The organism is Acinetobacter sp. YH12027 (genome assembly GCF_013420085.1).
Lineage (GTDB): Bacteria > Pseudomonadota > Gammaproteobacteria > Pseudomonadales > Moraxellaceae > Acinetobacter > Acinetobacter amyesii.
Genome location: NZ_VOYW01000019.1, coordinates 1 through 57,671, shown reverse-complemented (window position 1 = coordinate 57,671; position 57,671 = coordinate 1). Strand labels below are relative to the sequence as shown.

The 57,671-nt window shown below is 40.1% G+C and carries 55 protein-coding genes (1 of these 55 running past the window's edge); 34 read left to right on the top strand and 21 right to left on the bottom strand.

The features are described 5' to 3' along the window. The 4 genes from FTT94_RS08865 to FTT94_RS08850 form a co-directional block, all read left to right on the top strand. Positions 1-1,240, top strand: the 3' portion of a protein-coding gene (locus FTT94_RS08865; RefSeq protein WP_180027311.1) for a GspE/PulE family protein. The gene continues 518 nt to the left of window position 1, outside the view; 1,240 of the gene's 1,758 nt are visible here — the last part of the coding sequence; the start codon falls outside the window, past its left edge; it ends in the stop codon at positions 1,238-1,240. A gap of 105 nt (positions 1,241-1,345) precedes the next feature. After that, a complete protein-coding gene (locus FTT94_RS08860; RefSeq protein WP_180170624.1) occupies positions 1,346-1,708 on the top strand; it encodes a NirD/YgiW/YdeI family stress tolerance protein in 363 nt (120 codons plus the stop codon). 131 nt (positions 1,709-1,839) lie between these two features. After that, positions 1,840-2,508, top strand: coding sequence for a response regulator transcription factor (locus FTT94_RS08855; RefSeq protein ID WP_180009491.1), 669 nt, complete (start codon positions 1,840-1,842; stop codon positions 2,506-2,508). A gap of 4 nt (positions 2,509-2,512) precedes the next feature. Next, positions 2,513-3,832, top strand: coding sequence for a HAMP domain-containing sensor histidine kinase (locus tag FTT94_RS08850; protein ID WP_180170623.1), 1,320 nt, complete (start codon positions 2,513-2,515; stop codon positions 3,830-3,832). A gap of 197 nt (positions 3,833-4,029) precedes the next feature. Here the strand turns inward: FTT94_RS08850 and hemP are convergent, their stop codons facing one another. After that, the gene (gene hemP, locus FTT94_RS08845; RefSeq protein WP_078189103.1) at positions 4,030-4,200 is read right to left on the bottom strand and encodes a hemin uptake protein HemP; all 171 of its coding nucleotides are present in this window, start codon (positions 4,198-4,200) and stop codon (positions 4,030-4,032) included. Positions 4,201-4,347: 147 nt separating this feature from the next. Here hemP and FTT94_RS08840 point away from each other — a divergent pair, with 147 nt between their 5' ends. Then, positions 4,348-5,247 (top strand): NUDIX domain-containing protein, encoded by a 900-nt coding sequence (locus FTT94_RS08840; protein ID WP_180009489.1) that lies wholly within the window; start codon positions 4,348-4,350, stop codon positions 5,245-5,247. Positions 5,248-5,388: 141 nt separating this feature from the next. Here FTT94_RS08840 and FTT94_RS08835 read toward each other — a convergent pair whose 3' ends face one another. Together FTT94_RS08835 and mrcB are read right to left on the bottom strand one after the other, a co-directional pair. Further along, positions 5,389-5,910 carry a tetratricopeptide repeat protein gene (locus tag FTT94_RS08835; protein ID WP_257224301.1) on the bottom strand — a complete coding sequence of 174 codons (522 nt, stop codon included), beginning with the start codon at positions 5,908-5,910 and terminating at the stop codon, positions 5,389-5,391. A gap of 37 nt (positions 5,911-5,947) precedes the next feature. Further along, on the bottom strand, positions 5,948-8,341 hold the full coding sequence (gene mrcB, locus FTT94_RS08830) for a penicillin-binding protein 1B (protein ID WP_180170622.1): 2,394 nt from the start codon (positions 8,339-8,341) through the stop codon (positions 5,948-5,950). A gap of 152 nt (positions 8,342-8,493) precedes the next feature. Here mrcB and FTT94_RS08825 point away from each other — a divergent pair, with 152 nt between their 5' ends. Then, a complete protein-coding gene (locus FTT94_RS08825; protein WP_078189100.1) occupies positions 8,494-9,432 on the top strand; it encodes an NAD(+) kinase in 939 nt (312 codons plus the stop codon). A gap of 2 nt (positions 9,433-9,434) precedes the next feature. Beyond that, positions 9,435-9,701: a YeaC family protein gene (locus FTT94_RS08820; protein WP_078189099.1), complete on the top strand. Its 267-nt coding sequence runs from the start codon at positions 9,435-9,437 to the stop codon at positions 9,699-9,701. Between the two features lie 91 nt (positions 9,702-9,792). On the opposite strand, the gene FTT94_RS08815 is transcribed toward FTT94_RS08820, so the two are convergent. Continuing rightward, positions 9,793-10,791, bottom strand: a complete 999-nt coding sequence (locus tag FTT94_RS08815; RefSeq protein ID WP_180118049.1) for a glycosyl transferase family protein — start codon at positions 10,789-10,791, stop codon at positions 9,793-9,795. Positions 10,792-11,199: 408 nt separating this feature from the next. Here FTT94_RS08815 and FTT94_RS08810 point away from each other — a divergent pair, with 408 nt between their 5' ends. Further along, the gene (locus FTT94_RS08810) at positions 11,200-12,546 is read left to right on the top strand and encodes a dicarboxylate/amino acid:cation symporter (RefSeq protein ID WP_168379336.1); all 1,347 of its coding nucleotides are present in this window, start codon (positions 11,200-11,202) and stop codon (positions 12,544-12,546) included. Positions 12,547-12,719: 173 nt separating this feature from the next. Then, positions 12,720-13,862, top strand: a complete 1,143-nt coding sequence (locus tag FTT94_RS08805) for an acyl-CoA dehydrogenase family protein (protein ID WP_180170621.1) — start codon at positions 12,720-12,722, stop codon at positions 13,860-13,862. A gap of 145 nt (positions 13,863-14,007) precedes the next feature. Here the strand turns inward: FTT94_RS08805 and FTT94_RS08800 are convergent, their stop codons facing one another. Next, positions 14,008-14,538, bottom strand: a complete 531-nt coding sequence (locus tag FTT94_RS08800; protein ID WP_180170620.1) for a DJ-1/PfpI family protein — start codon at positions 14,536-14,538, stop codon at positions 14,008-14,010. A 572-nt stretch (positions 14,539-15,110) separates the two neighbouring features. On the opposite strand from FTT94_RS08800, the gene pheA reads away from it, so the two are divergent. The 4 genes from pheA (at position 15,111) to FTT94_RS08780 (ending at position 20,118) form a co-directional block, all read left to right on the top strand. Beyond that, positions 15,111-16,220, top strand: coding sequence for a prephenate dehydratase (gene pheA / locus FTT94_RS08795; RefSeq protein WP_180077541.1), 1,110 nt, complete (start codon positions 15,111-15,113; stop codon positions 16,218-16,220). A gap of 69 nt (positions 16,221-16,289) precedes the next feature. After that, positions 16,290-17,381: a histidinol-phosphate transaminase gene (gene hisC / locus FTT94_RS08790; RefSeq protein ID WP_180170619.1), complete on the top strand. Its 1,092-nt coding sequence runs from the start codon at positions 16,290-16,292 to the stop codon at positions 17,379-17,381. A 3-nt stretch (positions 17,382-17,384) separates the two neighbouring features. After that, positions 17,385-19,634 carry a bifunctional prephenate dehydrogenase/3-phosphoshikimate 1-carboxyvinyltransferase gene (locus tag FTT94_RS08785; protein ID WP_180170618.1) on the top strand — a complete coding sequence of 750 codons (2,250 nt, stop codon included), beginning with the start codon at positions 17,385-17,387 and terminating at the stop codon, positions 19,632-19,634. 112 nt (positions 19,635-19,746) lie between these two features. Beyond that, the gene (locus tag FTT94_RS08780; protein WP_180170617.1) at positions 19,747-20,118 is read left to right on the top strand and encodes a hypothetical protein; all 372 of its coding nucleotides are present in this window, start codon (positions 19,747-19,749) and stop codon (positions 20,116-20,118) included. Positions 20,119-20,201: 83 nt separating this feature from the next. Here FTT94_RS08780 and FTT94_RS08775 read toward each other — a convergent pair whose 3' ends face one another. Then, on the bottom strand, positions 20,202-20,726 hold the full coding sequence (locus FTT94_RS08775; RefSeq protein WP_180170616.1) for a hypothetical protein: 525 nt from the start codon (positions 20,724-20,726) through the stop codon (positions 20,202-20,204). A gap of 282 nt (positions 20,727-21,008) precedes the next feature. After that, complete coding sequence (locus FTT94_RS08770) at positions 21,009-21,635, bottom strand: alpha/beta hydrolase (RefSeq protein WP_180074072.1); 627 nt, start codon at positions 21,633-21,635, stop codon at positions 21,009-21,011. Positions 21,636-21,759: 124 nt separating this feature from the next. Between FTT94_RS08770 and yaaA the strand changes: the two genes are divergently transcribed. The 4 genes from yaaA to FTT94_RS08750 all read left to right on the top strand — a co-directional run bounded on the left by yaaA (position 21,760) and on the right by FTT94_RS08750 (position 26,321). Further along, positions 21,760-22,542: a peroxide stress protein YaaA gene (yaaA, locus tag FTT94_RS08765; protein WP_180074071.1), complete on the top strand. Its 783-nt coding sequence runs from the start codon at positions 21,760-21,762 to the stop codon at positions 22,540-22,542. Between the two features lie 957 nt (positions 22,543-23,499). Next, positions 23,500-24,822 carry an NCS2 family permease gene (locus FTT94_RS08760; protein ID WP_180170615.1) on the top strand — a complete coding sequence of 441 codons (1,323 nt, stop codon included), beginning with the start codon at positions 23,500-23,502 and terminating at the stop codon, positions 24,820-24,822. Positions 24,823-24,888: 66 nt separating this feature from the next. After that, positions 24,889-25,890, top strand: coding sequence for an adenosine deaminase (locus tag FTT94_RS08755; RefSeq protein ID WP_180059768.1), 1,002 nt, complete (start codon positions 24,889-24,891; stop codon positions 25,888-25,890). Between the two features lie 56 nt (positions 25,891-25,946). Continuing rightward, positions 25,947-26,321 (top strand): hypothetical protein, encoded by a 375-nt coding sequence (locus tag FTT94_RS08750; protein ID WP_111885321.1) that lies wholly within the window; start codon positions 25,947-25,949, stop codon positions 26,319-26,321. Positions 26,322-26,370: 49 nt separating this feature from the next. On the opposite strand, the gene FTT94_RS08745 is transcribed toward FTT94_RS08750, so the two are convergent. Beyond that, positions 26,371-26,931, bottom strand: a complete 561-nt coding sequence (locus tag FTT94_RS08745; protein ID WP_180170614.1) for a cytochrome b — start codon at positions 26,929-26,931, stop codon at positions 26,371-26,373. 212 nt (positions 26,932-27,143) lie between these two features. Here FTT94_RS08745 and FTT94_RS08740 point away from each other — a divergent pair, with 212 nt between their 5' ends. Continuing rightward, positions 27,144-27,533, top strand: coding sequence for a hypothetical protein (locus FTT94_RS08740; protein WP_078189082.1), 390 nt, complete (start codon positions 27,144-27,146; stop codon positions 27,531-27,533). 93 nt (positions 27,534-27,626) lie between these two features. Beyond that, the gene (gene rnhB, locus FTT94_RS08735; protein ID WP_168379347.1) at positions 27,627-28,196 is read left to right on the top strand and encodes a ribonuclease HII; all 570 of its coding nucleotides are present in this window, start codon (positions 27,627-27,629) and stop codon (positions 28,194-28,196) included. 91 nt (positions 28,197-28,287) lie between these two features. Here rnhB and csrA read toward each other — a convergent pair whose 3' ends face one another. The 4 genes from csrA to FTT94_RS08715 all read right to left on the bottom strand — a co-directional run bounded on the left by csrA (position 28,288) and on the right by FTT94_RS08715 (position 34,154). Next, on the bottom strand, positions 28,288-28,542 hold the full coding sequence (gene csrA / locus FTT94_RS08730) for a carbon storage regulator CsrA (protein ID WP_078189080.1): 255 nt from the start codon (positions 28,540-28,542) through the stop codon (positions 28,288-28,290). A 248-nt stretch (positions 28,543-28,790) separates the two neighbouring features. Next, positions 28,791-30,071, bottom strand: a complete 1,281-nt coding sequence (locus FTT94_RS08725) for an aspartate kinase (RefSeq protein WP_078194395.1) — start codon at positions 30,069-30,071, stop codon at positions 28,791-28,793. 346 nt (positions 30,072-30,417) lie between these two features. Continuing rightward, positions 30,418-33,111, bottom strand: coding sequence for an alanine--tRNA ligase (gene alaS / locus FTT94_RS08720; protein ID WP_180170613.1), 2,694 nt, complete (start codon positions 33,109-33,111; stop codon positions 30,418-30,420). Between the two features lie 314 nt (positions 33,112-33,425). Continuing rightward, positions 33,426-34,154 (bottom strand): hypothetical protein, encoded by a 729-nt coding sequence (locus tag FTT94_RS08715; RefSeq protein WP_180027215.1) that lies wholly within the window; start codon positions 34,152-34,154, stop codon positions 33,426-33,428. Between the two features lie 262 nt (positions 34,155-34,416). On the opposite strand from FTT94_RS08715, the gene FTT94_RS08710 reads away from it, so the two are divergent. After that, positions 34,417-35,445, top strand: coding sequence for a type I glyceraldehyde-3-phosphate dehydrogenase (locus tag FTT94_RS08710; RefSeq protein ID WP_180042042.1), 1,029 nt, complete (start codon positions 34,417-34,419; stop codon positions 35,443-35,445). A 200-nt stretch (positions 35,446-35,645) separates the two neighbouring features. After that, a complete protein-coding gene (locus tag FTT94_RS08705; protein WP_168379360.1) occupies positions 35,646-35,948 on the top strand; it encodes a hypothetical protein in 303 nt (100 codons plus the stop codon). Positions 35,949-36,106: 158 nt separating this feature from the next. On the opposite strand, the gene FTT94_RS08700 is transcribed toward FTT94_RS08705, so the two are convergent. Next, entirely contained in the window at positions 36,107-36,406 is a 300-nt protein-coding gene (locus tag FTT94_RS08700) for an AzlD family protein (RefSeq protein ID WP_180003989.1), read from the bottom strand. After that, entirely contained in the window at positions 36,403-37,149 is a 747-nt protein-coding gene (locus FTT94_RS08695) for an AzlC family ABC transporter permease (protein WP_180050088.1), read from the bottom strand. The genes FTT94_RS08700 and FTT94_RS08695 overlap by 4 nt, the downstream gene beginning before the upstream one ends. 142 nt (positions 37,150-37,291) lie before the next feature. Between FTT94_RS08695 and FTT94_RS08690 the strand changes: the two genes are divergently transcribed. The 6 genes from FTT94_RS08690 to FTT94_RS08665 all read left to right on the top strand — a co-directional run bounded on the left by FTT94_RS08690 (position 37,292) and on the right by FTT94_RS08665 (position 43,286). Next, complete coding sequence (locus FTT94_RS08690; protein ID WP_078189073.1) at positions 37,292-37,747, top strand: Lrp/AsnC family transcriptional regulator; 456 nt, start codon at positions 37,292-37,294, stop codon at positions 37,745-37,747. Positions 37,748-38,067: 320 nt separating this feature from the next. Further along, positions 38,068-39,234: an ATP phosphoribosyltransferase regulatory subunit gene (locus FTT94_RS08685; RefSeq protein ID WP_078189072.1), complete on the top strand. Its 1,167-nt coding sequence runs from the start codon at positions 38,068-38,070 to the stop codon at positions 39,232-39,234. Between the two features lie 66 nt (positions 39,235-39,300). After that, positions 39,301-40,620 (top strand): adenylosuccinate synthase, encoded by a 1,320-nt coding sequence (locus FTT94_RS08680; RefSeq protein WP_180088508.1) that lies wholly within the window; start codon positions 39,301-39,303, stop codon positions 40,618-40,620. Between the two features lie 564 nt (positions 40,621-41,184). Beyond that, complete coding sequence (locus FTT94_RS08675) at positions 41,185-41,988, top strand: M48 family metallopeptidase (protein ID WP_180170612.1); 804 nt, start codon at positions 41,185-41,187, stop codon at positions 41,986-41,988. Positions 41,989-42,085: 97 nt separating this feature from the next. Then, on the top strand, positions 42,086-42,394 hold the full coding sequence (locus FTT94_RS08670) for a hypothetical protein (RefSeq protein ID WP_078194385.1): 309 nt from the start codon (positions 42,086-42,088) through the stop codon (positions 42,392-42,394). Between the two features lie 112 nt (positions 42,395-42,506). After that, on the top strand, positions 42,507-43,286 hold the full coding sequence (locus FTT94_RS08665) for a M48 family metallopeptidase (RefSeq protein WP_078194384.1): 780 nt from the start codon (positions 42,507-42,509) through the stop codon (positions 43,284-43,286). 156 nt (positions 43,287-43,442) lie between these two features. On the opposite strand, the gene FTT94_RS08660 is transcribed toward FTT94_RS08665, so the two are convergent. The 3 genes from FTT94_RS08660 to FTT94_RS08650 all read right to left on the bottom strand — a co-directional run bounded on the left by FTT94_RS08660 (position 43,443) and on the right by FTT94_RS08650 (position 46,780). Then, positions 43,443-43,925: a peptidylprolyl isomerase gene (locus FTT94_RS08660; RefSeq protein ID WP_078189067.1), complete on the bottom strand. Its 483-nt coding sequence runs from the start codon at positions 43,923-43,925 to the stop codon at positions 43,443-43,445. A 136-nt stretch (positions 43,926-44,061) separates the two neighbouring features. Beyond that, positions 44,062-45,363, bottom strand: a complete 1,302-nt coding sequence (locus tag FTT94_RS08655) for an NAD(P)/FAD-dependent oxidoreductase (RefSeq protein ID WP_180113970.1) — start codon at positions 45,361-45,363, stop codon at positions 44,062-44,064. 103 nt (positions 45,364-45,466) lie between these two features. Then, on the bottom strand, positions 45,467-46,780 hold the full coding sequence (locus tag FTT94_RS08650; RefSeq protein ID WP_306669395.1) for a D-alanyl-D-alanine carboxypeptidase PBP6B: 1,314 nt from the start codon (positions 46,778-46,780) through the stop codon (positions 45,467-45,469). A 180-nt stretch (positions 46,781-46,960) separates the two neighbouring features. On the opposite strand from FTT94_RS08650, the gene FTT94_RS08645 reads away from it, so the two are divergent. Next, a complete protein-coding gene (locus FTT94_RS08645) occupies positions 46,961-48,664 on the top strand; it encodes a M61 family metallopeptidase (RefSeq protein WP_180170611.1) in 1,704 nt (567 codons plus the stop codon). Between the two features lie 64 nt (positions 48,665-48,728). Next, positions 48,729-49,484: a hypothetical protein gene (locus tag FTT94_RS16660; RefSeq protein WP_257228620.1), complete on the top strand. Its 756-nt coding sequence runs from the start codon at positions 48,729-48,731 to the stop codon at positions 49,482-49,484. Between the two features lie 81 nt (positions 49,485-49,565). On the opposite strand, the gene FTT94_RS08635 is transcribed toward FTT94_RS16660, so the two are convergent. Next, positions 49,566-50,354 carry an rRNA large subunit pseudouridine synthase E gene (locus tag FTT94_RS08635; protein ID WP_180004000.1) on the bottom strand — a complete coding sequence of 263 codons (789 nt, stop codon included), beginning with the start codon at positions 50,352-50,354 and terminating at the stop codon, positions 49,566-49,568. A gap of 189 nt (positions 50,355-50,543) precedes the next feature. Here FTT94_RS08635 and icd point away from each other — a divergent pair, with 189 nt between their 5' ends. Both icd and FTT94_RS08625 read left to right on the top strand, forming a co-directional pair. After that, complete coding sequence (icd, locus tag FTT94_RS08630) at positions 50,544-51,797, top strand: NADP-dependent isocitrate dehydrogenase (protein WP_180004095.1); 1,254 nt, start codon at positions 50,544-50,546, stop codon at positions 51,795-51,797. A gap of 406 nt (positions 51,798-52,203) precedes the next feature. Then, positions 52,204-52,356: a hypothetical protein gene (locus FTT94_RS08625; protein WP_180106655.1), complete on the top strand. Its 153-nt coding sequence runs from the start codon at positions 52,204-52,206 to the stop codon at positions 52,354-52,356. 317 nt (positions 52,357-52,673) lie between these two features. Here FTT94_RS08625 and FTT94_RS08620 read toward each other — a convergent pair whose 3' ends face one another. Together FTT94_RS08620 and FTT94_RS08615 are read right to left on the bottom strand one after the other, a co-directional pair. Beyond that, on the bottom strand, positions 52,674-53,849 hold the full coding sequence (locus FTT94_RS08620; protein WP_180170610.1) for a YbfB/YjiJ family MFS transporter: 1,176 nt from the start codon (positions 53,847-53,849) through the stop codon (positions 52,674-52,676). A gap of 230 nt (positions 53,850-54,079) precedes the next feature. Continuing rightward, complete coding sequence (locus tag FTT94_RS08615; RefSeq protein ID WP_078189059.1) at positions 54,080-55,510, bottom strand: pyridoxal phosphate-dependent aminotransferase; 1,431 nt, start codon at positions 55,508-55,510, stop codon at positions 54,080-54,082. Between the two features lie 228 nt (positions 55,511-55,738). On the opposite strand from FTT94_RS08615, the gene msrB reads away from it, so the two are divergent. The 3 genes from msrB to FTT94_RS08600 all read left to right on the top strand — a co-directional run bounded on the left by msrB (position 55,739) and on the right by FTT94_RS08600 (position 57,266). After that, entirely contained in the window at positions 55,739-56,158 is a 420-nt protein-coding gene (gene msrB / locus FTT94_RS08610; RefSeq protein ID WP_078189058.1) for a peptide-methionine (R)-S-oxide reductase MsrB, read from the top strand. Next, entirely contained in the window at positions 56,155-56,643 is a 489-nt protein-coding gene (locus tag FTT94_RS08605; protein WP_111885907.1) for a glutathione peroxidase, read from the top strand. Before msrB ends, FTT94_RS08605 begins: the two co-directional genes overlap by 4 nt. A 212-nt stretch (positions 56,644-56,855) precedes the next feature. After that, on the top strand, positions 56,856-57,266 hold the full coding sequence (locus FTT94_RS08600; protein WP_180103207.1) for an energy transducer TonB: 411 nt from the start codon (positions 56,856-56,858) through the stop codon (positions 57,264-57,266). Between the two features lie 310 nt (positions 57,267-57,576). On the opposite strand, the gene FTT94_RS08595 is transcribed toward FTT94_RS08600, so the two are convergent. After that, positions 57,577-57,671, bottom strand: a 95-nt coding sequence (locus tag FTT94_RS08595) for a transposase domain-containing protein (RefSeq protein WP_179993438.1), incomplete at its 5' end; no start/stop codon positions are given.

Below are 57,671 nucleotides of genomic sequence, written 5' to 3'. Positions count from 1 at the left end.
GAGTTATGACCGTGAAAATAAAGGCGTTGAAGCGCTATTACAATTAGGTGATACACAAAATCCAGATGCCAATGATCAGCATATTGTGAAGCTTGTGGATTGGGTCTTACAGTTTGCCTTCGAACAAGGTGCAAGTGATATTCACCTCGAGCCGCGTAAAGATACAGGAAAGGTGCGTTTTCGTATCGATGGGGTATTACATACCATCTACAACATGCCCGCAAATACCCTGACAGCCGTGGTCTCGCGAATTAAGATCTTAGGTCGGATGAATGTGGCTGAAAAACGTAAACCGCAAGATGGACGTTTAAAAACCCGTACACCCAAAGGCCAAGAAACAGAGCTACGTTTATCGACGCTGCCAACAGCCTTTGGTGAAAAGTTAGTCATGCGTATTTTTGACCCTGAAGTCTTGGTACGTAGTTTCCAACAGCTCGGTTTTGAAGGGCGTCTGTTGGATGATTGGAAAGCATTAACCAGTCATAGTCACGGTATTATTTTAGTGACCGGTCCGACGGGTTCGGGTAAAACCACCACGCTTTATTCATCGCTCAAGCAATTGGCAACTGAAGAAGTGAATGTCTGTACGATTGAAGACCCGATTGAGATGTTAGAGCCGAGCTTTAACCAAATGCAGGTGAATACAGGGATTGATTTAGGCTTTGCTGATGGTGTACGGGCTTTAATGCGTCAAGACCCTGACATTATCATGGTCGGGGAGATCCGAGATCATGATACGGCAAATATGGCGATCCAAGCTGCATTAACAGGTCATTTGGTGCTTTCAACTTTACATACCAATGATGCACCATCGAGTTTGACGCGATTACATGACCTAGGTATTCAGCCTTTTTTAACCGCAGCGACCATATTAGGGGTTTTGGCACAACGTCTAGTTCGTCAACTCTGTCCACATTGTAAGCGTGAGACTTTTATCAATGAACAAGAGTGGAAACATCTGACCTTTGAATATGCGATTCAAATGCCTGATTTTGTCTACGAGGCGGTGGGCTGTGATGAATGCCGTCAAACGGGTTATAAAGGCCGTGTGGGAATTTATGAATTTATGCCACTCAGTATTGAAACCAAGCAATTGATTGGTGCTAATGCAGATCTAACCCAACTACGTACACAGGCTCGTAAAGAGCATGTCGAGCCATTACGAATTGCCGGTGCGCGTAAAGTACTTGCAGGGGTAACCACTTTAGAAGAAGTCCTGCGTGTCGTGCCGCTCAACTAATGGTTCGATCAAAGTAAATAAAAACGTCTTTGCAGCTTAAGATTCGACTCATCTTGCTTTGCTTAAATAGCGCTATCGAAATAGACACAGTAAGAGAGACCGAAGATGAAAACATTCACTCAATTGGTATGTGGTTTAGCATTTGCAGGTGTGGCATCAGTGGCAGTTGCGAATACAGCAGTCAATCAGGCTGCAGTTGCACCGATGAAAACCACATCGGTGAAACATGCCTTAGGCTTAAAAGATGATAGTAAAGTTCAATTGAAAGGTTATGTTGTGAAATCGATGGGCGATGAAAAATATCAGTTCCGCGATAGCACAGGCAGCATTACAGTGGATATTGATGATGAACTTTGGCAAGGCAAAGCGATTTCAGCTAAAACACCGGTAACGCTCATTGGAGAAATCGACATTGATTACAAACCGACGAAACGCGTTGAAGTTGATGTCGATCAAGTAAAATTTTAATTTAGCCTGTTATTCATTTCAGTGCTGCTCCATAAAAAACCACGGCTTGCTGTGGTTTTTTTATGATATGAGTAGATATGAGCAAAAGTTCGATACACTGAAGTCGGAACCATAGAAATAGGGTAGGTAAGATGCGAATTTTATTGGCAGAAGATGATGCATCCCAAGCAGACAGTATAAAAACATGGCTTGAAATGGATGGCTATAGTGTCGATTGGGTTGATCGCGGCGATCACGCTATTTTGGCTTTAGAACAACATCAATATGATTGCATACTTTTAGATCGTGGCTTACCAAAAGTAACTGGTGATGAAATTTTAAAACGTATCGTACAGTTGCATCCGCTTACACCAGTTTTATTCATTACTGCTCGGGACAGTATTGCAGATCGTGTAGAAGGTTTAGATCTGGGTGCTCATGATTATTTGGTAAAACCCTTTAGCTTGGAAGAGTTGTCAGCAAGGGTACGTGCCCAATTACGCTTGCATCATCAACAGCGTGATAATTCTCTGACTTTCGGGGATTTAAGTTTAGATGTACAAGCCAAAACGCTGCGTAAAAATGCGGAATTGATTACGCTGACATCGCGTGAATATCAAATCTTGCATAAGATGATGTTAAATCCTGAGCATATTATGACGCGTAGCCAACTCGAAGAATCACTCTATGCTTGGGGGGATGAAGTTGAAAGTAATGCGATCGAAGTTTTTATTTACCAATTGCGTAAGAAGATTGGCAGTGATTACATCAAAACCTTAAGAGGTTTGGGTTATCGCATGAATCTTCCACAACAAAGTTAAGTCTATGAGTGATAAAAAAAGCATTTCCTTACAGTCGCAACTGATTAAAACCTCACTGCTCAGTGCAATTTGGGCGGGAGCAATCTCCCTGTGTCTGATGTTGGGATTTGGTCTTTATCACATCATGAGTGTACATGATGCCCTGATGGACGAAGTGGCTGACATGCTCACTGCTACTGATCTCACGCTGAAGCAAGACGAACAAATAGATGAGCTGAGTGAAGAGTTTGATATGCAATATCAACTCATGCAAGGGTCGCAAGTCTTAACCACATCGGAACAACACACAGCATTTGAACATCAGCCCAATTTAAAACAAGGGTTGCATTATCAATGGAGAGAAGGCGCGCTTTGGCGTAGCTATGCACTTCAGGACGATGGATTAAGCGTACAAATCATTCAACCGATGAAAACACGGCTCAGAGAAACGCTGCAAAGCGTACTAGGCTATGCAGGGATTCTGTTGATTGTCTGGTTGATCCAATGGCTATTACTGCATATTTTGATTAAACGTCAATTGAAAGTTTTACAGCTTTTTTCAAAACAAATCGCTGAAAAAAATGTAGATGACTTACAAGCCATTGTCTTACCTGAACCTGTATTACAAGAACTAGAGCCGATCCAAACACAGCTGAATTTTTTATTAAGTCGATTAGATCAAGCCTTAGAGGCGGAACAACGCTTTACATCCGATGCTTCACATGAATTACGCTCACCGCTGTCTGCGATTCAAATGCGACTTCAGGTATTAAAACGAAAATATCCCGACATTCAGCAGGATTTATTGAGCATACAGCACGATGTTAATCGAGGAACGCGCGTGTTGGAAAATCTACTGATTTTGGCACGGCTCGACCCGACGCAATCGGAGCAATTAGATAAAAAACAAGAAGACTTAGAACAGCTGAGTTTACAAGTCTTTGACGCTTTACAGCCTTTTATTGAAGAAAAACAGATCGAATTGAAGCTACAGACCCAGTCTGTACAGTTTGCTATGAACCCAGAGTTGATGTTTAGCTGTCTACGCAATTTAGTCGATAACGCAATTCGCTATAGTCCTGAGCAAGGACAGGTAAAGATTGATTTAACGGTAATAGCACAGCAGGCGGTTTGGACGATTGAAAATCAAGGTGCGGGACTGACAGTCGCAGAATTGCAACGCATTGGCGAGCGATTTTACCGTGTATTGGGAACGAAGACGCAAGGTTCAGGTTTAGGTATTTCAATTGCCCAAAAAATTGTACAGTTACATCAAGGCCATTTAAATGTGGATGCATCTGAACTGGGTGGCTTAAAGGTACAACTCACTTTTCCAATCCGTTAAAAACACGATTTGCTCTAAGGAATTTAGCGAAAGAGTGTTGTGAGAGGAAGATGAGTGTTGCGATTTAAATTAAGTTTGAGTAGCTATAAAACTTAATTTAACTAAGTACAAAACTTAAAAAAGCAGTAAGCGAATGGCTTACTGCTTGTGTCCACGATTATTTTTATTGCGCTGATAATTATTATTTTTATCAGAAATTATTTGGTCAAAATAAGGCGATTATTTCGTGTTAAACGTAGTCGATATTCTTCACCTGCATGCATAATGCGAATTTCACGTCCTAAAGCAAAAAGGTTGTTTGAATGTAGCATTGGCAGTGAGTGGTGTGCTTCATTGCTACGAGTAAAAAGGCTAAATGGTGCGTTCATTCCGTCGACTCCGTGGTGTATTTCTGAATGGTTTAAATGATAATCATTATCGAATAGGCCTGTCAACGGTAATTTTAGGATTTTATAAAAAAGATAAATTTGCTTACACTTAGATATCAATTGGAACAGAGTAGAGAGCAGGGAACTATGTCTAAACCGCAAATCGATGTCGCCATTGCGATTTTATTGCATCAAGACAAAGTACTGGTGGGTTGGCGTGAAGCAAAACAACATCAGGGCAATAAACATGAGTTTCCGGGCGGTAAAGTCGAGCAGGGTGAAAGTCCTGAACAGGCTTGTCGTCGTGAAATTTTTGAAGAGGTTGGAATTGGTTTACATGACTGGCATGCTTTTGATTTTATTCAACATGAATATGATGATGTCATTGTGAAATTACATTTATTTCATGCCACCGTCCCGCATGCGTTGCTGAATGAAATCCAAAAGCCATGGGCCTGGTATTCGCGTCAACAACTCATGAGTTTGAATTTTCCAAAGGCCAATCAAGCTATTTTGCAGCGTTTATATTGGCAGCAACAGATCAAAATCACCGCCGATTTACCAACACTTGAAACGCTTAAAGAGACGCTGTTGTATTATTGGCGAGTCGATGCCAGCGCAGAAAATGCAGAGGCATTAAATCAATTACCTACCGTGATTTTAAAACAACTGATAATTAATGAAGATCTATGGTCATTACTCTCTACAGAGGTGCAAGCACATATTTCGGCTTTACATCTTAAGCAGCACCAATTGCTGAAAAAAAATAAAGGTGATTTACAGCTTGGGAAGCGCTATATCGCAGCTTGTCATGATCAAGTTTCTGCGCTGCATGCGCAAAAAATTGGCTGTGAGGCTATTTTTATGAGCCCAGTTCTGGCGACACAAAGTCATCCAGAGGCGCAAGGTATGGGATGGGCGCATTTTTCTGAGATTGCACGAGGCATAGAAATCCCTGTTTTTGCTTTAGGTGGCATGCGTCCTGAATTATTGTCTATTTCACAGCAACATCATGCTTATGGGGTGGCAGGTATTCGCAGTTTTTAAATTAAAGTGTGTATTGAATTAAATTTGTATTTAAAGTCGATATTTTAGACTTAAAGTAACTATTGGAAATAAGCTTACTTTTAGTATGTTTTAAATAAAAAAGCCTGATCTCAATTAAGATCAAGCTTTTTTACGGGGTGCTTAAAGAGCTTTAATTGCTTGTTGTGCTTTTTGAATGGTGCTGCTTTTCTTTTGCATTTGACCGGCTTTTAAAACAACATTCCAAAGCTGTTGTTTCATCGGCTTGGTTTGAGCATAGCTTAATCCGCGCAGTGCCAACGATTCTGCATTCGCAGGCTGATTTTTTCGATTGGCGATCATTGCCAAATATAAAAAAGTTTCCGCAGATTGTGGTGCCAAACGCTGTGCTTGAGTTGCCGCACTTTCAGCTTCATTCCATTTTCCATTGGCATAAGCGGTTTGCGTAGTTTGCATCAATTTTTTGAATGCAGGTAAGTCGCGGCCATCATCAAACTTTTGAATTTGGGTTTTCTGTTCAGGAATAACGATACGTTGACGTTTAATTTCTGGATGGTCATATGGCGTAATAATGACCCCAGAAGAGTCATGGATATCTGCCTTTTTTTCAGGTGGAGCAGGCGGCTTTTGCTCAGGTTCGACTATGGTTTGGCAACCTGCCAAAATGATCGTCAAAACGCTCAGAATACTGAACGTTTTTAAAACTTTAATGTTTTGCAATTTAATTTGTATACTCTCCACTTGAGATGATGCGAGGTTGATCAGATGAACCCTGATCATTATCGACATCACTTTCACGAATGTAGTCACCTAAACTATCATTTTGTTCCTGAGTTGGCTGCGTCTCTTCAGTATCAACTGTGTAAGGTTCTACTTCATATTGTGTCGAACCACATGCCGTCGCTTGATTTGGAATAGAGTTGCGCGACAGAGGAATATACATCGCACCTGTACAATGCTGTGCAGATAAATTACCTGAATAACGGTCTAACCAATGCCACTGAACGCTGTCTGGTTGACGTAAATTAACTGGCTTTTGACGTAACTGCTTCATCACATTGGTCCAAACAGGAAGTGCTCCTGACGAACCAGTTAAGCCTGTAACTTTGTTGTTGTCTAAACCTAACCAAACCACACTTAAATAATTACCTGAATAACCTGCAAACCATGAGTCACGCGTATCATTGGTTGTCCCTGATTTACCTGCAAGTTTGAGTGAAGCTGGTAATGATGCATAAGCCGAACGGCCTGTCCCAGAACTCATCACTTGTTGTAAACCATAGTTCAAGATAAAGGCTGCATCAGGTGCAATAGTCGGTTGTACCGTTAAGCTATAACGATCTAATAAACGACCATTGGCATCGATCACTGAACGAATAGCTTTCACTGGATATTTGAAGCCGCCGGTTGCAAAGTTGCCATAGACACTCATCACTTCCATCGGTGACATATCGATAGCACCGAGGTAAATCGAAGGGTAGTTTGGAATATTAGACGTCACACCAAACTTTTTCAGATGGTTAATAAAAGTCGACATACCGAACTCTTGACCTAAGCGTACCGCAGAGAGGTTATAAGAGTTTGATAGGGCATCGACCATTGGTACAACACCATGTGCACCACCACTATAGTTTTTCGGTGTCCAAGCTTTGCCATCACTTTGAATGCTGATCGGACTGTCTTCGATTTGACTCGCCCAGTTATAGCGGTTGGATTCTATCGCACTGAGGTAAATCACAGGTTTTAGCAATGAACCAACTTGACGTTTAGCATCCATCGTACGGTTAAAGCCAGTAAAGTCCTGCGTTGAACCCACTGCTGAAACCAATTCACCATTTTCAGGATGAGACACCAGTACAGCGCCTTGTAATTCTTTCAAACGTGCTGGATTAGCATTACTTAAACGTGCCACAGATTCTTTAAATGCAGTTTGTACACGAGTTTGAGCAATCGGGTCCATCGCGGTGAAAATACGAAGACCTTGATTGGTCAAATCGCTTTCTTGGTATTCGGTACGCAGTTGACGACGCACGATATCCATATAGTCAGGGAAGCGAGAAGGGCCCAATGTTGGTTTAGTAATGACATTTAATGGACGCGCTGACTCAGTTTCATATTGTTCTTGAGTTAAATAGCCCATCACCACCATATTGTTTAACACAATATTACGGCGTTTAATCGCACTTTCAGGGTTTTTCCACGGATTATATAGGGTCGGACCTTGAACCAAACCGACTAAATACGCCTGCTGAGCAATATTTAGTTCACGTAGGGGTAAACCAAAATAGAATTGTGAGGCTAAACCATAACCATTGATGGAATAGTTACCGTTTTGCCCTAAGTTCACTTCGTTTAAATAAGCTTCAAGAATTTCATCTTTGTCATAGTGAAGTTCAATCAGCATCGCCATTAAGGCTTCATTGGCCTTACGCTTAATGGTTCTCTCAGGCGATAAATAGAAATTTTTCACCAATTGCTGAGTGAGGGTTGAACCACCTTGACGTTTACCACCTGTGACATTACTCACGATGGCACGTGCTGTACCACGAATGGAAATACCATGATGCTGATAGAAATTACGGTCTTCTGTAGCAATTAAGGCTTGGATTAAAGGCTTAGGGACTTTATCAAGTTTAATCAGTACACGGTCTTCATTATGTTGAGGATAAATACCACCAATTAGCATCGGCTCTAAACGGGCAATACCACTACTTGATGGCTTAGTCGCACTCACTTCAGTGATTTGATCTTCACCAAAAGTCACTTTAAGAACTTGTTCAGGGTCGACACTATCACCAAAGTCAAAACCACGCGTATGGATATAGGTCACATTGCCAGAAGTAACGTAACTCCCCGTTTTCGCATAGCTGTCTTGAGCGTTATAGCCCAAAAGTTTCAGTTCTTGGTTGAGGTCTGCTTGGCTTACAGGCGCATTGGTGTAAATTTCTAAAGGACGAGCAAATACCTTGGCTGGAATATCCCAACGTTGACCTTCGAATTTATCCCGTACAATATTATCTAGACGAATAAGATAAATGCTGAACACGAGAAATCCGCCGATAATCAACAGCGAAAAAATCAGTGCAATTATGCCTATGCCACGTTCAGACTTCATAAATAGTGATAAAACCCTGAGAAATTTTGCTAATCATGCGAAGCTTTTCAGTATTTTGCAATATTTAAACTGTTATATGTATGCAAAATATTGGAAGCTACTTCACTAAAGTCGAAACTTTAAAGTTTTTTTAAATCATTTCTGTTAGTGATATGATACCAATGAGGCGAAGCGGAGCAAAAGCGCAGGTGCAAATTTCACATAAATCATTTCGAAACATTGGGTTGATTGGTCGTCCAGACAAATCATCAGTGATCGAAACCCTATGTTTGATCCACGATCATATTTTGAGTTTGGGATTACATCCTGTATTTGATACGCAAACAGCGCAGCTGGTTCCCTACAATAATACTCAGACGGTCAGCCGTAATTTATTGGGTGAAGTTGTCGATTTGGTGATCGTTGTCGGCGGTGATGGTTCATTGCTTCATGCCGCACGTGCCTTGGTGAAATACAATACCCCTGTGATTGGGGTGAACCGTGGTCGTTTGGGCTTCCTGACCGATATCAAACCGACAGAAGTGATTTTCAAGTTAGATCAAGTGCTCAAAGGTGAGTTTCAGTTGGATCGACGTTTCTTGCTGGAAATGGAAATTCGCTCGAAAGGTGAGTCGATTTATGATGCCGTGGCTTTAAATGATATTGTGCTGCATTCAGGTAAATCGGTACATATGATCGACTTTGAACTGAATATCGATGGCCAATATGTGTACCGCCAACACAGTGACGGTTTAATTGTTTCCACGCCAACCGGCTCTACAGCTTATGCATTATCTGGCGGTGGGCCGATTGTCCACCCAAGTATGGATGCGATTGCCTTAGTGCCAATGCATCCACATACTTTGTCGTCACGGCCGATTGTCGTAGGCGGACAAAGCGAAATTAAAATTTTGATTCGTGAAAATCGTGTTCTACCAATGGTCAGTGCCGATGGTCAACACAGTGTATCATTGGGTGTAGGCGATAGTTTACATATCCGCAAACATCCATTTAAGCTCAACTTATTACATCCACCTGGTTATGACTTCTATATGGCATGTCGTACCAAGCTAGGCTGGAACCAAGATTTTGACTCATTAAAGCAGGATTAATTATGAATATTGAACAGATGCTTGCCGTACTCGATCCTGAAATTGTTGGTCGATTAAAAACGGCAATTGAAATTGGTAAATGGCCAAATGGCGTAGCGCTGACTCAAGAACAACGTCAAATTTGTATGCAAGCGGTGTATGCATGGGAAATTAAACATTTGCCAGAAGATGAGCGTAGCGGTTATATCGACCGTGGGACCAAAGAAGAAGATGAGCATTGCGACTCGCATGTGGAAGAACCTGAGTTCAAGCCGATTCGTTTCGTTTAATCCGTTTTCTTTCTGATTGAAAAAGCCAGCTTAATGCTGGCTTTTTTATTGGCTGATGCATGCCTAAATTTGTTGCTTCATATCTGCTTATTTAAGCGTGACGATTTGCCCACATGGTTTTGGCAGTTTGCATCGCTTCATCAAAACTTGCGACGGCACCCATGGTATACAGTGCGATTCCCATGGTTTCGGTGACCGCGATGTCACCATATTGATGTGTCTGGTGACCGTCCCAAACGGCTTTAAAGACGGCCAAATCGAGTTCTTCTTCGACGGGACTGCGGTTGTCCGTCAGTTTAGGCAATTCATGTTCATACATTTCACCATCCTTGATGCCACAAATTAAGGTTTTTGCATCGGGGTTACGTTCGAATTCACCACCTTCACCCTTAATGACAGCACTATTTTGATAACCCAATTGGAATGCCGCACGTTGATGTGATCCACGATAGGCTGGGTGGAAAATCGCTTGCATGGTGGCTTTGGCATTAAACGGATTTATTAGGCGGGCAAGGGTGTGAATTGGGGAACGCAAACCCATCACATTGCGCAGTGAAATTAGATCACTGAGTATTGGCGAAATGACGTCGAGCGGAATATAAGCAAAATGACGCTGATTGAGCTGCTGTTCCACATCTGTATCATTTTGGCAAATAGGAAAACCCAAATACTCTAATACTTGTTCTGTATAAAGGCGGTTAATGGTATGACCTGAAGCACCATGCATCACGACATTGTAGCCGTGTTTTGCCAGCGTTAATGCGGCCAATAAAAACCAAGGATAATGTTTGCGTTTACCTGCATAAGATGACCAATCTAAATCGACATCAAGCTTTTTAAACTTGAGCTGATCACGTGTGGCTTGGACAAAGCCTGTCAGTTCATCGACAGATTCTTCTTTTACACGCAATAACATCAAGAAAGCGCCCAATTGAACGTCTAAAACCTCATCTTTTAAGATCATGCTGAACGCTTGGTAGGCTTCATCATAAGTGAGAGAACGTGCGCCATTTTTACCTTTACCCACGATACGGACAAATTGCGCAAAAGGATGTTCAAAATCTTTGTAAATATTTCGTTTATTGTTCATGCAAATACTGGGCTTAAAATTAGGACTTAAGGATAGTTTACTTCTATAGTTGGTATTTTTCAGCCTGATAACAGGTTTAAAAAAGGATGTCTTTAGACTATCGTCTAATAAACTCGGTCTATTATTTAACCGAAATTAACATTTGTGGCAGAACAAGCCTTTAAAAAACAGGTAAAATTTAACCTACTTTAGTATGTGTTTCATCTCCTGATCAATGCGCTGATTTTATATCAGGTCCTGATGTGATTATTTAATCACCATACATATTTCGTTTTTCTGTATTTGGCTAAGTCAAATACCTTTGGTGCTCTTTTGTCGAAGACAAAGGGGTTTTGGGCTGTTTATTTTTTGAAAATAGACAAAAACTGAATATTTCTTTGAAGCAGAAATATATCGTGAAGTAATGTCATGGCTAAAAAACCAATTTATAAGTCACTATATTTTCAAGTGATCGTTGCCATTATTGCGGGTGTATTGGTGGGGCATTTCTCACCAAGTGGTACGCAAATCATCAATGGTACCGAGCAATACGTAAAAGGCTGGGGTGAATTGTTCTATCCACTAGGACAAGGTTTCATTAAGCTAATTAAAATGATTATTGCACCTGTGATCTTCTGTACCGTGGTGAGTGGTATTGCAGGTATGGAAAGCATGAAATCTGTGGGTAAAACAGGTGGTGTCGCTTTACTATACTTCGAAATTGTTTCGACCATCGCACTCATTATCGGTCTTGCAGTAATTAATATTGCAAAACCAGGTGTAGGCATGAACGTAGATCCAGCATCTTTAGATACTGCAGGTATTTCTAAATATGTTGAATCTGGTGCAGCACAATCTACCCAAGATTTCTTTATGAATATCATCCCAAACACCGTTGTTGGTGCGTTTGCTGAGGGTGAGATTCTTCAAGTTCTATTATTTGCCTTATTATTTGGTTTTGCATTGCATAAACTTGGTGATGCAGGTAAGCCTGTATTGAAGTTTATTGATCAAATTGCACATGTATTCTTTAACATTGTAAACATGATCATGAAGCTTGCGCCAATTGGTGCCTTCGGTGCGATGGCTTATACCATTGGTAAATATGGTATCGGTAGTTTGGCGCAATTGGGTCAGTTGATCATCTGCTTCTATATTACCTGTTTGCTGTTTATTTTCCTTGTACTTGGCTCAATTGCACGTATTTGCGGTTTCAGTATCCTCAAAATGATTCGTATGATTCGCGAAGAACTCTTGATCGTACTAGGTACGTCATCTTCAGAATCTGTACTGCCACGTATGTTGAAAAAACTCGAACTTGCAGGTGCAGAAAAATCTGTAGTGGGTCTGGTTATTCCAACAGGCTATTCATTTAACCTAGATGGTACGTCTATTTACCTGACCATGGCAGCAATCTTTATTGCACAAGCGACCAATACACCGCTTGATATTTCGCATCAGATCACTTTGTTATTGGTTCTACTGATTTCATCTAAGGGTGCTGCGGGTGTGACGGGTTCAGGCTTTATTGTCATGGCTGCAACATTGTCTGCTGTGGGGCATATTCCTGTTGCTGGTTTGGCATTGATTCTTGGTATTGACCGTTTCATGTCAGAAGCACGTGCATTAACCAACCTTGTCGGTAACTCATTGGCAACGATTGTGGTTGCGAAATGGGTGGGTCAATTAGACAAAGAAAAACTGGATTTTGCTTTAGCAAATCCTGAAGAAATTGACCGTCAGATGCAAGAAGAAGGCAATGCACATCATGCCTAAGGCAGATGCTGTGATGTAAAAGATGTAATTAAAAAAGGAAGCTTCGGCTTCCTTTTTTTAATGCAGGACTAAAGCCAAATTTGAACGCTTTAGTTTTTAGGCATGACGGCTGTTCTAAACTGCAATAGGATGGAGTTCAACAAAACAACAAACTTACACCAAGGAAGAAACACATGCTGGCTTATGATGCAGACTTAGAATTATTTCGAGATAACTTTCGCCGTTTTATGGCAGAGCATATCGCACCACATTATGAGCAATGGGAACGTGAAGGCATTATGCCGCGTTCAGTATGGAATACTTTGGGTGAAAATGGCTTTTTATGTGTCGATGTGCCTGAAGAATATGGCGGCTATGGCGTCCCAACGCATTATTCACTGATGCTAGTTGAAGAGTCTGCACGCGCAGGTTTTAGTGCATTATCGACAGGTATTTCATGCCATTCTGAAATTGCAGCGCCTTATATTTTGCACATTGGTTCAGAAGAACAAAAACAATATTGGTTACCGAAAATGGTCACAGGTGAGGTCGTCGGTGCTATTGGTATGACAGAGCCGGGAGCAGGTTCGGACTTGCAGTCTATGCGCAGTAGTGCAATTTTGCAGGGCGATTATTATCTACTCAATGGCTCGAAAACTTTTATTTCAAATGGTCAACATGCAGACCTTGTGGTATTGGCTGCAAAAACTGATCCACAAGCACGTGCCAAAGGTGTATCATTACTTTTAGTCGATACACATTTGGATGGATTTAAGAAAGGTACCAACCTCGACAAAATTGGTCTGCATGCGCAAGACACTTCAGAGTTGTTTTATGACAACGTCAAAGTGCCAAAAGAGCAACTTTTGGGTCAAGCTGGACAAGGCTTTGCTTACTTGATGCAAGAGTTACCGCGTGAACGTACCGCAATTGCCTCGACTGCAATTGGTGCGATTCGTGGTTCCATTGATGTGGCAACGCAGTATGTTAAAGAGCGACAAGCGTTCGGACAGGCGATCGGACAGTTCCAAAATACTCGTTTTGTCTTGGCACAGGCTAAGATTGACGAATTGGCTACAGCGGCATTTTATAATCAAAATGTTGAACTTTATATGCAAGGCAAACTTGATGTTGAAACTGCAGCAGCCCTCAAGAGCTTCTCTACCGATATGCAAATGAAAGTGGCCCATAATCTACTTCAATTATTTGGTGGCTATGGTTATATGACCGAATATCCAATTTCACGTTTCTTTGTCGATGCACGTATTCAGCAAATCTACGGTGGCACCAATGAAATTATGAAAGAAATCGTGGCACGAAGTATTTTAGGTCGATAAACAAATTATCAGGCTGACATTAAAAATAGCGAAGTGAAGACTTCGCTTTTTTTTGACAATGTATTTTTATAGAGACGATGTATTTCTACAGATTTGCGTGTTTGAATTAGATTATGCGGTTGAGTGTAAGTGAATATATTGAGACCTAAGATAATGACGGTTGCCCCAAAACTTGCAGACAGACTTCGATAAATTCAGGTATATCTAAAGTGCTGCGAGACGATATATACAGGTTATTATCATTCACGACCGATTGATCCGACACCACCACACCTGCGTTTAGTAAAGCAGATTTCAGCGTTTCAGATTGGGCGAAATGGCGACCTTGTATAACACCAGCTTCTAATAACAACTGTGGACCATGGCAACTGCTCAAGATCGGCTTTTGGCTATCTGCAAAATTACGTACAAAATAGATAAAACGGTCATCTAAAGAGAGTTTCTCTGGGGAATAACCGCCGGGAATAAACAAGGCATCAAAATCATGCACAGAGGCGTCATCGATACTCTGATCAATGGTGATCTGGGAGCGTCGTTTAATGCCGTGAACGATTTTTCCAACCTGATCTTCGATATTGATAATGCTGTGCCGAGCGGCTCGAAATGCCTCTACAGGCTCAAGATACTCAATATCTTCAAAATCGTAGGTCACTAACACTGCAATTTTCTTGTGCATACTTGTACCTATGGGTCTGTTATTTTTTTTCTGATATTTAGACTACAAAGCAATGATAAAAATTACCTGTGTCTTTTGTAATAAATGCGTCAATGACTGTAAACACTAGATGAAAGTGCCTATTAAGTCACTGAAAAAACGATCAATGACCAAGTGTTTATATAGATCATCTTTAAGTTTTAAATTATTTCTATGCCATGAAAGCCAAGTTTTGAAATTTTTATTTTGCTTCAAGTATTGAGAGCAAAATTTAAAAATGAAATGACCAATGAAACAAATTGATTGATGGGCTTATACAAGGGGATGGATCTGATGCAAATTTGGAGGAAAAGAGAAGGTCTATTTATTGTGCTGCTCAAGATGAATGATCAATAAAGCCGTCAAAAGGTAAGATTTGCCTTAATTATGGCTTTACCTATCAGTTTGGCTGTTTTGGCTCTTAAGTTAAGCTGATGAAGCTTTAATCAACTGTCTGTTTTTAAGGCTGAAACCATCAAAGTCGTATTGCGCAACATTTGAAAGCTAACTATTGTTATACTGTTTGCAAAATTTTTTTGAAGGGCGACATAACAATGATCAACGATGATCAAAACACTCCGACTTCTCTGGACTTAGCTCAAATTCGTGAAGATATCGACTCTGTTGATATGCAGATTCAACAACTTATCAATCGTCGTGCGAAACTAGCTGAGGCAGTTGCAAAAGCAAAATTTGCTGCTGAAGAGAATCCACTGTTTTATCGTCCTGAACGTGAAGCACAAGTTTTACGTAAAGTTATGGATCGTAACGAAGGCCCATTGTCTGATGTGACAATGGCACGTTTATTCCGTGAGATCATGTCGGCTTGTTTAGCTCTTGAAGCACCGCAAAGTATTGCGTTCTTAGGTCCAGTTGGGACATATACACATTCGGCGGTGTTGAAACACTTTGGTCAAGACGCTGTTGTTCGCCCTCTTCCAACGATTGATGAAGTATTCCGCGAAGTAGAAGCAGGCAGTGCGCACTATGGTCTTGTGCCTGTAGAGAACTCATCTGAAGGTGTAGTGAACCACACCCTAGATTGCTTCAAATCTTCACATCTGAATGTTATTGGTGAAGTGGAGCTGCGTATTCATCACCAGTTCCTAGTGTCTGAAAACACACGTAAAGACAGCATTAAACAAATTTATGCTCATCAACAAACTTTGGCGCAATGCCGTGGTTGGTTAGATGCTCATTATCCAGGTGTAGAACGTGTTGCACTCAGTTCAAATGCAGAAGCTGCACGCCGTATTCGCAATGAATGGCACTCAGCAGCAATTGCTTCTGAAGTCGCTGCGAACATTTACAACCTTGAAATTTTGCATAGCAATATTGAAGACAATCCTGAAAATACTACTCGTTTCTTGGTGATTGGTCGTGAGAAAGTACCGCAATCGGGCAATGATAAAACTTCATTGTTGATTTCTGCGCATGACCGTGCAGGGGCGTTGCTTGAAATTCTTGCACCATTTGCAAAACACAATATCAGTTTGACCAGTATTGAAACACGTCCTGCCTTGCCTGAAAAATGGGCCTATGTCTTCTTTGTTGACCTTGAAGGCCATGTAGAACAAGACAATGTCAAAGCAGCGATTGAAGAAATTCGTCCATTGGTTAAAGAAATTCGTGTATTGGGTTCATATCCGATTGCTGTTCTTTAAGATCACAACTGTGATCAATTCCATCAGGAGTTGATCACCTTCATCATTTGAAAAAACTGGAAGTGTAAAATGACGTTTGTCCCAGCCAATGAAGGCATTGCAAAGCTAAAGCCTTACCAACCAGGTAAACCAATTAGTGAACTTGAGCGTGAGTTGGGTATTACAGATATCGTAAAACTCGCATCAAATGAAAACCCATTGGGTTGTTCTGACAAAGTGAAAGAAGCGGTTGCTGCTGAACTTGCAGAAATTGGTCGATATCCGGATGGTGGCGGTTTTATTTTGAAAGACCAAGTTGAAAAACAATTTGGTATTGCACATGACCGTATTACATTGGGTAATGGTTCAAACGATCTTCTAGAAATTTTTGCTCGTGCTTTTGTCTCAGAGCAAGACTCTGTGGTGTATAGCCAACACGCATTTGCTGTGTATGGTCTGGTGACACAAGCGATTAATGCTGAAGCGATTGAAGTTCCTGCAAAATGTTTTTCACATGACCTAGATGCAATGGCTGCGGCAATCAAAGACAATACTAAATTGATTTTTATTGCGAACCCAAATAATCCAACAGGCACATGGTTTGAAGAAGCTGAATTTGAAGCGTTCATGCAAAAAGTACCTGCAAATGTGATCGTGGTTTTAGATGAAGCCTATGTGGAATATTTTCCAGAAAACTTCAATAGCTTGAAATTCTTAGATCAATACGCAAACTTAATCGTTAGCCGTACCATGTCAAAATGCTATGGCTTGGCTGCGCTACGTGTTGGTTTTGCTTTGGCTTCAGTTGAAGTGACGGATTTCCTTAATCGTATTCGTCAACCATTTAACGTAAACCATCTTGCGATGGTGGCTGCTGTTGCGGCACTCAAAGATGAAGCGTTTATTGAAAAATCACGTGTAGTCAATAAAGCGGGTATGGCGCAACTTGAGTCTGGTTTTAATGCTCTAGGTTTAGCGTATGTGCCTTCACGTGCGAACTTCATTTTAGTAAATGTAAAAGCAGATCCTGCACAGACTTTCAATGCTTTATTAAAAGAAGGTGTGATTGTTCGTCCAGTTGGTATCCCTGAGCATTTACGTGTATCAATTGGGACTGAAGCTGAAAATGCTAAATTCTTAGCTGCCTTGGCTAAAGTTTTGGGCTTAGAGGCTAAAGCTTAAGTCATGTCTGTGCCACTATTTGAAAAAGTTGCTTTTATTGGGCTTGGGCTGATTGGCTCAAGCCTAGCTCGCGTCATGATTGCTGAAGGTTTGGCTAAGGAAATTGTGGCGTCTACGCGTTCACAAAAAACTTTAGAAGATGCAAAAGCTTTAGGACTTATTCAGCAGGGTTATAGCGATCCTGCCGAAGCGGTCAAAGGTGCAGATCTCGTTGTCTTGGCTTTGCCTGTACGTGCGACACAAAAAGTCCTTGAGGCGATCAAACCTTATCTAACCGAACAGACGATTATTACCGATGTTGGAAGTACTAAAGGCAATGTCGTTGATGCAGCGAAAGCGGTCTATGGTGAGCAATTACCTGCTGGTTTTGTACCGGGGCATCCGATTGCGGGGGCTGAACTGACAGGTGTGCATGCTGGTAAAGTGGATTTATTTGCCAATCACAAAGTGATTTTGACACCTTTACCTAGCAGTGCAGATTGGGCTGTAGAGAAACTGATTCAATTGTGGCAAGCTGCCAAAGCGGAAGTGATTTGCATGGATGTGGAAAAACACGATGAAGTGTTGGCCCATACCAGTCATCTTCCGCATTTGATGGCATTTAACTTGGTTGAGCAACTTGCGAACCGAGAAGATAATCTAGATATTTTCCGTTATGCCGCTGGCGGTTTTCGTGATTTCTCACGCATTGCTGCAAGCGACCCACATATGTGGCATGACATCTTTTTTGCCAATAAAAAGGCAATTTTAAATGCGGTAGATGGCTTTGAAAAACAATTGGCTATTCTTCGTAAACTGATTGAAGATGAAAACTCACAAGCGTTGATGGGACTGTTGGGGCATGCACAAGCGGCACGTCAACATTTCAATCACATGCTCGCAAAGAAACCACTGATGGAGAAAAATAAAGTGACGACACAGCAATTCAAAATTTTACCGGGTCCAAAGCAATTCCAAGGTAAATTTACTGTGCCAGGTGATAAATCTGTGTCACATCGCTCTATCATGTTTGGTGCTATTGCAGAAGGCACAACGCATGTCACGGGTTTCCTTGAAGGTGAAGATGCCTTGGCAACCCTCCAAGCATTCCGTGATATGGGAGTGAGTATTGAAGGCCCTAAAAATGGCGAAGTCACCATTCATGGTGTAGGCATGCATGGTTTAAAAGCACCTGCAGGCGCTTTGTATATGGGTAACTCAGGCACTTCAATGCGTTTGCTTTCAGGCATGTTGTCGGCACAGAAGTTTGATTCGGTGATGACGGGTGATGCGTCATTATCAAAACGTCCAATGGAACGTATTGCCAAACCATTACGTGAAATGGGTGCGCAAATTCAAACTACAGGTGAGCGTGGTACGCCGCCCGTGTCTATTTCCGGAAGTCAAAACCTGAAAGGTATTCATTACGACTTACCAATGGCATCTGCACAAGTAAAATCCGGTATTTTGTTGGCTGGTCTTTGGGCGGAAGGTGAAACTGTTGTCACTGAGCCGGAACCAACACGTGACCATTCAGAGCGTATGCTTCGTGCATTTGGTTATGACGTGAAAACAGAAGGCAACCGCATTTCACTTCAAGGTGGCGGCAAGTTAGTCGGTACAGACATTCAAGTACCCTCTGACATTTCATCTGCAGCATTCTTTATGGTGGGTGCAGCGATTACTGAAGGTTCAGATGTCACACTCGAAGCGGTTGGCATTAATCCAACACGTACAGGTGTGATCGAAATTTTAAAACAGATGGGTGCTGACCTGACTGTTGAAAATGAGCGTATCGCTGGTGGTGAGCCGATTGCAGATATTCGTATTCGTGGTTCACGTACACTCAAAGGCATTCATATGCCAGAAGATCAAGTGCCATTAGCGATTGATGAATTCCCAGCGTTATTTATTGCTGCTGCATGTGCAGAGGGTCAAACCATTTTGACTGGTGCAGCTGAACTTCGAGTGAAAGAGTCGGATCGTATTCAAGTGATGGCAGATGGCCTAAAAATTATGGGTATCGATTGTACGCCAACCGAGGACGGCATTATCATTGAAGGTCAAGGCAAAGCGGGTGAGTGGGGTGCAATCTTCACAGGTGGTCAAATCGAATCACATCATGACCACCGTATTGCAATGAGCTTCTCAATGGCAGGTTTACGTACTTCGGGTGAAATTAATATCGTGGGTACAGAAACTGTTGCGACCAGCTTCCCGACATTTACAGAGCTAGCGACTCAAGCCGGTTTAACGATTGTGGTAAGTGAATAAATAATTCACTAAATTTGTATATTTATTCAACAACAGCCAAGCAAATGCTTGGCTGTTTGGTTTTAATTGCTTATGCTAAAACCATACAACAAGAATGTCTTTGGATAGATACATGAGAAAACTACAATTCACCGCGCATAGCGAGTCAAATCGAGTTGAAAGCAGTGCTGATACGCAAACTCAGGTTGCTGAATTATTGGCAAATAAATTAGAGCGTTATGGCTTTCAAACGTTATCGCAAAGTGGTGATCAGATTGCAGTCAGTGTCGATCAACATGAATTGCCACTTTCAGTGACATGTCAGGGGCAGGATGAATCAGGTCGTCTAGTCTGTGAAATTACCTCTTATCCAGATGAAGACCAAGATTGGTTAGACCGTATTACTGAGCAAAGTCTATTGAACCAATTGGCTCAAGCGGTCGAAAACAGTTTAAAAGAAGAAGACTCGTATACTGAGTTTCAATGGAAACAGATGACAAAATGATCTGAAAAATTGAATTAAAAATCATCCATAAAAAAGCAGCATAGCGCTGCTTTTTTGTTTTTAACAGAATGTATTGAACAAGGTTATAGACATTCAATATTGATTGGATTAATGGTTCGATTGCTCTTTTTCACATAGTCACACATTTTTTCTGACTCTTGTTCATTGAGTCCCCAAAACACAATCACACCACGTTGATCAGTCAATTTGCTATCGCTAAGATAAATATAATGGGTGTCATGATAGTTTTTATCAAGCATATCTTTATATTTTTGATCGGTAAAAGATGAACAAGACGAAATTTCAGCTTCTTTACACACCGAGTCACTTGAACAGCGTTGCTTAAAGGTTGAAATCATATTCATGGTGTCAGTGCTGTTGAGTTGGGCTTCACACACTTGGCTGTTGGGAAAGTCATAGACCATCTTTAAGCTAAAATCACGACCATCGACATTCATCTTGTATGACGCAGTCAAATAGGCTTTGGGACCATCATTGGTTGCAACCGTAGATGCAGGCAAATTCGTTGTTGTGGAGGGCGTTGAATTAAAATAATAAACCAAAGCTGCAATGCCTAGACTTAAAATCACAGCAACAATAAATTTCATTTTTCCCTCTAAATTTTATCTTAATTTTTTGGGGTATTATTTCTGTAGTTAGTCATTTAAACAAGTAAATTATTGGTTTTTCGATAAAAAATTGAGGCGTAATCAAAATTAAACGAGCGTCGGCTTAGGTCATTACATGTTGAATAGATAATGATCACCAATGCATTTAAATGATGGATAAATCGAAAAGTGATATAGGTGAATTTATCTGGAATATTTGTTGAATTAAGCAGTCAATAGGCAAAAAAAATGAGCCAGATAAGCTGACTCATTTTTTGTTTTCTAGACTAAAAAGCGTGAAATCGCGATACGAAGCTGTTTTAGATAACCCGTAAAAAAGTGGTTTGCACCGGGTAAAACCGTGATTAAATGGCGCTGTGGTTTGGCCCACTGAATCAAGTCAGATAACAGTGTGACATTATCTTCTTCACCATGAATAAATAAAATATCACCTTTAATATGCGGAGTCACATAGTGACGCACACCTGCAACTGTTGTGGTTGGTAGGCCACATAAAATAGTTTGTACAGGCTGCAATTCTACTGGCAATAGGGCATAGCATTTAGTCATGACATTTGCACCAAAACTAAAACCGCCTGCATAAAATGGCAGGTTCGGATGTTGGTTACGAGCAAATTCAATGACTTGCATAGTGTCTTTAGTTTCACCATTGCCTTCGTCATGTATTCCTGCACTTTGGCCAGAACCACGGAAACTTGGGCGATAAACAACATAGCCACGTTCTAAGAACATTTGCGCTAAAAGCACAGGGACTTTGTGCTGTGGTGTACCACCTTGCAATGGGTGAGGGTGTGTAACTACCGCGAATCCTTTCACTTCACCCTGTGGATAATCAACAAAAATTTCAAGTTGACCCATCGGCCCTTGAATGAACAGTTGTTCTGACATAATGACTAAAATGTGAAAGCGGGAGAGTCTATAGTTTACAGATTAATATTATCTAAAACACAGATTGGATTTGAAAATACTCTACTGTTATAGTTTGTTTAATTAAAAATTAATCAGGATGTTTATGCTCGCTTTAATTTCTCCAGCAAAAACTTTAGATTACGAAACCGCTTTACCGACTGAAAAATTCACTCAACCACGGCTATTAGATCATTCTGAAGAATTGATCTCAGTCGCACGTAAATTGTCGGCAAGTGAAATTTCAAGCTTGATGAGTGTCAGTGAGAAAATTGCGACTTTAAATGTTGAGCGCTTCCGAGATTGGCAGCCTGATTTTGATTTTGCCAATGCACGTCAAGCAATCTTTGCCTTTAAAGGTGATGTGTATACGGGTTTAGATGCTTATCAACTTGCAAACACAGACCTTCAATACGCACAAACCCATTTGCGTATGCTCTCGGGTCTCTACGGTTTATTGCGTCCACTGGATTTAATGATGCCATATCGTTTAGAGATGGGGATCAAGTTGCAAAACCCACGTGGACATAACTTGTACGAGTTTTGGGATAATACAATCACCAATCTCATCAATGACGATTTGGAAAAAGCCGGCTCTGAACTTTTGGTCAACATCGCTTCAGATGAATACTATAAGTCGGTCAAAGAATCAAAAATTAAAGCCGAAATCATCAAACCTGTTTTTCTGGATCAAAAGAACGGCAAATATAAAGTCATCAGCTTCTATGCCAAAAAAGCACGTGGCCTAATGGCGCGTTATTTGTTGGAAAATAAAATTGAACGTATTGAAGATATCAAGTCGTTCAATACCGATGGTTATTATTTCGATGCAGAGAGTAGCTTAAAGGGCGAATTGGTCTTTAAGCGAGACGAACAACAAGCCGCTTAATTTCGAAATTGAAAAACTTAGACCGAAAAGAATATGAATAGCCGCTGCTTAGAACTCAGCGGCTTTTTTTATCTTCTTCATTCGAGATGTAATGGTGGGTCTGTGAAATTGATCGTGCTTTAAATTTCGCAGGTGAAATGATCTATGATTTGAGGCTTTTTGCGGAAAAGGCTTCGAAAAAACATTCAGTTATTATCTTGTCTATCAGTCTAAAATATATTACAAAGTTAACATTGATCGAACAAATAGCTTATTAAATGACTTAATAAGATATAAAATTGTGAAATACATCACTTTTTTGTTTAAGTTTTTTGTTATTATAGCTAAATATTTAAACATGAATAAAATTTTGTTATGAAAAAAATACTGATACCAATTTTTATACTCAGCATTGTGTTTTTAGGGTTTAGTGTTTATAAGAATGCAGAGTTAAAGCGACAGCAAGAAATTAATCAGGTGTTCAATGATGATTTGAGCGCATCACCTTATATGCGCTAAAAAAAATCAATCTTGCTGCTTTTGCATTGAGCTCAAGCATGGTCTTGAAGTGTTCGTTTAAATATTGATATTTTATTTTTATATATAATAATTTGAAACTTTATAAAGAAAACAATGTCTTAAATTTACTAAATTGAAAAGCGATGAAAATGTGGAAACATTAAAAAATCAATGTGTTATAATTTGCCGAAATTAATTTGATCAGTATTTATTGATATTAAATACGAATTAAATGACATAAATAGAGGAGCTGCATAGGTTTATGCAGCTTTTTTGTTTGCAAATTTCAACATTTGTACCGTGTTGTATGTTGTTGAAAATAGGATTTTTTAAAGCCTACAATCTGCCGAATTGGCATATTCGTTGCTTAGGCATACACAAAATTAATGATGAATACATGACATGATTAATTTTGTGGAATGCTTATATGCATAAAGTTTACTTCATAGGGGCTAGGTCATGACGACTCCTAATCCATCTTCCGAGAACATGCTTGAACGTCTGTTTAAACTGAGCGAAAACAAAACCAGTTTCAAAACAGAAGTCATTGCAGGTGTAACTACTTTCTTGACAATGTGTTACATCATTATTGTCAATCCAATGATTTTGTCCGAAACGGGTATGGATCATGGCGCTGTTTTTGTCGCAACCTGTCTAGCAGCAGCCATTGGCTGTTTGGTGATGGGGCTTGTTGCTAACTATCCAATTGCCTTAGCACCCGGTATGGGCTTAAACGCTTACTTTACCTATTCTGTATGTTTGGGTATGGGCGTGGAATGGCAAACTGCTTTAGCAGCTGTTTTTGTCTCTGGCCTTGTTTTTATCGCTATCAGCATGTTCAAAATCCGTGAAGCGATTGTCAATGCGATTCCAATGTCGCTTAAACTGGCGATCGGCGGCGGTATTGGTTTATTCCTTGCGCTGGTTTCTTTGAAAAATGCCGGCATTATTGTTGATAACCCTGCAACATTGGTTAGTCTGGGTGATTTAAAACAGCCGTCTGTCTTGTTAGCTTTACTTGGCTTCTTGATGGTTGTGGTTATGCATCACTTTAAAGTACGTGGTGCAATCATCATCAGTATTTTGGTGATTACTGCAATTTCAACCCTGCTGGGCTTCAACGAATTTAAAGGTGTTGTAGGTGCTATTCCTTCAATCGCTCCAACATTCATGCAAATGAACTTCGAAGGTCTATTCACCGCAAGTTTGATTGGCGTGATCTTTGTATTCTTCTTGGTCGATTTATTTGACTCTACAGGTACATTGGTCGGTGTATCACACCGTGCAGGCTTATTAAAAGATGGTAAATTACCACGTTTGAAGAAAGCATTATTTGCAGACTCATCTGCAATTGTTGCGGGTGCGGCATTGGGTACGTCTTCGACTACGCCTTATATTGAATCATCAGCAGGTGTTGCTGCCGGTGGTCGTACAGGTTTAACTGCAGTTGTAGTTGCTGTATTGTTTATTTTGGCATTGTTCTTAGCACCACTTGCTCAGTCAGTACCAAGTTTTGCAACTGCGCCAGCATTGTTGTTTGTTGGAGTATTGATGATTCAAGGTATCGTTCTTATTGAGTGGGATGATATTACTGAAGCAGTCCCTGCATTCTTGACAATTGTATTTATGCCGTTTACCTATTCAATTGCAGACGGTATTGCAATGGGCTTCATCAGCTATGCATTAGTTAAATTGCTTACAGGTAAGGCGAAAACTGTACCGTATATGGTCTGGATTATTGCTGCACTTTGGGCATTAAAATTTGCTGCATTTGGCGGTTAATACTGTCAAATAGCGAAAGGGTGTAAACTCAGTTTGCACCCTTTTTTATTTTTATGAGGATAAAAGATGGATCAACTTGAGCTGATTCGCGCTTTGCCAAAAGCAGAGCTACATGTGCATATTGAAGGGACATTTGAGCCTGAACTCATGTTTGCAATTGCCCAACGCAACAATATTGCAATTCCTTATCAGTCAGTCAAAGAATTAAAAGAAGCGTATAACTTTCATAATTTACAGTCTTTTTTAGACATTTATTATGCAGGTGCAAATGTACTGATTCATGAGCAAGATTTTTATGATTTAGCATGGGCATATTTAGAAAAATGTGCAGAAGATCATGTGGTTCATACTGAAATGTTCTTCGACCCACAAACTCATACAGATCGTGGCGTTGCTTTTGAAACTGTTTTGAATGGCTTACAACGCGCTTGTAATGATGCCAAAGTAAAACTGGGCATTAGCTCACATCTGATTATGTGTTTCTTACGTCATTTATCTGAAGATGCAGCATTTTCAACTCTAGAACAGGCTTTGCCATATAAAGATCAAATTATTGGTGTCGGTTTAGATTCGAGTGAAGTGGGGCATCCGCCATCAAAATTTGAACGTGTTTTTGCCAAAGCACGTGAAGCAGGTTTTCTTATTGTTGCGCATGCAGGGGAAGAAGGTCCAGCAGAATACGTATGGGAAGCCTTGGATCTACTGAAAGTAAATCGTGTTGACCATGGTGTACGTTCAGAAGAAGATCCTGCTTTGATGCAACGTTTAATTGCAGAAAAAATGCCATTAACAGTTTGCCCGCTGAGTAATTTAAAACTTTGTGTTGTGAATGATATGGCTGATCATAATATTCGCCGACTATTGCAACAAGGTGTGCATGTGACCGTCAATTCAGATGATCCATCTTATTTTGGTGGCTATATGAATGATAACTTTATTGCGATCACCAAAGCACTTGATTTAAGCAATGCAGAGTTAAAGCAACTGGCAATTAACTCTTTTGAAGCATCATTTATTTCAGATGCGGAAAAACAAACTTGGATTAAAAAGATTGAAGCGTTGAATTAATAATCAGCGTATAATCTCAGGCAGTGAATATTCACTGCCTTTTTTATGTTTAAATCATGCTTTTCTCTCATTCAAATCGCTCTATATTTGCCTCATCGATTACATTTTTAGCCGCAGTATTGATTTCATCCGCTGCTAGTGCAGATAAATCAAGTTTAAGTCAGCGTATGCTAAAGCCCGTGATTGAATATCAATGCTCGCAAGAGTTAAATAGTTCTAAAATTTGGAAAGGTGCTGCGTTGTTTATGAGTGCTCAACAGAAAAAAGACAATCAAGCTGCGATTTGTCAGTGCGTGAGTGAGCATGCTATGGATGATATCGGTGCGAAAGATCTGATGACTGCTGCAGTGAATGAAACTGAAAAGAATAAACTGATTTCTAAAGCTGTTTTGAATAGTATGCGAGGTTGTGCTCAGCAAGTACTGAATTAAAAGATAATGCTTAAAATAAAAGCCACATGATGTGGCTTTTATTTTGTCTCTATTTAAGTTTTGGTTGTTGTGTCATGCTTTTGAGCACATGGTCTTTATCTATAAAATGATGTTTCAGCGCTGCCAAAATATGACCCACTAAGAGAAAGCCTGCTGCCCAAGAAATCCAAATATGTAATGGTTTCACGATGGCTAATAATTCAGAATTATCTTGTACCAAGCGTGGTATTTCAAACAAATACAATACGGGAGCAGGGTGACCTGCACTCCAACTGAATAAGCAACCTGTGATCGGCAAAGCCAGTAGTACAAAATACAGTGCTAAATGACCCAAATGTGCCAAGGTTTTAATGCCGGAGGACATGTTGTCAGGTAAATCTGGAGCGGGGTGGGTATAGCGCCAAAAGATTCGTATCACCACCAGAAAAATAATCGTAGTCGCAATATTTTTATGGAGGGTAATGACTTGCCCTTTAAAGCTGCCATCGACGTCATAACTCAGAAAATTACCACTATAAAAGCCAATTAACCATGCCACGATGAATATGATCGCCATCAGCCAATGTAAGACCTGAGCTGTTCGAGTGTAGTATTGTGTGTTATTGCTCATGTTGATTATTTAAGCGTCTAATCTTATGCAGATTCTAATACAGACCACAAAAATATGCGTCGTTTAAAATCGGGACACTGTGTTGTGAATATGCAACACAGGCTTTGATGATTAACTACACAACTACCGAATTTATTTTAAATAGTCATATCAGATGGTGTGTGATTTGGGGCACAATATGCGCGTTAATTAACAGAACAAAGGAAATATTCGTGAAAAAATTAGTTGCTGTTCTAGCGCCATTAGCGCTTGTACTTTCTGCATGTGCTGCGACTGGTACAACAGGTACAAGTACATCTACAGGTACAACTTCAGCAAACAGCTTGGCAATGATGGCTGTTAAAGTAGGTGTTCAAGCAAAATGCGTGACTGAGCTAAATAACAACAGCTACTGGAAAACAGGTTCAAAACTATTAACAGAAACTCAAAAATCTGAACTACAAACTGAAGTGTGTTCATGTGTAGGCGAGAAAGCGACAACTAGCGTGACTGCAACGGATTTGGTTGTAGCAGCAATGGATAAAACTTCACAAGCAAATCTTGCGGCTAAAATTGTGACAAATACTTTAAATGCTTGCGTGATCGAAACATTTAAAAACTAAGATTTAGAACAATTTATACGACCCAGACATTGGTATTGCTGAGTATTAGCAAATTCAAATTAAGGGTCGTATTTTATTTTGAGTGAGAGATATATGAAAATTGCTGGTGCAGATGAAGCGGGTCGCGGTCCATTGGTGGGTTCGGTTGTTGCGGCAGCTGTCATTTTAGATCCAAATAACCCGATTGAGGGTTTAAACGATTCTAAAAAACTCACTGAAAAAAAACGTGAAAAGTTATTTATTGAGATTCAAGAAAAAGCCTTGGCTTGGGCGATTGCTGAAAGTTCTGCACAAGAAATTGATGAGATCAATATTTTGCAAGCATCGTTACTTGCGATGCGTCGTGCAGTGGAAAAACTCAATGTACAGCCAGAACACGTGTTGGTCGATGGTAATAAAGTCCCAACCGGTTTAGCAATGAGCTGTGATGCAATCGTGGGCGGTGATGCGATTCATCCAGAGATTTCGGCTGCGAGTATTTTGGCAAAAGTGACTCGAGACCACGAAATGGTTGAACTGGATGCAAAATATCCACAGTATGGTTTTGCGAAACACAAGGGCTATCCAACCAAAGCGCACTTCGAAGCGATTGCACAGTATGGGGTGATTGATGAACATCGCCGCAGTTTTGGCCCCGTACGTAAAGTTCTAGAAGGGCAGTAATTAAGCTCAGTTGAACTTATATAGTAAACGCATGTTCTAGATAAATTTAAAGCGGCCTAATGAGCCGCTTTATCATTTAACAACTTAAATCTTAGCGATTATAGTTGTTTTGTGAATAATCAGTTTCTTCAAAAGATGGCTGATATTCTTGATCAATGTTTTGGAGATGTTCGTGCATTGCGCGTTCATGTTGAATTCGTTGGTAAATTTCTTCACGATGAACAGATACTTCTTTTGGAGCATTCACGCCAATACGAACCTGATTACCTTTAACACCAAGTACAGTCACGCTAACTTGGTCTCCAATCATTAATGTTTCTCCGACACGACGAGTCAGAATCAGCATGTTTCTCTCCTTGCAAAATGCAAAACCTGCAAATGATCTGTTATGTAAAATTCATAACTTGTAAAAGCAAAAAATTTAGCAGTGCATCTGAAACAATCATTGTGACAGTCGCAAACTGAGTAAATTTTAAAATCCTCAGGTTTAATATAACAGAGCCACTATAAAAAAAACTATAGTGGCTCTGAATTTTTACGATGTTTTTCAAAATCTGTCTAACAATGACAAATTTTGACACACAGCAAGGTTAATTAAGCACGTGCGCTTGATTCACCTGTTTCACGGTCTAGACCGAATGCAGTGTGTAGAGCACGTACAGCAAGCTCTAAGTATTTCTCATCAATAATCACTGAAATTTTGATTTCAGAAGTCGAAATCATCAAAATATTAATGCCTTCTTTTGCAAGAGCAGTAAACATTTTGCTTGCAACACCTGCGTGTGAGCGCATACCAACACCAACAATCGATACTTTTACGATGTCTGCGCGAGTTGCAACTTCACGTGCACCAATTTCTTGTGCAGTCGCTTCAAGAATGGCTTTCGCTTTTGATAATTCACTACGGTTAACTGTAAATGTGAAATCAGTTGTGCCGTCTTCTTCAACGTTTTGGATAATCATATCCACTTCAACATTGGCATCACCAATTGGTGAAAGGATGTTTGAAGCGATACCTGGTTTATCCGGTACACCAAGAATAGTTAATTTAGCTTCATCACGGTTGAACGCGATACCTGAGATGATTGGTTGTTCCATGTTGTCTTCCGCTTCAGTGGTGATTAGTGTCCCGACGTTTTGTTTAAAGTTTTCGTCGAATGCGCCATCATCGTCATTATCAAAACTTGATAATACGCGTAAAGGCACTTGGTATTTACCGGCAAATTCTACAGAACGAATTTGAAGGACTTTAGAACCAAGTGATGCCATTTCAAGCATTTCTTCAAAAGAAATACGATCAACTTTTTTCGCTTTTGGAGCGACACGAGGGTCAGTGGTGTAAACACCATCAACGTCTGTGTAAATCTGACATTCATCAGCTTTAAGTGCGGCGGCCAATGCAACACCCGAAGTGTCAGAACCACCACGACCTAGAGTCGTAGTGTTACCTTCGGCATCAAAGCCTTGGAAACCTGCCACTACAATGACACGTCCAGCGTCAAGGTTTGAAGTCAATACATCCGTATCAATCGCTTCAATACGCGCCTTGGTAAATGCGCTGTCGGTTTTAATACCGACTTGACGGCCTGTAAGTGATTTAGCTTCAACACCAATAGAGTTAAGTGCCATTGCTAACATAGAAATCGTTACCTGTTCACCCGTAGACACCATTTGGTCTAATTCGCGTGGATCAGGGGTTTCGGTAATGGCTTTCGCTAAAGCAAGTAGACGATTGGTTTCGCCACTCATTGCAGATACAACAACCACAACTTTGTGACCGTGATCATGCCAACGCTTTACACGACGAGCAACATTTAAAATGCGCTCTGGAGTACCCATTGAGGTACCGCCATATTTTTGAACGATTAATGCCATAACTATCCTTACCAAGTAAATAAGTCTAAAGACTTAAAGCACTTACACATATTTTAAGACCGCACTTGAGCGCGATTTTAATATACCACGTAGCTCATGAACTCCAAGTTAGGAGGAGTTCAAATAGATACTTTGTGTCTGCAGGGGATTCACATGAACCCAGCCTTTTAGACTCCATTTTCATCATTTAGCCAGAGGTTGAATATTGGTTTCAACATGATGATTGAGTTTGCGCTTTCACGCATCAACAGTGTTTAAGCAGGATCCAGCATTAAAAAACACACTGCTTAAACCTGTTGATTTGCTCAAAGGAGGTGAGTCACTTTGAGCTATAGGACTTTTGGTCTTATTTTGCAGCTAACCATGCAACGAGGTCAGTCATTACTGCTTCAAGTTTGTCGCTATAAGGCGCACCACCTTGAGCCATATCAGGTTTACCACCACCTTTACCACCAAGCTCTTGACCAAGGTGTTTGATGATGTCACCTGCTTTTACAGCAGCAGTGTATTCTTTAGCAACCGAAGCAATCAGGCTCACTTTGTCGGCATCAACCGCTGCGATCACGATCACAGCATTGTCTAACTTAGATTTCACACCATCGTGCAAGTTGCGAAGTGATTTCGCATCTACACCTTGAACGGTAGTGATTAATGTTTTGCGGCCAGCAATCTCTTGAACTTGACTCAATAACTCAGCGGCTTGGAAGCTTGCTAATTTTTGGTTCAATTGTTCAATTTGTTTTTGCAGGCTAGACGCAGTGTGAGATAAAGCTTCAACTTTTTCTAAAGTTTGATCTTTTTGCGCTTTCAGCAAGTCATTAATTGCATGAATGTCACGATCAGCTTTTTGCGCAGCTTCAACAGCTTTAGTGCCTGTAACGGCTTCAATACGGCGTACGCCTGCAGCAACACCGCCTTCAGAAGTGATCTTGAATAGGCCGATGTCGCCTGTGCGTTTTACGTGAATACCACCACAAAGCTCGATAGAGAAATTTTTCTCATCTTTGGTTGTACCCATTGAAAGTACACGTACTTCGTCACCGTATTTCTCACCGAACAACATCATCGCGCCTTTTTCTTTAGCAGCATCGATGTCTAAAAGTTCAGTTGAAACAGCCGTATTGGCAATCACTTCGGCATTGACAATGCGTTCAATTTCTTGAAGCTGTTCAAATGAAACAGGTTGATCATTGGCAAAGTCAAAACGTAAAAGTTCGCTGGCAACCAATGAACCTTTTTGCTGTACATGCGTACCCAAAACTTGGCGCAGCGCTGCATGCAACAGGTGAGTCGCAGAGTGGTTGCGTGAAGTTGCTTCACGGATATCCGCCTTAACAATCGCTTCAACCGCTTGAGCCGCTTTTAAGTTACCCATGGTCACGATGCCTTGGTGTACAAAAGCGCCGCCAGATTTTTTGGTGTCTTGAACTTCAAAAATACCAGTTTCGTTTTTGAAGATACCTGTATCGCCAACTTGACCGCCACTTTCTGCATAGAAAGGAGTTTGGTTTAGAACGATTAGTGCTTCGTCACCTTCAAAAACTTCATCAACTTGTTCGCCGTCTTTGTAGATTGCAACAATTTGACCTTGGCCTTGAGTTGCGTCATAGCCGTCAAATTGAGTCTCGCCTTCAACTTTCACAATTGAGTTGTAGTCGACAGCAAATTTACCAGCATCACGCGCACGTTGACGTTGAGCCGCCATTTCAACTTCGAAACCAGCTTCGTCAATGGTTAAATCACGTTCACGTGCAATGTCTGCTGTTAAGTCAGTCGGGAAGCCGTAAGTATCGTAAAGTTTAAATACAGTTTCGCCCGGAATCACTGAACCTTTAAGTTGAGCCAATTCGCCTTCAAGCAATTTCAAGCCTTGCTCGAGTGTTTTAGCAAATTGCTCTTCTTCTTTAAGAAGTTGTGCTTCGATACGTGCCTGGTTAGCAGCAAGTTCAGGATAAGCAGCACCCATCACTTCGATTAACGGCTGCAACATTTTGTAGAAGAATGAACCAGTCGCACCCAGTTTGTTACCGTGACGTACGGCACGACGGATAATACGGCGCAGTACATAACCACGGCCTTCATTAGAAGGGTTTACACCATCTGCAATCAGGAAGCAGCATGAGCGTGCATGGTCAGCAACCACTTTAAGAGAAGCAGGGTATTCAACTGGCTTGTTTGCAGCTTTTGCAGCAGCTTCAATTTCAGTGGTATCCAGGCCAATGATTTCAGCAGCAGCTTTTAATAAGTGTTGGAATAGGTCGATTTCGTAGTTCGAGTTTACATGCTGTAAAACTGCAGAAATACGTTCCAAGCCCATACCAGTATCTACAGAAGGTGCTGGAAGAGGGTGTAGTACGCCATCAGCAGTACGGTTAAACTGCATGAATACGTTGTTCCAGATTTCGATGAAACGGTCGCCATCTTCTTCCGGAGTACCTGGTAGGCCACCCCAAATGTGGTCACCATGGTCAAAGAAGATTTCAGAACATGGACCGCAAGGACCTGTATCGCCCATTGCCCAAAAGTTATCTGAAGCGTATTTTTCGCCTTTGTTGTCACCTATACGGATAATTCGTGAAGCGTCTAGACCAATTTCTTTGTTCCAGATATCAAATGCTTCGTCATCTGTATGGTAAACAGTGGCATAAAGTTTATCTTTTGGCAGACCTAACCATTTTTCATTGGTTAAGAAATCCCAAGCAAATGTGATGGCATCACGTTTGAAGTAGTCACCAAATGAGAAGTTACCCAACATTTCAAAGAACGTGTGGTGACGTGCTGTATAACCAACGTTGTCTAGGTCGTTGTGTTTACCGCCGGCACGGACACATTTTTGTGAAGAAGTTGCACGAACGTAGTCACGTTTTTCAAGACCAAGGAAGCAGTCTTTAAACTGGTTCATACCAGCATTTGTGAACAATAGTGTTGGGTCGTTGGCAGGTACCAGAGAACTCGACGCGACACGTGTATGCCCTTGCGATTCAAAGTAGCTTAAAAAAGCTTCGCGAATTTCAGCTGATGTCATAAAACGAGTACTCACAACCAAGTCTCTCCTAATTTCGATTTGGTAATAGCCTATCAAGCAAGTCTTACAAAATTTTAAAGCTGGCTTGAGATGCTGACATAAAATTTAAAAACGCTAAATTATAACGGAAAAAGGTGTAGCGACCAATGATTTTCAATGAACTATATGACTTTTTATATAATTCATTTGAATTGATTCATTTTCATTATGGTTGTGAAAATTTTGGCAGTTTTTACTCAATGGTACTTTGGTTTATTTATAAATTTAAGATGAAATTTTACTTAAATCCTAAACGCATTTTCAAATTTTAAAGGCGTGAATTAATCAGCTTATAAGTCAGGATCTGTCTTTTTTATGTGTTGAATGGGGTATTCCTTGCCATTAAATTTGAGCTGATAACGACCTTGGTCATGTTCAGCGGACGCTTTGCAGTTTTTGTGATTGTAATGGCTGCTAATGCTCGACTCTTTGATTAAGAAAATAGGGAAGCCCTTATGGGTTTGATTGCTGATGTGTAAGGTGCGCTTCAATTCTTCAGTATTCCAGTCATCACAAGCACTTTGTGTACTGCTGTTGTAGTTGGTCATTAGTCCATTTAAGACAGCTAAAATTTTTGAATCAGTTTGAATGGCATAAAGGTAAAGCAATCGTCTTGATGAATGAATACCGCCTATGTGCGATTGTTTTAAAGCAATACCCACCAAGTCCTGATCTTTTGCATAGGGAGTGAGATCAAATTGAACATTATCTAAACGTGTCGTAGGCACAATGCCTTTAGGTGACTTAAATACTTTTAGTACTTGAAATGTGCCTTTATCTATAAGATAAAGCTTTAGATCATAATTGCCCGCATTGTCCTGAATCACGTCAGTCGCATTACTAGAAAGGGCTAATAATCGACGACTATGCTGAAGTTGAATGCAGTCCTGAAATACAGGTTCATTGGCATTGGAGGAATTATCGTCTGAGAATAGGCGTTGTAATTTTTGTATCTCCGCTGATGAACAGTGTTGATATATTTGCGCTGTAGTCTCGGTTGAACCTAATAAAAATATCAAAAATATTGAGATGGAAGCGTAAAAGAGCTTTGTAGGTTTAAGCTTTTGCCAGAACAAATAAAATGGTTGTAGTGTTTGCTTCATCATTGTGATTTATAGTCTATAGAATATTTTTCTTCATTATAAAGTCGAAAAGCTATTTTGAATATTTTCACTCAACACCCATTTTAATAAGTATTAAGAGAATTAATGATTACGAATTATTGTTGAAATCCTTTAATATATAAGCGCTTTATAACTGTTTCAAAATGAAGGGTAAGTCATGCAGCGAGTGGCAATTAATGGATTTGGTCGAATCGGACGCAATGTATTACGCGCTTGGTTTGAAAATCCAAAAGAATTTCATTATGAAATTGTTGCCATAAATGATGTCGCTGATGTGGAAACCATGGTGCATTTGTTTAAATATGACACCACGCATGGTCGTTTTGCAGGCCAAGTCGAAATTCTTGAACAAGATGGCGCTATTTTTCTAGATATCTCTTGTGCTCAAGCGCATCTCAAAGTGCAAGTTTTAAATGAAGCACAGCCGAGTCTTTTGCCTTGGCAGCAACTGAATGTCGATGTGGTACTCGAATGTACAGGTTTATTTCGATCAAGAGAGGCAGCCACACAGCATATTGGTGCAGGTGCCAAACGTGTGATTATTGGTGCTGCGCCGTTTGACAGTGTTGATGCTGCGATTGTGTATGGTGTTAATCATCATGAAGTCAAAGCGACGGATCAAATTATTTCGAGTGTGTCGTGTACCACGCAGGCTTTGGTGCCTTTAGTCAAAATTATTGATGATGCCTTTGGTATAGACACAGCACTCATGACAGAAATTCATGCTGTGACTGCGGATCAGTCTGTATTGGATCATGCACATCGTGACTTACGTCGTGCGCGAGCTTCAGGTCAAAATATTATTCCAACGACCTCTTCAGCTCTGGGTGCGTTGAAACGGGTCATGCCGAAAATGGAAGATCGAATCGATGGCTATTCGATTCGTGTGCCGACTATCAATGTTGCTGCAATCGATTTAAGTTTTGTGTCTCAATCAGTTATCACCAAGCATGAGTTAAATGCAGTGTTAAGCAAAGCTGCACGTTTTGATTATCATGAAATTATGTCAGTAACCGATGAGCCCTTGGTCTCAAGTGATTTTAATCATTCACCTTATTCATTGATTGTCGATTTGAATCAAACCATGGTGGTAGGAAAGCAAGCAAAAGTTTTCGCATGGTATGACAATGAATGGGGCTATGCGAACCGCTTGCTCGATTTATGTGAAAGTTTTCACTCTTTATAAAAATTCAAACTTATCCAATATAGAAAACATCTACTAGCTTGTAGGTGTTTTTTTATTTTTTAAAATTAGATGAAAAATCATGCGTAATGACGTTGATGTATCTCGAAAATATTGAAAAACTTTAAAAAATATTCAAGCACAGCCGATTTATTGTTTAAGATGAAAGTCAAAGAAATATATAAAGAGTATTGAGCATGATGTTGATGTTACTTTGGGGATTTATTTTATTATTGGCGCTGGCGGTTATATTTTTAATTTGGCTACAGTTTAATCGTGACGTATCGCAATCTACCGCGCATGAAACCTTGCCACTCGAGGAAAAAGTGGTGCATCTAGAAGCCAACCTGAAAAAGACCTTGGAAATTATGCAAGACCTTGCAAAGAAAATGCATATCCAGCAAGAAGTATTAGATCAAACCACTCACAAATTACAGCAAGTTGAATTGCAAAATGCAGAATTGGTGAACATTTTGGCAAAAGTTGTCAAAACCGATCAAAGCTAATCGAAAGATAAAGAAGACTGCCCATAGCTCGATATCTGCATGAAGCATGTAATCTCAAGGTATGGGTATTTTTTTATCCAATAAGATGATTCTCAATATTTATTGTCATTGGGTTCAAATCGTAGTTCACGCGTTTTTCAACATATGATCGTATGGGACTAAATCAAAATTTGTCTTAACACGGCTGCTGAAAGCATGCTAATCACAACGGTAGGCAATAATGAAAAACGTGATGCTGCAAATAGGGTAATGGCCATCACGATCAAATCAGCAGGATTATCTTTAACAAAATAAGGCGCGATCACTGAGATCAACACACAGCCGGGAACAACTTCCATAATTTGACGTTGTTTGTTGGTGAGGCTACGGTTTTTCAGTAACACATAACCCAAGATACGGGTCAGGTAAGTGGTTAAGGCAATAAATAGAATCGCGATCAGGGTGCTAGAGTGGATCATACATCATCTCCAATTAGGAAAAATGCAGAAGCAATACCCGTAACTGCGCCAATCGGAACATACCAGCCCGCAGGGAGATACAAATAAGCCAGAGATGCGGCAATCAAACTGACCAGCCATGGACGTGCCGCTTTAAAGCCTTTCCACATGCCACGTAGTAAAACAAGAAATACAGCAGGGAAGGCCATATCAAAACCAAGTCGACTAATATCGCCAAGTATCGGTCCGATCATTGCTCCTAAAGTGGTAAAGCCGACCCACATCAAATATAGAGCACAGCATAAGCCTGCATAGAACATTAAACTAAAGGCGCGCTGAATTCCCAAAGCATTAGATTTTTTTTGCGCATCGGCCAAACCTACGGCCCAACTTTCATCGCACATAAAAAATAAAGCGGTATAAACCGTGCGATTCGGGAGATGTCGTAAATACGGGACAAGGCTCGCCCCCATTAATAGGTGCCGACTATTCACTAAAAACGTAATAAACATCAGCATGAGAATATTAGGGGGATTGGTCCAAACTTGCAAAATGGCAAATTCAGAACCACCTGCAAAGTTAAGACCAGTCAAAAGCGGAACTTCTAAACTAGAAAAGCCTTTATGTGTTGCCTGAGCACCCAGAACTAATGCAAAAGGAATAATGCCCAGCAGCATTGGAATAGATGTTTTTAGACCTCGTTTAAACTCAATAGAATGCTCTGAATGGGTATGATTGAGTGTACTTTGTCTAAACATCAACATGACGTTTTCCATGAAGCGAGATCGAAAGCAATATTTTATGGATATCTGAGCAGCATTTGGCAGCTGTTTTGTGAAAGATTGCTTTTATTGTGCAATGAAATTGCTAAAATAAAGATTATTGTGAAATTTAGTGCCTTTATTGATGGATCAGATAGATAAACGCATTTTGCAAGCATTACAGCAAAATGGAAAACTACAAAATAATGAATTGGCCCAACTTGTTGGTTTATCGCCTTCGCCATGTTTGAGACGGGTCAAGCAACTAGAAGATGAAGGCTATATTGAAAAATATGTCGCCTTACTGAACCAGTCAAAATTGAATTTAAGTTTAACGGTATTTGCTCGGATTTGGCTAAAAGGTCAAGATGCAAAAACCGTGAATGATTTTGTTGCAGCGATTCAAACGATGCCTGAAGTGGTTGAATGTCAACTCATGGCAGGGGATTGTGACTTTTTCTTACGTATCGTCGTGGCAGATTTAGAAGCCTATCGAAAGTTTCAGATTCATCATTTAACGCAGATCGCCAGTGTGCAAAATGTAAAAACAGAGATACCGTTACAGGCTGTTAAACAAACTACAGCACTTCCTTTGGATTGATGTTCGAGTCTTAAATTAAGTTATTGAGCCTGATCATATTTATAACTTTGTTTAAAACTTCATCTATAGAAAGTAGGACGCTTATTATTTTTTATCAAATGGTTAAAAAATGTCGTTCACAGAATTTTAAAATATAAGCATAAACATAGATTTAGTTGTAAAAATTAAAGCTGTTGATGAAGTAATGAATGCTGAAGCATCTTTTATGAAAAAGTCGTGTGCAAGCGTAAAACTATCGTGCTAAACTAGGAGAAATCGGGTGTGCTCCCGATTTTTTTATGCGGATTTGTTCCGCGCTGACAAGAATTTAGGTTTACAACATGCCCATTTCAGAGACATGGTTATTACCTGATGGTGTAGCTGATGTACTGCCAGAACAGGCGCAAGTGATTGAATCTTTGCGTCGTGAAGCATTAGATTTCCTCGCATCTCGAGGTTATCAGTTGGTGTACACGCCATTCATTGAATACATCGAATCTCTATCTTCTCTTTCAGAATCGAATCAAGATTTAGACTTAGCCACTTTTAAAGTGATCGACCAACTTTCAGGTCGTTTGCTTGGTGTGCGTGCCGATATGACACCACAAGTGGCTCGTATTGATGCGCATGTACATCCTGTCGAAGGTGTAGCTCGTTATTGCTACGCTGGTACAGTACTACATACTAAGCCACAGGGTTTTAATACCACACGTGCACCTTTACAGTTAGGTGCAGAATTATTTGGTTCAGACAGCATTGATGCTGACGTTGAACTGATTGATGTCATGATCAACTTGCTTGCTAAAGCAGGTCATGCAGATGGTATCCATCTTGATTTAGGGCATGTCGGTTTATTCCGCAGCATGGTAAAACAAGCTGGCTTGAGTAAAGCGGTTGAACGTCAGTTATCTGACTTGTATCAACGTAAAGCGCTACCTGAACTTGCTGAATTCACACAAAGCATTCCAAATGGTGCTGACTTCTATACATTAGGTCGTTTTGCAAGTGACTTAGATGCATTGCAAGCCAATTTAACGGCTGATGTATTGGCAAATGAAGCATTTAAACTGGCTTTTGATGCAGTGAAATCGACTCAAGCGGCAATCCAAGCCCGTTGGCCTGATCTACACATTGGTATCGATGTGGTTGAACTTCGTTCATATCACTATCACACTGGTTTAATGTATGCCGTATATGCGCCAAACCGTGCTGCGCCATTGGCTCAAGGCGGTCGCTATGACGGTATTGGTGAACACTTCGGCCGTGCGCGTCCAGCAACAGGTTTCTCTTGTGACTTATATGCATTAACTGCAGGTCAAGTTCAGAAAAGCCAAGTTTTGGTTGCACCAAAAGGCATCGAAGCAGATTTATTAAAGGCAATTGAGGCAGCACGTACCGAAGGGTTCAGTGTGGTTCAATTGTTAGGTAATGATGATTTAAGCTCTGCACCATATGCAACGCACCAGTTGGTGAATGCAAATGGCGAGTGGACAATCAAACAAATTTAATCGCGGATGTGCCTGCGGGCACACACGTTTTTTCCAATTTTAACAGCATGATGCAATGAGGCTATTATGGGCAAGAATGTTGTGGTACTTGGTACCCAATGGGGCGACGAAGGTAAAGGTAAGATCGTCGACCTGCTCACAGATCAAGCGGCTGCGGTAGTTCGCTATCAAGGCGGACACAACGCAGGTCATACACTTGTGGTTGGTGGTAAGAAAACTGTATTACACCTCATTCCATCTGGTATTTTACGTGACAACGTATTGTGCTTAATTGGTAATGGTGTTGTTTTATCACCTGAAGCTTTAATCCATGAAATGGAAGTTTTAGAAAAAGAAGGCGTGCCTGTACGTGAACGTCTACGTATTTCTCCAAACTGTCCGTTGATCCTTCCACACCATATCGCACTTGACCAAGCACGTGAGAAAAAACGTGGCAATGCGAAAATTGGTACTACAGGTCGTGGTATCGGTCCTGCATACGAAGACAAAGTGGCTCGTCGTGCAATCCGTGTTGCTGACTTGGTTCGTGGTGGTGCTCATCTTAAAGCTCAACTTGAAGAGCTTCTTGAATACCATAACTTCCAATTGACTCAATTCTTCGGTGTTGAAGCCGTTAAAGTTGAAGATGTGATCGCTCTATGTGACGAATGGCGTAAAGTCATCGAACCTATGGTGATGGACGTTACTGGCGAACTTCATGCTTACCGTAAAGCAGGTAAGAAAATCATGTTTGAAGGCGCGCAAGGTTCACTTCTTGACGTTGACCACGGTACATACCCGTATGTGACTTCTTCAAATACAACTGCTGGTGGCGTAAGCTCAGGTTCAGGTCTTGGTCCATTACACCTTGACTATGTATTGGGTATTACTAAAGCGTACACAACTCGTGTAGGTGCTGGTCCGTTCCCAACTGAACTTGTTTATGATGCTGCTAACGATGTTGGTGATGCGATCGGTAAACACTTGGGTACAGTAGGTTCTGAGTTTGGTGCGTCTACTGGCCGTCAACGTCGTTGTGGTTGGTTCGATGCTGAAATTCTACGTCGTTCAGTAGAAGTAAACTCACTTTCTGGTATTTGCTTAACTAAACTAGACGTTCTAGATGGTTTAGAAGAAGTGAAAATCTGTGTAGGTTACGAAGCAGCTGATTCTGGTTGTGTAGGTTCTTCTGATGCGCTTGCATTTGAAACTTTAAAACCGATCTACGAAACTATGCCAGGTTGGTCTGAGTCTACTTTCGGTGCGAAATCATTAGATCAATTGCCACAAGCTGCAATTAACTATGTTAAACGTCTTGAGCAATTGATCGAATGTCCAATCGACATCATTTCAACTGGTCCAGACCGTGATGAAACAATCGTATTACGTCATCCATTCGACGCATAATGTGCTGTTGAATTAAGATGTAAAAAAGCCTCGCGAAAGCGGGGCTTTTTTTATATAGCGAAGAATAAAACTTCAAAAAACGACATGTATTATAAACTGATAATACTTAGTAACATCCGAAGTGCCATTTGATTCAAATAAAAGAATGATACGCGGTAAGGTCATCCGCAAGTGTTTGAGACAGGACAACTTTTAATCAAAAATGTTTTTGCAATACTGTGAATAATTTGACACTAGTGAACGAGTTTTGTCGGTGAGGTGCATTGCACCGCAAGATGGTTTCCTTGCGAAGCACGCTTCTCATTTTGCCAAATGAGAAACAACGTTTCGTAAGAGGTACCTCCAGCCGAAGGCTAATCCCTTTATTTAAACCCTAGATGTAAGACTCCGCCGAATATACTTAAAAGTATTTAAAAAATGTGAAAATATTTTTACGGGGTAACATCAGATATTAAATTTAAATAATGGAAAAATAAAGATTTTGAAAAAAATAAGCATAAAAATATTGAGTCAGTCAATTTTTTGTATATATTTGACACTCTTTATAAATAACTAGAGATCATGATGAATTATAAAAAAACTTTGGCATGCTTTGCCGTAGCAGCTTCTTTATCAGGTTGTACCACGATTGCTGATCTTGCAGGTGCTGATTCTGCATCTTTGAACTTACAAGCAACACAGTCTTATAACGCAATGCTGAAAGACGCTCAGACCAAACAAGTGCTCGATACCAAGTCTGCAACTTATCAAAAAGTAAACCGTGTTTTCTGGAAAATGAAACCATTTGCAGATCAGATGAATCAAACGGGTCAGGCTTTTGATTGGAAAGTTGCCGTGATCAAGTCTAAAGAAATCAATGCCTATGTTGCACCCGGCGGGAAAGTTGTTTTCTATACAGGAATCGTCGAAACCCTCAAACTGACGGATGATGAAGTCGCAGCAATCATGGGTCACGAAATGGTTCATGCCTTAGAGGAACATGCAAAAAATAAAATTGGCGCTTCAGCACTGACCAATCTTGCGGTGAGTATCGGTTCACAATATGTAGGCAATGCTGCAGGCGGCTATGGTGCAACCTTGCTTGATTTGGGTAGTCAATTTGGTGTGGGCTTGCCGTATTCACGTAATTTGGAAAGCCGCGCGGATAAAGGTGGCCTAGTGATGATGGCAAAAGCTGGATATAACCCAGAAGCAGCGATCTCTTTGTGGAAAAAAATGAATGCGAATGACAACAGTGGCAATGATGCACTGAGCAAATTTATGTCTACACACCCAAGCAATAATGATCGTATTGCTGCCATGCAAAAAATGATGCCAGAAGCGCAGCAATTTTATAAAAATGCGACACCTTCGAGTGTACGTCGTTAATATCTGCGGTTTTCAAGACTAAAGTTGCATTTTAGTACGCTACACACTTTGTGTTGAGTTGCTAAAATGCAATTTGAATTAGGAAGAGAAGTGCAGGATGCAAAAGAATATTTCGACCACCATTTTTTATTCTTTATTATTTGCGATGGGGGGAGCACCCACTATTGCTATGATGATCATTCGTGCCCAAACTCAAGATCCACAATTAATTTATCAAGCCCTGATTGGGTTGTCGGTGATTATTGCCTGTATTCTTGTGCCCATAGTTTTGATACAAAATGCTGTCTTATTTTTTAAGCGAAAAAATGTGCAGTTAGAAGAAAAAATTAAGCCATTAATGCATGTGTATTTGGGCTTGAATGTGGTTTGTTTAATCTATTGGTTGGTTCTTCAATTTTCGGCTTAAAAAAATTACATAAATACTATTATAAGTCGCTACAACTTCGTTTTAAGCTCCAAACCATAAGAATATAATATCCATAAATTCACTTATATTTTAATGGTCTGGAGTAGCCTTAATGAAAAAAATAATTTTAACGAGCCTGTGTATGGCCGGTGTAATGACGATTTCGGGCTGTGCGACAGTGGCAGATATGGCAGGAGCGGATACTGCTACATTGAACGCGCAAGCAACACAAAGTTATAACAAAATGGTGACAGATGCGCGTTCTAAAAATCAGCTCGATACCTCTTCGAGTACATATAAGCGCATTAATACTGTATTCCAAAAACTACGTCCTTATGCAGACCAAATGAACCAAACGGGTCAAGCGTTCCAATGGCAATTGGCGGTCATGAAATCTGATCAAGTCAATGCCTTTGTAGCTCCAGGCGGTAAAGTTGTATTTTATACAGGTATCGTCAATAAACTAAATTTAACTGATGCAGAAATTGCAGCGGTTATGGGACATGAAATGGTCCATGCTCTTGAAGAACATGCAAAAAGTAAATTGGGTGCTCAAGCTTTAACGGATCTTGCGCTGAATATTGGTTTAAGTGCCGCAGGCAATAATGTCGGTCAATTGGGCACTGCGGCCGCGCAGTTAGGTAGTCAAATCGGTATAGGGTTACCGTATTCACGTTCTCTAGAAAGCCGTGCTGACCAAGGTGGTTTAATGTTAATGGCACGTGCAGGTTATAACCCACAAGCGGCGATTACACTTTGGGAAAAAATGAACAAGCTTGAAGGTGCGGGAGGTTCATCATTCCTGTCTACGCATCCATCAAACTCACAACGTATTGAAGCGATGCGTAAAAATCTACCAGCAGCGCAGCAGATTTATAACCAACGTCGTTAATTCATAAGAATTAATTATCCGTTTTAAAAAAGCAGGCCGTGGCCTGCTTTTTTGTATTTAATAGTTTGAAAAGTTCTTATATGGCATACCTATATCAGGCGCAATAAAAAAGGCAAAGTAAAAACTTTGCCTTCTTGCACTAGAGATTGGAAGATCTTAGTGGTGGTGACCGCCTGCACCGTGTACGTGACCGTGTTCAAGTTCTTCAGCAGAAGCCTCACGGATTTCAACGATTTCAACTTCGAAAGTTAAATCTTGACCAGCAAGTGGAAAGTTCGCATCAACAAGAACGTTGTCGCCTTCAACCGCTTTAACTGTCACGATTTGAACGCCGTCATCAGTTTGAGCTTGGAATTGCATACCTGGTTGGATGTTGTCCACGCCTTGGAACATTTGAGCAGGAACTTCTTGAACGAGATCAGGATTGTATTCGCCATAACCTTCAGCAGCAGGTACAGTTACAGTGAATTTTTCACCAACTGTTTTGCCTAAAAGAGCTTTTTCAAGACCTGGAATGATGTTACCAGCGCCGTGCAAATATGCTAGTGGCTCACCTTGAGATTGGTCGAGAGTTTCACCCTCTGCATTAGTCAATGTGTAGTGGAAAGAAACCACAGAGTTATTTGCAATAGCAGTCATGTTATTGATCCATTCAATTTTTTAAGGGTTACATCATAAAGTGAAATTGCACTTTTGTAGACTAAATTTATCAAAAAAATGCAATTTTTAAATGTTTATGATGATTTTTTCATTAATCGGGGCAAATCTGTAAATTTCAATGCAATTTAATTTTAGGCGCAATTTTTCGTGTAACAAAATCTTTAGCCGTTAATAGTCCTGCATGTGCGTAGCCGTAAATTGTGGCTTGATGCATTCGATAAAGTGAAACGTACATTGATTTGGCAACAAAGCCTTGAACATTGACCTGACCTAAAAGTTCACCAACCGCTTTATGTTTACTTAATGAGACTAGGGAGCCTTTGTCTGAAAATACGAACATTGGGAGTTGTTGACCACGGATACGCGCCTTTAAACAATCCACGAGAAATGACGCTTGTTGGCTAGCAACTTGAGCGCGTGGGCCGAGGACAGGCTCATCTGCACGCGGTTGGCAATGTGCACAATCACCAAAGGCGAAAATATCTGGGTGTGCCTTAGTTTGTAGTGTTGCATATACACTTAAACGCCCCATGTGGTCTTTTTCAAAGCCTTCAAGTTTAGAAATTACTTTTGGTGTTTTAATGCCTGCCGCCCAAACTTTTAGTTCGGCTTTAATTTTGCTTCCATCATTAAAATAGACATGTTCAGCATCGACTTTTTCCACACGTTTAGAGGTTAAGACCTCAATTTTCATACGTTGTAATTGCTGCTGTGCATGCTCGGCCATTTTTTCAGGGAGTGCAGGCAGAATCCGATCAGCACCTTCAATCAAATTGATCTGTACGCTTTGAGGATGAATTTTATTTAAACCATATTTATAAAAATTATTTTTTGCTTCAACCAATTCTGCTGAAAGTTCAACACCCGTTGCACCTGCGCCAATAATGGCAATTTTCAACTCACGTGCTGTATTACTATTTTGTGCATCCAAATACAACTGTAAGAGATCTTGTTGGAAGATTTCAGCTTGTTGCAGGCTGTCCAAATAGTGACAATGTTCATACACGCCCGGCGTGTTGAAATCGTTGGAAACTGAGCCTAAAGCAAGAACAAGGGTGTCATAACTCAGTTGCAGTTGTTCTTGAGTAGACTCATATTTACCTTGTTGGACTTTGCTAAGCTGAATGGTTTTTTCAGCAGGATTGATATCTTCAAACTTAGCCAAGACAAATTCATAATTATGCTTCGCAGCATGCGCATAATAGTTAATTTCTTCTTCACTAACCGACATTGTACCTGCGGCAATTTCATGTAAGAGGGGTTTCCAGACATGCGTGAGTTTCATATCTACGAGGGTGATGCGTGCTTTCTTTTTTTTCCCGAGTAAATCACCGAGTTGCGTAACCAGTTCTAAACCACCAGCACCACCACCGACAATGACAATATGGTGTAACTTGGAGTCATCAGCGTTATTCATTGAATTACCTATTTTATTATTGTTGAAAAAAAGAAGATGGCACGAGTATGTCATCTTCTTTATTGCACAAATAACGAATTGTCTTACAAGTTACATAATCACATCATTGACCTAAAGGGTAGGTTTTAACTTCTGCTGCATCCGTATTAAAGATGCTAAAAAGGCCTTTGATCCACATCATGAAACGCTCAAAAATATTGGCTTCTTCAATTTGCACGTCATCTTCGATATCAAAGGTATTGATCAGCTGATTATTTTGATAAACAGTAACGGTGGCTAATTTCATTACTTCAGCCAAAGGCGCAGTGAGTTCTTTTTCATTTACTTCAACACTCAGTTTAGTCTGTGTTTCATGAAGTGGTTCAATGGCTTGAATTTGGCCATTGCCAGTATTTAAAAGAATACGTTGCTGTGTAGGATCAAAAGCTTTTAAATCGATGGCATAAGCTTGATCATAAAGCGAAGTTGTAATCAGCTTAGGTTGTTGAGTTTCCACCTTAAACATTTTCAAGGTTGATTTAACCACAGGTAATTCTGCAATTAATTGCTTATCTTTGATTGCAACTTCATTACGTGTATAGGTATAAGCCAAGTTCATGAGGTTGTGTGCTACTTCTGCACGTTTTAATCCACTTTTTGCCCCTAATACTACAACAATCAAACGACGTTCTGGCGCGTCAGGATTCGCGATCAAACGGTTGGCTGTTAAAGCTAAGTTATAACCTGCAGCTTTAGTAAAACCTGTTTTTAAGCCATCAACGGTGGGATCTTGTTTTAATAAGATATTGGTTGCACGGTGGAAGCGTTGGTTATAACTAAAACTTTGTTGTTTTGAATAATACAAATAGTCAGGTGTGTCAGTCACCAGTGCTTGCCCTAAACGTGCAAGGTCAGCCGCCGATGAATAATGTTCTGGCATGGTAATACCGGCTGGATTTTGAAAATTGGTGTCATTCATGCCCAAAGCTTTAGCTTCTTTGTTCATGCGTTCAATAAATTTTGGAATATCACCAGAAATGCGTTCAGCTAAAGTCACTGCGGCATCATTGGCTGACATGACCACAAGACCTGCTAAAAGCTGATCAACTGAAATTTGTTCACCAGCTTTGAGATACATTTGTGATTCATCCCATTGAACCACTTGTACGACTGGGGTTGCGGTTAAGATTTCATTTTTCTTTAAATGACCTGCTTTAATTTCCTTTAAAGCAATATAAGCCACCATCATTTTGGTAAGTGAAGCAGGGGCACGCTGAACATGGCTATTATGTTCTGCAATCACCTGACCCGACTGAGGGTCTAAAATGGTCCAAGCTTCAGCTTCAACGGTTTCAGGGACAATATTTAAAAGGGCAGCATTTGCTATCGTGGAGCATAGAAAACTAAGCAGCGCGATGAGGTAAATCATGTGTTTCAATGAGGTTCCTTAACCAACCATTCCGTTGGTGGTAAAACGAAAAAATTTTTAGGCATGCTATGCCTTTTTTTTTCTGCTGACTAGTCATAATTGTAGACAATTGCGACAGTTCCGCATTCAGTTGTAAAAAATGTTAATCTAATTGATAAGTTATCTTTTATTTATTTTATATCGCCCATTATGTTGCATTATCAAATCGAATTTGACGATTATCGTCAACATCTAGTCCATGTCACTGCACGTTTCTTGGCAAATCCTACACAGGTACTTTCGCTGCCTACTTGGATTCCCGGAAGTTACTTAATCCGTGAATTTTCGAAGCATATTGAAGCTGTTCGAGCATATGATGAAGATGGGCGTTTGTTACAAATTGAGAAATTTGAAAAAAATAAATGGCGCTTATTCAATACAGATCATGAGTTGATCACGGTTGAATATGATGTATATGCCTTCGATTTATCGGTCCGTGGGGCTTATGTCGATCAAAGCCGTTTATATGTCAATCCAGCTTGCGCATGTTTAGGTTTAGTTGACCAAGAAGATACAGCCATTGAGGTTGAAGTTTTCTTGCCACCCGAGTTAAAGCATTTCCAACTTGCGACTGGATTGAAGTCAAAAAGTTTAGTGAAAGGTCGTTATACCTTATATGCAGATAACTATGCCCAGTTAATTGATGCACCGTTTGAACTGGCGGAACAAACCCATTTTAGTTTTGAAGCCAACGGCATTCCACACGAGTTTGTGGTGTCGGGCAAACATGCCATGAACGCGCAGCGTATGCAGCAAGACATCGAAAAAATTTGTTCGACTGAAATTTCAATGTTTGGTTCGGCACCTTTTAAAGACTATACCTTTATGACCATGGCAACGGCGAATAGCTATGGTGGTTTGGAACATCCAAACAGTACGAGTTTAATTAGCCCACGTGATGATTTACCAAAAGCCAATGAACCTGTAGAGCCTTCGGCAGATTATCAACGTTTCTTAGGTTTATGCAGCCATGAATATTTCCATTCATGGTTAGTAAAATTTATCCGTCCAGAAAACTTTGTGAATTATGATTTGAACAAAGAAGGCTACACTTCTTTGCTTTGGATATTTGAAGGTTTTACATCGTATTATGATGATTTGATTTTATTGCGCAGCGGCGTGATTAATCAGGATTCATATATCAAGCTTTTGAAAGCACAAATTGATCGCTATTTACAAAATCCAGGTCGTGAAATTCAAACTGTTGCTGAGTCAAGCTTTGATGCATGGGTGAAATTCTACCGCCAGGATGAAAACTCAAATAATGCAGGTACCAGTTACTACAACAAAGGCTGCCTCGTGGCGCTGTGTTTAGACCTTGGCTTACGCCTACGTGGTTCAAGTCTTGATGCCTTAATGCGTAAGCTATATGAAAACGCACAAAACGGCATTCAAGTGAATGAACGGACTATTTTCAATTTATGCAATGAATTAACAGGTGATGATTGGTTAGAACAAATCAATCATTTGATTAATACTACGGATGAATTGCCGTTAGATCAGTTGTTCCCTGAGTTTGGCTTCAGCTATACGCTAAAAAATGACAAATCATTGCCATTTGGTCTAAAACTGGCTGATAAGCCTGAAGGTGTGTTGGTTCAGTCTGCTCGCCGTGATGGTGCAGCGGCAAAAGCTGGTTTGTCTGCGAACGATGTGATTATTGCGATTGATGGTCTAAAAGCGACCGTTAAATTGGTAGAAAAATATGCCAAGCAAGACGGAGCTTATAACGTACTGGCATTCCGCCGCGATGAACTGATGAGCTTTGAAGTGAAAGCAGCAAGTTCAGAATTGTCGGAAGTGGAACTTAAAGTTGAAGATCAGGCTAAAGCTGAGAAGTGGTTAAAAGCTTAATTTGATAAGTATTTAATTTTCATGTAAAACCCATACTTAGGTATGGGTTTTTTATTAGTAAAAGATGAATCAAAAAAGTTTAAATTGGGGTATTGCTATTACAGGCATTTGGTTGACTGTAATTATTATTGTTTGGTTTTTTGGAGGTTTAGAATCTCCATCATCTTTAAATGAATTAGGAGATGCTCTTGCAGGCATTTTTGCGCCAATTGCATTCTTTTGGCTGATTATGGGGTATATACAACAAGGTAAACAGTTGGATCAAAATACCAAAGCTTTGGAACAGCAAGAAAGAGCGCTTCAATTGCAAATTGATGAGATGAAGGAGAGCGTTAAACAGCAAGGGTATCTTGCTCAGCTACAGTCAGAACAATTGAGAATGAATCATAATTCATGCCAACCTTACTTAGAATTATGCACTCCAAAATTAGAAATTGTTGATATTAGAGATCTATTAACTAATAAGCCTGAAAAGTTATGCTCATTAATTTTTAGTGTTTATTCGAGAATTAATGAATCAAGAATTGTTTTATTAATGACTTTGGATGACACAATTTATCAGCGTGAAATGAAAATATTAGTTGATGAGTCTATTGAATTTAAATTAAGGCTAGATTGTTTGAATGACACTTATACTAATGATTTTTTATCAGCAAAAATCAATGATTTGGATTTTAAATTTAAGATGAGATTTCAGAATATTTACGGATTAGAAACTGAAAATATTTATTCATATAGAATATTAAGACATGAAACAGGTGAGGTTCAAGTATTAAAGCCATCACTGAGAGATTCGTTAGTAGCAAGTAAAGTTGTATAAATTATGCTTCAAAGATTCATTTTTATTGAAAAAAAGCTCACTGGTGTAAGCTTTTTTCAAACTGATTTTTAAGAAATAATATCAACGTCCGTTACGACCGCGGCCACGTGGGGCTTTAGTATTCGGACGAGTTGTACCATTGGTACGGCGTTTTGGTTTTTCGCTCTCATCCATTTGCCAGATACGTTTTGTACCTGACTTTTTCACGGATCCGTCTTTATTCTTACGAACCATTGGCTTACCACCTGTACCGCCTGGTTTTTTCACATAAGAGCGCGAACGGTAAGGTTCTTCTGCAGGTACATTTTGAAAGTCAGGGTAAAGTAACGGTTCAATTTCTTTGGTTTCACCTGGTTCTAAAGCCAATTGAACTAAATCGATTGCACCAATACGTGTACGAATTAAACGTAAGGTTGGGAAACCCACTGCTGAAGTCATACGACGAACTTGGCGGTTACGGCCTTCACAAATTTGGATTTCAATCCAAGAGGTTGGAATGTTTGCACGGAAACGTACAGGAGGATCACGTTCCCATAACCATTCTGGTTGTTGTACTTTGATCGCTTTGGCTGGCAACGTCATACCGTCTTTCAGCTCAACGCCTTTACGTAATTGCTCAAGTGCTTCTTCTGTGATGTCGCCATCGACTTGCACTAAGTAGGTTTTGAACTTTTTATTTTCAGGGTTGGTAATGTACTGATTTAAACCACCATGATCAGTTAAAAATACCAAACCTTCAGAGTCCATATCTAAACGACCTGCAATACGTAGACTAGGATCGTCCACGAAGTCAGATATGGTCATATGCGCTTCGTCTTTACGGAATTGGGAGAGCACGTCATATGGCTTGTTTAAGATGACGATTTTCATAGGAAATAACTTCTATTAAATACAATAATTCAAATTGGTTAAGATTTATTCAACAGGGAAATGCAGCTATTTCCCATCTAAATCTCAAAAAAGGTAGATTTGCTTTAGAGTATTATGCGTGAAGCGCAATTAAAAGTCTTATCAAACAGCAATTATTTTTTCACTCGCTTCTCAGGGAGGATCATAAAAATGGGTTATCAGAAGATCGTCGTTCCAGTGGATGGGACAAAAATTACAGTAAATTCAGACTTATCATTCAATGTTCCCAATAATCCAATTATTCCGTTTATTGAAGGCGATGGTATAGGTGTTGATATCACGCCCGTGATGAAAACCGTGGTGAATGCCGCAGTACAAAAAGCTTATGGTGGAAAACGTGCCATAGAATGGATGGAAGTCTATTGTGGTGAAAAAGCCAATAAAATTTATGGCACCTATATGCCCGAAGAAACCTTTGAGGCTTTACGCGAATTTGTGGTTTCAATTAAAGGGCCGTTAACGACGCCTGTCGGTGGTGGCATTCGTTCGCTAAATGTTGCACTACGTCAAGAATTAGATCTCTACGTCTGTGTGCGCCCAGTACGTTGGTTTAAGGGCGTTCCTTCACCTGTTCAGCATCCTGAACGTACAGACATGGTGATCTTCCGAGAGAACTCAGAAGATATTTACGCAGGGATCGAATGGAAAGCAGATTCGCCTGAAGCCAAGAAAATGATCAAATTTCTTAAAGAGGAAATGGGCGTCACTAAGATTCGCTTTGAGGAAAATTGCGGTATCGGGATTAAGCCTGTATCTAAAGAAGGTTCTCAGCGTTTGGTACGTAAAGCTATTCAATTCGCCATTGATAATGATAAGCCGAATGTCACTTTGGTGCACAAAGGTAATATCATGAAATATACCGAAGGGGCGTTTAAAGAGTGGGGTTATGAAGTCGCACTTGAGCGCTTTGGTGGTGAATTGCTAGATGGTGGTCCTTGGGTCAAAATAAAAAATCCAAAAACGGGCAAAGAAATCGTGATTAAAGATGCGATCGCGGACGCTTTTTTACAGCAGATTCTCATGCGTCCGACCGATTATTCAGTCATTGCTACCCTAAATTTAAACGGTGACTATATTTCAGATGCTTTAGCGGCTGAAGTTGGCGGCATTGGTATTGCACCGGGTGCTAATATTGGTGGCGCGGTACAAGTTTATGAAGCGACACATGGCACTGCACCTAAATATGCGGGTCAAGACAAAGTAAACCCTGGGTCTATTATTCTGTCTGCAGAAATGATGCTGCGAAATATGGGCTGGACTGAAGCGGCAGATCTAATTATTAAAGGGATCGCAGGTGCCATTGAAGCCAAAACGGTGACCTATGATTTTGAACGACTCATGCAAGGTGCAAAACTATTACGTTGTTCGGAGTTTGGACAAGCCATCATTGAGCATATGGACTGAGTTTATTTGCCAATCTAAGTGTAAAAAATGATAGGTGAAAAAAGGACTGAATGATTTAGTCCTTTTTTAGGACTAAACATTAAAAACACAGAATCATAGCTTCTCAATACAATTCAAAATACAGCAATCAAAAGGTGACTTCACGCAATCAATCAGATGGTCTGGCATGCTTGTCATGTTACTAAAAGTTTAAAACCACACTATTCGAGTGAACTTAAGTAATGCAGAAAATAGAGGGGGATTGATTTCAAATTAATTATTCTCCAGAAATTTTACAATGACGTAATTCGAAACATTTATCGGGTTGGTTCCATGAAAATTAGCGGTACATTGGTTGTTGTCCTTTAGTAGAAGTACACCTAGCAGCAGTACATTGCGATATTTGTGATGAAAAAGGAGAAATGAAATGTCTCGTAAACAGCATCAACAAAACCAACAATCTGATCAACAACAGCAGCAAAATGATCAGCAACAGCAACAGCAACAGCAACAGCAACAAGACCAGAAGAAACAGAAACAACAGCCACATCAACGAAATCAGCGTCAACAACATCATTAATAGGCTAAAGACTTTGTGAGTCAAAGTTCATTTGGTCAAACGATTTTCTAATTGATCGAAATTTAAGTTTTATACGTAGACGAGAAGGAGATGAATTTGTCTAAGAAAACCAAATCACTTAAAAAGGAAATTAAAGCGAGGTTGAACAAAATTTCAAAGCATAATTCTGCTCTGAAAAAATTAAAGAAAAAGCTGAAAAAAGCTTAGCCCATTCACTCTTTATCAAAATGAAAAGACCTATTTATATAGGTCTTTTCTTTGTATGCATGACTTTTGTATGTGTGAATGGTGATGCAGTTGAATGTCTTGTGATTTGCCTAGACGAGATTTTTGCTCAATTTTGCTGTTCGAGTGAACCAAAAGAGTTGCATTGTTCCAATGCAGAGTACGCATGCGGCCAAAATAAATTGCTGTGAATAATCAATACCAATTCGCTGTAAAAAACTAAAGCTTAAACCACCGATCAATTGAATAGATGCAAAGCACAGAGTTGCAATGCTCCAGAGCTTTTTATAGGCGCTACCATAGATTTGCAAAATGGTATAAGAGGTGAGAAAAACCACTGCTGGATTGAGCAAGCCTGTCGCAAAAGAAGATAAAAAAGTAAAAAGTGGATGGATATTAATAATCGCTATAAAAATCGCGAAGACATAACAGCTATATAAAATTTTAAGAGCGCTAATATTTCCCAGTTTTTGTGCTAGGCAGTAAGCAACAAATGCCCCTAAAGCACTCCCTAGACCATATAAAATCCAATTGAAATTGATCCCGATCGGGCTGAGGTGTAGGGTGTGAGTTAAATAGTCAATCCAAAATAATGAATGGGGCACGTAAGCAAAAGCACTGGTGCTATACACGATTAAGAGACAATAGAATATCCCATCAACTTTATGTTCTGCAGCTGAAATCGTGGTGAATGTTGTGAGCTGTGATTTAAAACCTTTTAAAAGCACGCTGAGTAACATACAAATCAGGCTTGAAAAAGAAAATAAAATCAACCAAGCCCACTTTGTCGGCATTTGTTGGATGTAAGGCAAAAATAGCGTTGCCATTAAGACCCCCAAGCCAATACCACTGAAACCAATAAAGTTGATTTTAAAGCGGTCTTGAAGCTGTGAACATTGGGCCACAACACTTGGGGAGAGGATCATTAGTAAGCCGCCGCTGATCCCTGAAATAACGCGCCAAGTGCTATACCAAAGTTCTGAAAAACCTGAAAATGCACAACTGAGTAAACTGAGTGTCCCTGCAATAGCTGCGAGTTGGATATAATTCACCATGCTTTTATTTTGGGGTACTTTCATGGCCCAAAATGCACCGATCAAGTAGCCGAGCAAATTGGCACTGCCTAAGATGCTGGCAAAACTTGGGCTCCAACCAAATGCTTCACGGGTTGAAGGGAGGAGTGCGGTATAGGAAAAACGTAATATCCCGATGCCTAGGCACATGCTTAGACAGAGAAATAGGCTCAGTTTAATTTTGTTAGAGAACATCCTGTACTCATGTATTTTTATGATTGGTTAAAAAATAACATGAATAGGCTATAGAAAAATCAACAGATCTTAAAGTTTTGACTAAGGTCTAAGCTCAAAATAAATTATTAAAAACTTAACTATTCAAAAAGATAGCTGTGGTGTGAGTACAGTAAGAAGTCAAATTTAAAGATACAGTAATAAAAAACCGTACACGTCGTACGGTTTTTTATTTTTAAAGCACTTATGAATTAACGCATTTTCGCCAAGAAACGACCTAAACGAGTGAGTGCTTCACGTAGTTCATTTTCAGCAGGCAAGAACACCACACGGAAATGATCAGGTGTCGGCCAGTTAAAACCTGTACCTTGAACCAAAAGCACTTTTTCAGCACGGAGGAAATCTAACATGAATTTCTCATCGTCTTGGATTGGGTAAATTTCAGGATCCAATTTAGGGAAGCAGTACATTGCACCCTCTGGTTTCACACAAGATACACCTGGAATATCATTCAACATTTCCCAAGCAATGTTACGTTGTTCATATAAACGGCCGCCCGGACGGATGAGATCATTAATTGATTGATAACCGCCTAAAGCTGTTTGAATCGCATATTGCGCTTGGTGGTTGGCACACAGACGCATCGACGCCAACATGTCTAAACCTTCAATGTAGTCGAGCGCACGTGATTTATCGCCTGTAATTGCCATCCAGCCCGAACGGTAACCTGCAATTCGGTATGCTTTCGATAAGCCATTGAAAGAAATACACAACTGATCACCTGCCAATGACGCAACAGAGACGTGCTCAATACCGTCATAAACGATCTTGTCGTAAATTTCATCAGCAAATAAAATTAAGTCGTATTTCTTCGCAAGAGCTACAATTTGCTCAAGCACATGACGTGGGTAAACCGCACCTGTTGGGTTGTTCGGGTTAATCACCACGATACCGCGGGTATTAGGGGTGATTTTACTTTCCATGTCGGCAATATCTGGATACCAGAAATTTTCTTCATCACATTTATAGTGAATAGCTGTACCGCCAGAAAGGTTAACTGCTGCTGTCCAAAGCGGATAATCTGGCATAGGCACTAGCATTTCGTCGCCATCGTCGAGCAAGCCTTGCATTGCCATCACGATCAGTTCAGATACGCCATTTCCGACATACACGTCATTGACGTGCATGTTTAAGATGCCTTTTTGTTGATAATACTGACAAATCGCTTTACGCGCAGGGAAGATGCCTTTTGAGTCGGTATAACCAATTGCATTAGGCAGGTTGAGTGCCACGTCGTTAATAATTTCTTGAGGTGCTTCAAAACCAAAAGGAGCAGGGTTACCAATATTTAATTTAATAATTTTATGGCCAGCCTCTTCCATCTCATTGGCCGCTCGCAACACTGGTCCGCGAATGTCGTAGCAAACATGCTCGAGCTTAGACGATTTCTTAATTTCGCGGGGGGTGTTAAACGTATTCGGCATTTTTATATTCTCGGAAAGAGTGGAGGTCACTTTTGCATAACGGTATAAATAGCTTTTAAATGTCTCGGTCGTTACTAAATCGAGATGATGTTCGTCTCTGAGTAAAGCAACTATTTTTTCATGCGTAAACCCTGCCTGTTGATATTGTTTGATCACGGGCAGCAGATTTTTAAAAATTACGCTCTTTTTCTGCGACATTTTTTAATCCTGAGCAAGAGTAGCGCTAAGATTATCACTAAAGGTGCTCACAAAAAAGCATTTAATTTGGCATTTTGCTCACCACGATTTTATATTTGCTTACTTTTTGCTTTTTGGGTCATTATATAGATTTTGTAAATTGTTGAATAAAGACTAGAAATTTAAGATTGAATGACGTAAATATAGGATTATCCTATTTTAAATACCACGATATAAAGGGACGTCATCATGGGAAAACTCAATAAAACAGAAAGAGAATGGCAAAGAGAATTGTCGCCAGAAGAGTTTCGCATAACGCGTCAGAAAGGCACGGAGCAAGCTTTCACTGGAAAATATTGGAATACGAAACAAGCTGGCACGTATGTATGTCGTTGTTGCGGGGAACCGCTTTTTTCTTCTGAAACAAAATACGATAGCGGTTGTGGTTGGCCGAGCTTTTATAAGCCAATTGAACCTGCTGCGGTGGAAGAAAATGTAGATACGACACACGGTATGGTCAGAACAGAAATTGTTTGTCATCATTGTGACGCACATTTAGGGCATGTTTTTGCTGATGGCCCACAGCCGACTGGATTACGTTATTGTATTAATTCGGCATCCTTAGAATTAGAAACAAAAGAAAAAAATGATGAGGAAACTTATCCATGACCACCATTCACCAGTTTGAAGCAGAATTACTGGACGGAAGTAATAAATCCTTTGCAGATTATGAAGGCAAGGTTTTATTAATTGTAAATACCGCTAGTAAATGTGGGTTTACTCCTCAATTTGCTGGTTTGGAGAAAATTTACGAACAATATAAAGATCAAGGTTTTGAGGTTTTAGGTTTTCCATGCAACCAATTTGGCGGACAAGATCCGGGTTCGAATGATCAAATTGGCGCGTTTTGTCAAAAAAACTATGGCGTATCTTTTCCGATGTTTGCCAAAGTGAATGTAAAAGGCCCTGAAGCGCATGTGATTTTCCGTTATTTAACCAATAACTCGAAAGGCGTATTGGGTAATGGTATTAAATGGAACTTCACCAAGTTTTTAATTGGCAAAAATGGGCAAGTTATTAACCGCTATGCACCCACGACCAAGCCTGAAACATTGAATGAAGATATTGAAAAAGCTTTAGCTCAGTCAAAATGAAGTGAATTATTGGCCGAACTGAGGTTGATATAAAGGCGCGGAAGCGTCTTTATTTTTTTGGATGTTTTATACTGAAGTGTCTTTATTTGAAGGTCATAACATTGTTTAAGCAGATGGTTAAACGTCGAATTTGTGTTTTAACGTTTTTTTTACTCGTATGTGTGGAGATAGCTTGGGCAGATAGCAATCCAAGTGCATCTGAACCTACAAAAATGTCTGTTGTTGCAAGCAATCTAGACCTTACTACAGATGCTCGGGTCAACGCATTATTGCAAATATTAAAAACACCTATAAAAGAATACCAACCTACGCGTGTTGCAGATGTAATTGATCCACATGTAAAACCGAAAATGTATGAAGTTTCTTGGGTAAATGCACCGCAATATGTGCTGTCTGCGTCTGAGATGAAAACATATAAACAACCTGTCAAGCTACAGCTTACAGTGATTGCTGCAACAGGCTATATTGGTGGCTCAAAACTCATTGCAAGTTCAGGCTCTAAAAACTTTGATCAAAAAGTACAAAAATCCTTATTAGTTGCGCGACTTGAACCTATTCCGATGGTTGATAAAAATCTCAGTTATACCGTTGAACATGAATTTACTCTTCATCCACCTCAATAAGCTTATAGCAGAAGGCAAATTTTGAGTTCCATAAATGATCTGTTATTACTGGTGCATCTAATTGATAATGAAAGATATTACTTTGCAACTAGCTAAAACCTTTCAGATGTCTGCTTATCTATTCGCTTTACAACAATCCGTTATGATCATACTTATTTTTCATACAGCGTTTAACACTGAGCGAACCTCGAACATTTAAATTGGGTGGTACATTTGATTTCTAATGGTTTTCAGTGATTTCTCAATAATTGTTTATAAGTAATTATTGCTAGATGATTAGTAAGCGTCCGCTGAACCCCATGCCTATTTTTTAATTCGATTTAGGTTTCCAGCGGTGTGGTAGCAATTCTTCAATCTGAGTCACTTTATGTGTCGGCAACCTTTTCAGCACATCACTTAAATAGG

Coding starts and splice junctions, on each gene's coding strand:
- pheA (WP_180077541.1), top strand. CDS start 15,111: ATGATCAACGATGATCAAAACACTCCGACTTCTCTGGACTTAGCTCAA.
- FTT94_RS08785 (WP_180170618.1), top strand. CDS start 17,385: ATGTCTGTGCCACTATTTGAAAAAGTTGCTTTTATTGGGCTTGGGCTG.
- FTT94_RS08620 (WP_180170610.1), bottom strand. CDS start 53,849: ATGTTCTCTAACAAAATTAAACTGAGCCTATTTCTCTGTCTAAGCATG.
- FTT94_RS08760 (WP_180170615.1), top strand. CDS start 23,500: ATGACGACTCCTAATCCATCTTCCGAGAACATGCTTGAACGTCTGTTT.
- yaaA (WP_180074071.1), top strand. CDS start 21,760: ATGCTCGCTTTAATTTCTCCAGCAAAAACTTTAGATTACGAAACCGCT.
- FTT94_RS08605 (WP_111885907.1), top strand. CDS start 56,155: ATGACCACCATTCACCAGTTTGAAGCAGAATTACTGGACGGAAGTAAT.
- FTT94_RS08675 (WP_180170612.1), top strand. CDS start 41,185: ATGAATTATAAAAAAACTTTGGCATGCTTTGCCGTAGCAGCTTCTTTA.
- hemP (WP_078189103.1), bottom strand. CDS start 4,200: ATGAACGCACCATTTAGCCTTTTTACTCGTAGCAATGAAGCACACCAC.
- FTT94_RS08810 (WP_168379336.1), top strand. CDS start 11,200: ATGGCTAAAAAACCAATTTATAAGTCACTATATTTTCAAGTGATCGTT.
- FTT94_RS08755 (WP_180059768.1), top strand. CDS start 24,889: ATGGATCAACTTGAGCTGATTCGCGCTTTGCCAAAAGCAGAGCTACAT.
- FTT94_RS08855 (WP_180009491.1), top strand. CDS start 1,840: ATGCGAATTTTATTGGCAGAAGATGATGCATCCCAAGCAGACAGTATA.
- FTT94_RS08645 (WP_180170611.1), top strand. CDS start 46,961: ATGTTGCATTATCAAATCGAATTTGACGATTATCGTCAACATCTAGTC.
- FTT94_RS16660 (WP_257228620.1), top strand. CDS start 48,729: ATGAATCAAAAAAGTTTAAATTGGGGTATTGCTATTACAGGCATTTGG.
- FTT94_RS08725 (WP_078194395.1), bottom strand. CDS start 30,071: ATGGCATTAATCGTTCAAAAATATGGCGGTACCTCAATGGGTACTCCA.
- FTT94_RS08615 (WP_078189059.1), bottom strand. CDS start 55,510: ATGTCGCAGAAAAAGAGCGTAATTTTTAAAAATCTGCTGCCCGTGATC.
- hisC (WP_180170619.1), top strand. CDS start 16,290: ATGACGTTTGTCCCAGCCAATGAAGGCATTGCAAAGCTAAAGCCTTAC.
- FTT94_RS08850 (WP_180170623.1), top strand. CDS start 2,513: ATGAGTGATAAAAAAAGCATTTCCTTACAGTCGCAACTGATTAAAACC.
- rnhB (WP_168379347.1), top strand. CDS start 27,627: ATGAAAATTGCTGGTGCAGATGAAGCGGGTCGCGGTCCATTGGTGGGT.
- FTT94_RS08685 (WP_078189072.1), top strand. CDS start 38,068: ATGCCCATTTCAGAGACATGGTTATTACCTGATGGTGTAGCTGATGTA.
- msrB (WP_078189058.1), top strand. CDS start 55,739: ATGGGAAAACTCAATAAAACAGAAAGAGAATGGCAAAGAGAATTGTCG.
- FTT94_RS08635 (WP_180004000.1), bottom strand. CDS start 50,354: ATGAAAATCGTCATCTTAAACAAGCCATATGACGTGCTCTCCCAATTC.
- FTT94_RS08840 (WP_180009489.1), top strand. CDS start 4,348: ATGTCTAAACCGCAAATCGATGTCGCCATTGCGATTTTATTGCATCAA.
- FTT94_RS08745 (WP_180170614.1), bottom strand. CDS start 26,931: ATGAGCAATAACACACAATACTACACTCGAACAGCTCAGGTCTTACAT.
- FTT94_RS08780 (WP_180170617.1), top strand. CDS start 19,747: ATGAGAAAACTACAATTCACCGCGCATAGCGAGTCAAATCGAGTTGAA.
- FTT94_RS08770 (WP_180074072.1), bottom strand. CDS start 21,635: ATGTCAGAACAACTGTTCATTCAAGGGCCGATGGGTCAACTTGAAATT.
- icd (WP_180004095.1), top strand. CDS start 50,544: ATGGGTTATCAGAAGATCGTCGTTCCAGTGGATGGGACAAAAATTACA.
- csrA (WP_078189080.1), bottom strand. CDS start 28,542: ATGCTGATTCTGACTCGTCGTGTCGGAGAAACATTAATGATTGGAGAC.
- FTT94_RS08665 (WP_078194384.1), top strand. CDS start 42,507: ATGAAAAAAATAATTTTAACGAGCCTGTGTATGGCCGGTGTAATGACG.
- FTT94_RS08695 (WP_180050088.1), bottom strand. CDS start 37,149: ATGTTGATGTTTAGACAAAGTACACTCAATCATACCCATTCAGAGCAT.
- FTT94_RS08815 (WP_180118049.1), bottom strand. CDS start 10,791: ATGAACAATAAACGAAATATTTACAAAGATTTTGAACATCCTTTTGCG.
- FTT94_RS08690 (WP_078189073.1), top strand. CDS start 37,292: ATGGATCAGATAGATAAACGCATTTTGCAAGCATTACAGCAAAATGGA.
- FTT94_RS08805 (WP_180170621.1), top strand. CDS start 12,720: ATGCTGGCTTATGATGCAGACTTAGAATTATTTCGAGATAACTTTCGC.
- FTT94_RS08710 (WP_180042042.1), top strand. CDS start 34,417: ATGCAGCGAGTGGCAATTAATGGATTTGGTCGAATCGGACGCAATGTA.
- FTT94_RS08860 (WP_180170624.1), top strand. CDS start 1,346: ATGAAAACATTCACTCAATTGGTATGTGGTTTAGCATTTGCAGGTGTG.
- FTT94_RS08825 (WP_078189100.1), top strand. CDS start 8,494: ATGATACCAATGAGGCGAAGCGGAGCAAAAGCGCAGGTGCAAATTTCA.
- FTT94_RS08775 (WP_180170616.1), bottom strand. CDS start 20,726: ATGAAATTTATTGTTGCTGTGATTTTAAGTCTAGGCATTGCAGCTTTG.
- FTT94_RS08625 (WP_180106655.1), top strand. CDS start 52,204: ATGTCTCGTAAACAGCATCAACAAAACCAACAATCTGATCAACAACAG.
- FTT94_RS08680 (WP_180088508.1), top strand. CDS start 39,301: ATGGGCAAGAATGTTGTGGTACTTGGTACCCAATGGGGCGACGAAGGT.
- FTT94_RS08660 (WP_078189067.1), bottom strand. CDS start 43,925: ATGACTGCTATTGCAAATAACTCTGTGGTTTCTTTCCACTACACATTG.
- FTT94_RS08700 (WP_180003989.1), bottom strand. CDS start 36,406: ATGATCCACTCTAGCACCCTGATCGCGATTCTATTTATTGCCTTAACC.
- FTT94_RS08800 (WP_180170620.1), bottom strand. CDS start 14,538: ATGCACAAGAAAATTGCAGTGTTAGTGACCTACGATTTTGAAGATATT.
- mrcB (WP_180170622.1), bottom strand. CDS start 8,341: ATGAAGTCTGAACGTGGCATAGGCATAATTGCACTGATTTTTTCGCTG.
- FTT94_RS08655 (WP_180113970.1), bottom strand. CDS start 45,363: ATGAATAACGCTGATGACTCCAAGTTACACCATATTGTCATTGTCGGT.
- FTT94_RS08820 (WP_078189099.1), top strand. CDS start 9,435: ATGAATATTGAACAGATGCTTGCCGTACTCGATCCTGAAATTGTTGGT.
- FTT94_RS08750 (WP_111885321.1), top strand. CDS start 25,947: ATGCTTTTCTCTCATTCAAATCGCTCTATATTTGCCTCATCGATTACA.
- FTT94_RS08670 (WP_078194385.1), top strand. CDS start 42,086: ATGCAAAAGAATATTTCGACCACCATTTTTTATTCTTTATTATTTGCG.
- FTT94_RS08600 (WP_180103207.1), top strand. CDS start 56,856: ATGTCTGTTGTTGCAAGCAATCTAGACCTTACTACAGATGCTCGGGTC.